General features: G+C 43.5%; 44 protein-coding genes (2 of these 44 only partly in view). 25 read left to right on the top strand and 19 right to left on the bottom strand.

What is annotated here, in order from left to right; genetic code table 11:
• The 6 genes from F3I09_RS08520 to F3I09_RS08495 all read left to right on the top strand — a co-directional run.
• Window positions 1–68, top strand: the 3' end of a protein-coding gene (locus tag F3I09_RS08520) for a hypothetical protein (RefSeq protein ID WP_149694614.1). Its footprint begins 301 nt before the window's first position; the window shows 68 of its 369 coding nt (coding positions 302–369); the start codon falls outside the window, past its left edge; the stop codon is at window positions 66–68.
• 395 nt (window positions 69–463) lie between these two features.
• The gene (locus F3I09_RS08515; RefSeq protein WP_149694613.1) at window positions 464–1,408 is read left to right on the top strand and encodes an AraC family transcriptional regulator; all 945 of its coding nucleotides are present in this window, start codon (window positions 464–466) and stop codon (window positions 1,406–1,408) included.
• A gap of 79 nt (window positions 1,409–1,487) precedes the next feature.
• Window positions 1,488–2,240: an SDR family NAD(P)-dependent oxidoreductase gene (locus F3I09_RS08510; RefSeq protein ID WP_149694612.1), complete on the top strand. Its 753-nt coding sequence runs from the start codon at window positions 1,488–1,490 to the stop codon at window positions 2,238–2,240.
• 1,093 nt (window positions 2,241–3,333) lie between these two features.
• Window positions 3,334–4,278, top strand: coding sequence for a FecR family protein (locus tag F3I09_RS08505; RefSeq protein WP_149694611.1), 945 nt, complete (start codon window positions 3,334–3,336; stop codon window positions 4,276–4,278).
• A 75-nt stretch (window positions 4,279–4,353) separates the two neighbouring features.
• Window positions 4,354–6,978, top strand: a complete 2,625-nt coding sequence (locus F3I09_RS08500; RefSeq protein ID WP_149694610.1) for a TonB-dependent receptor — start codon at window positions 4,354–4,356, stop codon at window positions 6,976–6,978.
• 2 nt (window positions 6,979–6,980) lie between these two features.
• Window positions 6,981–7,853, top strand: coding sequence for a DUF4249 domain-containing protein (locus tag F3I09_RS08495; RefSeq protein WP_149694609.1), 873 nt, complete (start codon window positions 6,981–6,983; stop codon window positions 7,851–7,853).
• 73 nt (window positions 7,854–7,926) lie between these two features.
• Here the strand turns inward: F3I09_RS08495 and F3I09_RS08490 are convergent, their stop codons facing one another.
• Window positions 7,927–8,568: an NAD(P)-dependent oxidoreductase gene (locus tag F3I09_RS08490; RefSeq protein WP_149694608.1), complete on the bottom strand. Its 642-nt coding sequence runs from the start codon at window positions 8,566–8,568 to the stop codon at window positions 7,927–7,929.
• A 127-nt stretch (window positions 8,569–8,695) separates the two neighbouring features.
• Complete coding sequence (locus F3I09_RS08485; protein ID WP_149694607.1) at window positions 8,696–9,373, bottom strand: DNA alkylation repair protein; 678 nt, start codon at window positions 9,371–9,373, stop codon at window positions 8,696–8,698.
• A gap of 550 nt (window positions 9,374–9,923) precedes the next feature.
• Between F3I09_RS08485 and F3I09_RS08480 the strand changes: the two genes are divergently transcribed.
• The gene (locus tag F3I09_RS08480; protein WP_149694606.1) at window positions 9,924–10,448 is read left to right on the top strand and encodes a hypothetical protein; all 525 of its coding nucleotides are present in this window, start codon (window positions 9,924–9,926) and stop codon (window positions 10,446–10,448) included.
• A 647-nt stretch (window positions 10,449–11,095) separates the two neighbouring features.
• Here the strand turns inward: F3I09_RS08480 and F3I09_RS08475 are convergent.
• From F3I09_RS08475 to F3I09_RS08450, 6 genes are all read right to left on the bottom strand, one after another.
• Window positions 11,096–11,713, bottom strand: coding sequence for a DUF6602 domain-containing protein (locus tag F3I09_RS08475; RefSeq protein ID WP_149694605.1), 618 nt, complete (start codon window positions 11,711–11,713; stop codon window positions 11,096–11,098).
• A gap of 10 nt (window positions 11,714–11,723) precedes the next feature.
• The gene (locus tag F3I09_RS08470; RefSeq protein ID WP_149694604.1) at window positions 11,724–13,427 is read right to left on the bottom strand and encodes a hypothetical protein; all 1,704 of its coding nucleotides are present in this window, start codon (window positions 13,425–13,427) and stop codon (window positions 11,724–11,726) included.
• Between the two features lie 1,102 nt (window positions 13,428–14,529).
• Complete coding sequence (locus F3I09_RS08465) at window positions 14,530–15,840, bottom strand: hypothetical protein (protein WP_149694603.1); 1,311 nt, start codon at window positions 15,838–15,840, stop codon at window positions 14,530–14,532.
• A 127-nt stretch (window positions 15,841–15,967) separates the two neighbouring features.
• On the bottom strand, window positions 15,968–19,789 hold the full coding sequence (locus F3I09_RS08460; RefSeq protein WP_149694602.1) for a YecA family protein: 3,822 nt from the start codon (window positions 19,787–19,789) through the stop codon (window positions 15,968–15,970).
• A gap of 659 nt (window positions 19,790–20,448) precedes the next feature.
• Window positions 20,449–24,597: an NACHT domain-containing NTPase gene (locus tag F3I09_RS08455; RefSeq protein ID WP_149694601.1), complete on the bottom strand. Its 4,149-nt coding sequence runs from the start codon at window positions 24,595–24,597 to the stop codon at window positions 20,449–20,451.
• A 253-nt stretch (window positions 24,598–24,850) separates the two neighbouring features.
• Window positions 24,851–25,057, bottom strand: a complete 207-nt coding sequence (locus tag F3I09_RS08450) for a helix-turn-helix transcriptional regulator (protein ID WP_149694600.1) — start codon at window positions 25,055–25,057, stop codon at window positions 24,851–24,853.
• A gap of 527 nt (window positions 25,058–25,584) precedes the next feature.
• On the opposite strand from F3I09_RS08450, the gene F3I09_RS08445 reads away from it, so the two are divergent.
• The 5 genes from F3I09_RS08445 to F3I09_RS08425 all read left to right on the top strand — a co-directional run bounded on the left by F3I09_RS08445 (window position 25,585) and on the right by F3I09_RS08425 (window position 29,503).
• On the top strand, window positions 25,585–26,190 hold the full coding sequence (locus tag F3I09_RS08445) for a sensor histidine kinase KdpD (RefSeq protein ID WP_149694599.1): 606 nt from the start codon (window positions 25,585–25,587) through the stop codon (window positions 26,188–26,190).
• Window positions 26,191–26,349: 159 nt separating this feature from the next.
• Window positions 26,350–27,252, top strand: a complete 903-nt coding sequence (locus F3I09_RS08440; RefSeq protein ID WP_149694598.1) for a HEPN domain-containing protein — start codon at window positions 26,350–26,352, stop codon at window positions 27,250–27,252.
• Window positions 27,249–27,506 (top strand): RodZ family helix-turn-helix domain-containing protein, encoded by a 258-nt coding sequence (locus F3I09_RS34735; protein ID WP_149694597.1) that lies wholly within the window; start codon window positions 27,249–27,251, stop codon window positions 27,504–27,506. The genes F3I09_RS08440 and F3I09_RS34735 overlap by 4 nt, the downstream gene beginning before the upstream one ends.
• A 391-nt stretch (window positions 27,507–27,897) precedes the next feature.
• On the top strand, window positions 27,898–28,164 hold the full coding sequence (locus F3I09_RS08430) for a hypothetical protein (RefSeq protein WP_149694596.1): 267 nt from the start codon (window positions 27,898–27,900) through the stop codon (window positions 28,162–28,164).
• Window positions 28,106–29,503 (top strand): recombinase family protein, encoded by a 1,398-nt coding sequence (locus tag F3I09_RS08425; protein ID WP_223233177.1) that lies wholly within the window; start codon window positions 28,106–28,108, stop codon window positions 29,501–29,503. Before F3I09_RS08430 ends, F3I09_RS08425 begins: the two co-directional genes overlap by 59 nt.
• Before the next feature lie 581 nt (window positions 29,504–30,084).
• On the opposite strand, the gene F3I09_RS08420 is transcribed toward F3I09_RS08425, so the two are convergent.
• Window positions 30,085–30,870 carry a molybdopterin-dependent oxidoreductase gene (locus F3I09_RS08420; RefSeq protein WP_149694595.1) on the bottom strand — a complete coding sequence of 262 codons (786 nt, stop codon included), beginning with the start codon at window positions 30,868–30,870 and terminating at the stop codon, window positions 30,085–30,087.
• 10 nt (window positions 30,871–30,880) lie between these two features.
• Window positions 30,881–31,534, bottom strand: coding sequence for a cytochrome b/b6 domain-containing protein (locus F3I09_RS08415; protein WP_149694594.1), 654 nt, complete (start codon window positions 31,532–31,534; stop codon window positions 30,881–30,883).
• 185 nt (window positions 31,535–31,719) lie between these two features.
• Between F3I09_RS08415 and F3I09_RS08410 the strand changes: the two genes are divergently transcribed.
• The 4 genes from F3I09_RS08410 (at window position 31,720) to F3I09_RS08395 (ending at window position 33,660) form a co-directional block, all read left to right on the top strand.
• The gene (locus F3I09_RS08410; protein WP_149694593.1) at window positions 31,720–32,292 is read left to right on the top strand and encodes a sigma-70 family RNA polymerase sigma factor; all 573 of its coding nucleotides are present in this window, start codon (window positions 31,720–31,722) and stop codon (window positions 32,290–32,292) included.
• Window positions 32,289–32,576, top strand: a complete 288-nt coding sequence (locus F3I09_RS08405; protein ID WP_149694592.1) for a hypothetical protein — start codon at window positions 32,289–32,291, stop codon at window positions 32,574–32,576. Before F3I09_RS08410 ends, F3I09_RS08405 begins: the two co-directional genes overlap by 4 nt.
• A 61-nt stretch (window positions 32,577–32,637) precedes the next feature.
• Window positions 32,638–32,838, top strand: coding sequence for a hypothetical protein (locus tag F3I09_RS08400; RefSeq protein ID WP_149694591.1), 201 nt, complete (start codon window positions 32,638–32,640; stop codon window positions 32,836–32,838).
• A 162-nt stretch (window positions 32,839–33,000) separates the two neighbouring features.
• Entirely contained in the window at window positions 33,001–33,660 is a 660-nt protein-coding gene (locus tag F3I09_RS08395; RefSeq protein WP_149694590.1) for a DUF4272 domain-containing protein, read from the top strand.
• Window positions 33,661–33,662: 2 nt separating this feature from the next.
• Here F3I09_RS08395 and F3I09_RS08390 read toward each other — a convergent pair whose 3' ends face one another.
• Window positions 33,663–33,905 carry a hypothetical protein gene (locus tag F3I09_RS08390; RefSeq protein WP_149694589.1) on the bottom strand — a complete coding sequence of 81 codons (243 nt, stop codon included), beginning with the start codon at window positions 33,903–33,905 and terminating at the stop codon, window positions 33,663–33,665.
• A gap of 9 nt (window positions 33,906–33,914) precedes the next feature.
• The gene (locus tag F3I09_RS08385) at window positions 33,915–35,390 is read right to left on the bottom strand and encodes a S8 family serine peptidase (RefSeq protein WP_149694588.1); all 1,476 of its coding nucleotides are present in this window, start codon (window positions 35,388–35,390) and stop codon (window positions 33,915–33,917) included.
• Window positions 35,391–35,496: 106 nt separating this feature from the next.
• Between F3I09_RS08385 and F3I09_RS08380 the strand changes: the two genes are divergently transcribed.
• The 5 genes from F3I09_RS08380 to F3I09_RS08360 all read left to right on the top strand — a co-directional run bounded on the left by F3I09_RS08380 (window position 35,497) and on the right by F3I09_RS08360 (window position 39,710).
• Window positions 35,497–36,372 (top strand): alpha/beta hydrolase, encoded by an 876-nt coding sequence (locus tag F3I09_RS08380; RefSeq protein WP_149694587.1) that lies wholly within the window; start codon window positions 35,497–35,499, stop codon window positions 36,370–36,372.
• Between the two features lie 409 nt (window positions 36,373–36,781).
• Window positions 36,782–37,069 (top strand): helix-turn-helix transcriptional regulator, encoded by a 288-nt coding sequence (locus F3I09_RS08375; protein ID WP_089833148.1) that lies wholly within the window; start codon window positions 36,782–36,784, stop codon window positions 37,067–37,069.
• 35 nt (window positions 37,070–37,104) lie between these two features.
• Complete coding sequence (locus F3I09_RS08370) at window positions 37,105–37,779, top strand: GNAT family N-acetyltransferase (RefSeq protein WP_149694586.1); 675 nt, start codon at window positions 37,105–37,107, stop codon at window positions 37,777–37,779.
• A gap of 100 nt (window positions 37,780–37,879) precedes the next feature.
• Window positions 37,880–39,256: an ATP/GTP-binding protein gene (locus F3I09_RS08365; RefSeq protein WP_149694585.1), complete on the top strand. Its 1,377-nt coding sequence runs from the start codon at window positions 37,880–37,882 to the stop codon at window positions 39,254–39,256.
• Window positions 39,249–39,710, top strand: coding sequence for a hypothetical protein (locus F3I09_RS08360; protein ID WP_149694584.1), 462 nt, complete (start codon window positions 39,249–39,251; stop codon window positions 39,708–39,710). Before F3I09_RS08365 ends, F3I09_RS08360 begins: the two co-directional genes overlap by 8 nt.
• A gap of 102 nt (window positions 39,711–39,812) precedes the next feature.
• Here F3I09_RS08360 and F3I09_RS08355 read toward each other — a convergent pair whose 3' ends face one another.
• The 5 genes from F3I09_RS08355 to F3I09_RS08335 all read right to left on the bottom strand — a co-directional run bounded on the left by F3I09_RS08355 (window position 39,813) and on the right by F3I09_RS08335 (window position 48,351).
• Window positions 39,813–41,561 carry a RagB/SusD family nutrient uptake outer membrane protein gene (locus F3I09_RS08355; RefSeq protein WP_223233176.1) on the bottom strand — a complete coding sequence of 583 codons (1,749 nt, stop codon included), beginning with the start codon at window positions 41,559–41,561 and terminating at the stop codon, window positions 39,813–39,815.
• 17 nt (window positions 41,562–41,578) lie between these two features.
• The gene (locus tag F3I09_RS08350) at window positions 41,579–45,097 is read right to left on the bottom strand and encodes a TonB-dependent receptor (RefSeq protein ID WP_149694582.1); all 3,519 of its coding nucleotides are present in this window, start codon (window positions 45,095–45,097) and stop codon (window positions 41,579–41,581) included.
• 36 nt (window positions 45,098–45,133) lie between these two features.
• The gene (locus F3I09_RS08345) at window positions 45,134–46,180 is read right to left on the bottom strand and encodes a FecR family protein (protein WP_149694581.1); all 1,047 of its coding nucleotides are present in this window, start codon (window positions 46,178–46,180) and stop codon (window positions 45,134–45,136) included.
• 92 nt (window positions 46,181–46,272) lie between these two features.
• On the bottom strand, window positions 46,273–46,890 hold the full coding sequence (locus F3I09_RS08340) for an RNA polymerase sigma factor (protein ID WP_149694580.1): 618 nt from the start codon (window positions 46,888–46,890) through the stop codon (window positions 46,273–46,275).
• Between the two features lie 135 nt (window positions 46,891–47,025).
• A complete protein-coding gene (locus F3I09_RS08335; protein ID WP_149694579.1) occupies window positions 47,026–48,351 on the bottom strand; it encodes an APC family permease in 1,326 nt (441 codons plus the stop codon).
• Between the two features lie 196 nt (window positions 48,352–48,547).
• Here F3I09_RS08335 and F3I09_RS08330 point away from each other — a divergent pair, with 196 nt between their 5' ends.
• From F3I09_RS08330 to F3I09_RS08315, 4 genes are all read left to right on the top strand, one after another.
• The gene (locus F3I09_RS08330; protein WP_149694578.1) at window positions 48,548–49,150 is read left to right on the top strand and encodes a sigma-70 family RNA polymerase sigma factor; all 603 of its coding nucleotides are present in this window, start codon (window positions 48,548–48,550) and stop codon (window positions 49,148–49,150) included.
• Window positions 49,151–49,397: 247 nt separating this feature from the next.
• Window positions 49,398–50,360 (top strand): FecR family protein, encoded by a 963-nt coding sequence (locus F3I09_RS08325; protein ID WP_149694577.1) that lies wholly within the window; start codon window positions 49,398–49,400, stop codon window positions 50,358–50,360.
• Between the two features lie 103 nt (window positions 50,361–50,463).
• Window positions 50,464–53,745, top strand: a complete 3,282-nt coding sequence (locus F3I09_RS08320) for a SusC/RagA family TonB-linked outer membrane protein (RefSeq protein ID WP_149694576.1) — start codon at window positions 50,464–50,466, stop codon at window positions 53,743–53,745.
• A gap of 34 nt (window positions 53,746–53,779) precedes the next feature.
• Complete coding sequence (locus F3I09_RS08315; protein ID WP_149694575.1) at window positions 53,780–55,405, top strand: RagB/SusD family nutrient uptake outer membrane protein; 1,626 nt, start codon at window positions 53,780–53,782, stop codon at window positions 55,403–55,405.
• Window positions 55,406–55,471: 66 nt separating this feature from the next.
• On the opposite strand, the gene F3I09_RS08310 is transcribed toward F3I09_RS08315, so the two are convergent.
• Both F3I09_RS08310 and F3I09_RS08305 read right to left on the bottom strand, forming a co-directional pair.
• Window positions 55,472–56,158: a RibD family protein gene (locus F3I09_RS08310; RefSeq protein WP_149694574.1), complete on the bottom strand. Its 687-nt coding sequence runs from the start codon at window positions 56,156–56,158 to the stop codon at window positions 55,472–55,474.
• A 94-nt stretch (window positions 56,159–56,252) separates the two neighbouring features.
• Window positions 56,253–57,671, bottom strand: the 3' portion of a protein-coding gene (locus F3I09_RS08305; protein WP_149694573.1) for a PA14 domain-containing protein. Its footprint extends 2,010 nt past the window's final position; the window shows 1,419 of its 3,429 coding nt (coding positions 2,011–3,429); the start codon falls outside the window, past its right edge; its stop codon occupies window positions 56,253–56,255.

The raw sequence follows: 57,671 nt of genomic DNA, 5'->3' as shown, positions 1-57,671 counted from the left end.
CAATAGAATCAGCTGAGGAATTAGTTGGTCAAAAGATTCGATGGGAAAACTCAGTGGGCTTACTTTAGAGCGTAACAGCACATAATAAGGGCATTTGCAATAATATGGCTGGAGATTGTTTTGTTTCAGCAGACATTACGCTCAGATACCAGCTTCAGGAATCGAATCTATAGATTATTCCTGTATAATGATTTAGATATTAGTTTATAAAAAATGAAGTTAGTCAGAAATGACTAAGGCTTTAAGTTCAGCGACTTAAAGCCTTAGTCATTTTTTAAGTGCCCAGTAGCGGTAGATTATGGAACCAAATGCTTCTGGCAATTAATAGTTTGTATAGATTAAATCAATAATAATCAGGGAAAGCTAAAGGAAAAATTATTTTCAAAGGAATGGTGAGGGATTTTCAATGGTTATGATTTAACTTTAATTGAAATTTGATTTTTACAAATAAAAGTTATGAACAGTGTTATCATTTAATGAATTTGATAAACGCTTTGCTACCGGCTCATCTCTGGAGCTGAAGGCTCTGTTGCCTGAAGGTATCCAGGATGAGATCGGCCATTTCAATGTATTTAATTTATCGAAAATCCGGCAGACTGTTTCGAACACACCCAGTGAACCTTATGAGTGCCGCACTTTTTACAAAGTCAGTCTTTTAATGGGGCATTCAAAAATCGGATATCCTGATAGCATTATAGATCTTTCGCAGCCTACACTTGTTTTTACCACACCCAAAAGTCCTGTAACGTGGCTACCGCTGGCACGTCAGTCAGGGATGTGCTGTGTATTTACATCGGAGTTTCTTCATCCAACCCGGAGTGGTGTAGTACTGGATGAACTGCCTATTTATAAATCACCGGAACATCCTGTATTCCCGCTGCAGAAAAGTGATGTAAGAAATGTAAAAGATATCTTTGAGAAGATGCAGACCGCCATCTCTTCTACTTATACTTACAAATATGATCTGTTGCGTGCATATACCCTTGAACTCATTCATCTGGGGCAACAGTTACAGTCAATAACAATGCTTCACCCTAATCACAGCAATTTTGCAAGGACAACATCCCTGTTCATTGAGTTACTGGAAAGGCAATTCCCAGTGGAAAACCCCCGGCAAAGAATTAATCTGCGAACTCCAAAAGACTATGCTGAAAAACTATCCATACATGTCAATCATCTAAACAAAATATTGAAAGAAACCACAAGCCTGACAACATCTGCATTAATAGCCGGAAGAATTCTCCAGGAAGCGCAGATTCTATTGCGTCAGACAAACTGGACTATCGCTGAGATTGCAGATAGTCTGGGGTTTTCAGACTTTGCACATTTTGCGAAGTTCTTTAAGAACGAAACTTCTATTTCTCCCGGGGTTTATCGCTCACAACCCAAAAGTTTGAATTATACATAAAATGGATTGATCCTACTATTGTGCGCATTACCCATTTGGCGGAATTTTGTACTGTTCTTAGATCAAAACAGTATAACAAATGAGTTCTTCAAAAATTGCGTTAGTAACAGGTGGCAGCCGGGGTATTGGTCAAAATATTGCATTAAGCCTGGCACAAAAAGGTAACGATATCATCATTACATATCTCAGCAACAAGACGAGTGCGGAGCAAACTGTGGCCTCTATTCTGGCACTTGGGCGTAAGGCTGTAGCCCTGCCGCTCAACACATCGGATATTAAAGGTTTCGATGCTTTTACACAACAAGTAAATGAAGCACTGAATACCACATTTGGAACCCCACATTTCGACTTTCTGATCAACAACGCCGGCACTAGTCTTCAGGCGCCGGTTACTGCTACTACAGAAAGCCAGTTTGATGAAATGATGAATATTCATTTGAAAGGAGTTTATTTCCTTACTCAGAAGATGTTACCGTTGTTACAGGATGGTGGAAGAATTGTAAATATTTCTTCTGCGGTGTCGCGGAGTTCTTTTGCGGGGGCATCAGCTTATGCGATGATGAAGGGAGGAATAGATGTGTATACCAGATATCTGGCTGTTGAACTGGGCGCAAGAGAGATAGCTGCGAATGTCGTGGCACCAGGGGCTATCTTCGGCGGTGGAGCGATGGAAGATAATCCTGACATCCGCAAATTTGTGGCAGGAATAACAGCGCTGGGACGTGTAGGGTTGCCTGATGATGTGGGTGGCGTGGTGGCTTTCCTTTGTAGTAATGATGCTAAATGGGTGAATGGTCAGCGTATTGAGGTAACTGGTGGTATGTGGCTGTAGTTATTATGTTTACTTGTTAACAAGCTTCTTCTAAATGGATCTCATATCTACAGATGTCAAACTTGTTAACTGGATCCAAACGATCCCAGACTGGGGAGAGACGTAAAATAACAAGGGGCTGTCTCATAAATAACTTTTACCCAAATTTATTCGGGTACCTGATGGAGAAAATTTTCGTATAAGAAATTCTCAGAGCCATCGAGTTACTTATGACACAGCCCCTTTACCTTTGGTGCCCAGTAGCGAATCATTCTCGAACCAAATATTGATTATAATTAGACGTTTAGCTAAAAAGAGCTAATTATCCGCTCCAATTGGTATCGGGCAAAAAACTAACTTCAAGCATAAAACTATAGTTTGTTCTTTACTAAGTAGAGATATTCCGAATTGAGCTTTCATTGTGTCAACAGTGTCGACACAGTTTGCTAGGTATACTCAGCTCGTTTATTTTGAAGTATTTCTTTGTTGATAGGGTTATCGATATGATCATCTGTTTTATTAAAATGAAATAGTTTGTTGATTACAATATGTTAAAAGGGTTGTGAGAGACTAATTCTACCCAAAAGGTTAGCAATAGTCGTCGAACGAATCTCCACCATTCCACTCGAGGCCACGTGCAAGCGTAAACTGTTTTTCCGCTCCGTTCTGGTCGAAATAGCTTCCAAGATTGATATGTACAAACAATTGATCTTCATAATTATCTTCTTAATCGATAGTAAGGCAAATTCTGCCTTGAGAAGACTTAAAACGTAAACGCCGGAGATAACTTATCTCCGGCGTTTGTTATAAATGCGACTTCTCATATGTGACTATCAAAGCTTTTTGGCACCCGCCGGCACCAGACCAGCTTTAAAGGCTTTCTCATGGTCTTTATTACCCAGGTCCATGCGGAAATTCTCCCATTTTCCTTCAGCGTTTAACACTGCGCAGTCTATATCACCATCTACGTCGTCCGGGAACTGCCATAAAATATGTTCCCCATTTTCATTGGAAAATCCTTCCTCATCAGCCTGTAAAATGCCCTTTACCTTTTCCCAGATGTATGATTGTGTAGTGGTGATAATATGGCATTGTCTAATTAAACGTTGACTGTATGAAACAATCTGAACAGCATATCATAAACTCCTTGTTGGAAAAACATTCTCTTGGCATCCTTACACCGGAAGAAAGAGTATTGCTAGAAAAATGGTATGCTGACTTCCCGCAACAGGGAAAAGTATGGGCGGATGCAGCAGAGAAGACCGCCATGAAAGATGCGCTGAAGGGAGAGATATTTGACGTGATAGCGGCTGAAGAAGTGGACTCTGTTAAGTCACCGCTACGGCGAATCTGGTGGCAGGCTGCGGCAGTAATTGCTGCACTCGCTGTTATATCCTTGTTATATAGTAGGAGGGAGCCCGCATATGAGTTAGTCACTGCTGCTGCGGGTAAAGGGATCGTCAGACTGCAATTGCCGGATCAATCCGAAATATGGCTGGAACCAGGTACTGTTGTACGTTACCAGAAGGATTTTGGTAAGAGGAACCGTGCAATAGAACTCAGGGATGGAATGGCCTTTTTCGAGGTAAAGCAACAGACGGATTATCCTTTTATAGTGAGTGTCCCGGGTGGGATACAAGCGAAAGTGCTTGGTACTGGTTTTACTGTAAGGAAATATGCACAGTCAGAAAACGTCGCAATAATGGTTAGTTCGGGTGCAGTACAGGTAACTGATAGCGCAGGTATGTCATCCATACTCAAAGCCGGACAGCAACTGCATTACCAATTGACCGATCACATAGCTACCAGGACAGAAGGGGATGTAGAGGATTGGCGCGATGGTAATCTGGCTATCAGTGATGCTTCTTTTCAGGAAGTGGCCCGTATCCTGGAAAATCGTTATGGATTGCAGGTGACGTTTAATGCTGCAAATGTAGCATCCTATTGTTTTACGCTTCGCATCAACAAACAAGACACCGCTGCAGACGTGTTGGAAATGTTGAAAGACATAAGCGGACTTGAATATACATTCACCGGTAACAAGGTGATCATACATTAATACCTGATATATTTTGTTAAATGAAAACCGGCTGCGATGGCGGCAGGGAAACCTATGCTCTTACAAAAAATAACTATGCGGCATTTTATAATTGTCTATTTACTACTTGCGTGGTTGCCCGTCAATGCGCAGGAGGCCAGCCACAAAATAAGTATCAATATTCCGGCAGGCACGCTGGAGGCTACGCTGAAGTTACTGGAACAGAAAAGCCGTATGCCCATATCTTACGAGCTTACCCGTGTAAGAGGGATACAGGTGAAAGCGCATCTATACATAGATACACCGTTAGAAGCAATTCTGAAGGACATCCTGAAAGGTACACCACTGGATTATAAGCAGAAAGGCGGTAATATCCTGATCATATCACGACCTGCGAGTGTCAAAACATTGAGTGGTTTTGTCGAAGACGCAGCGAGCGGAGAAAAACTGATCGGTGTATCCCTTGTTGCAACGCAACATCAATCCGGTACTACTACTAACAACTATGGTTTTTATAGTCTGACTGTACCTGCTGATTCATTACATCTGCAGATATCCTATATCGGCTATCATAAGTTGGATACCGTGATTAGTATGAATGACAATCCACGCATTAATTTCAGATTACGAACAGGCAGCGCACAACTGGGAGAGTTCATCGTGAGCGGAGCAAGAACAACGCGTATTCAGGAATCATCGCAGATGAGCAGTATCAGTTTGCCAGCTGCGCAGGTCCGCTCGCTACCGCGCTTGTTGGGCGAGCCGGATCTGCTGAAAGCACTGCAGATGATGCCCGGTGTGAAACAAGGTACGGAGGGATCCAGTGCCTTGCTGATTAGAGGAGGGACGCCAGATCAGAATCTTATATTGCTGGATGGTGCGCCATTGTATCATCCCATGCATCTGTTGGGCATATTCTCGACGTTCAATACCAGTGTGCTGAAAGATGTAACCTTATACAAGGGAGCTTTTCCGGCACGTTACGGTGGAAGGTTGTCCTCGGTGGTGGATATCTCAACGAAGGACGGCAATATGTATGAACACCATGGAGACTTTTCAGTGGGGCTTCTTTCCACGCAGTTAACACTGGAAGGTCCGATACAAAAAGGTAAAACATCCTATGTGATATCCGGACGTCGTTCTTATCCTGATCTGATAGCCACACCGTTCGTAAAAAGTTCACAGGAAGATCTGCAGAAATTCAGCCTTTTTTTCTATGACCTGAACGCTAAGGTACATCATCAGTTCTCCGCTAAAGACAAACTTTACCTGAGCTTTTACATGGGCAAAGACAGGCTTCGTATACGCGATAAAAACTTTGCTGATAGTGAGACGCCAACAGGTAACTATAATTTATCAGACCTGGCGATACAATGGGGGAACATTACCGGTACCCTGCGCTGGACGCATATCATCTCTCCGAAGTTGTTTGCTAATACCATGTTGATAGGCAGTAGCTATAAATTCAATACGGGTATTTATACAGAAGATAAATATAACGCTGATGCCAGCAGCAACACGCTGAAGTTAAATTCCGGTATACGCGACTATGGCGTAAAAACAGATGTTGATTACCGGCCTATGCCTGCACATGCCATAAAGTTGGGCGCGGCCTATATGTATCGTGTATTTACACCGGGTATTGTTCGTCTGAAACAGACCACCGGCGATGACACAATACTGGATTCGATTAATAATAACCGTAATATTCGCGCATCCGAAATGGACCTTTATGTAGAAGATGACTGGGAAATCACCCCTCGACTGAAACTAAATGCAGGATTACACTGGAGTGCATTCACCGTACAGAAGCATTTTTATAATTCCCTGCAACCTCGTGCCAGCATGCGATTTCTGTTACCCGAAGATTGGGGATTAAAGGCATCTTATACCCACATGACGCAATACATTCATCTGTTAGCTAATAATTCAATTTCATTACCAACAGATCTCTGGGTACCGGCAACCAAAAAAGTAGCTCCTCAGCAGGCTGACCAGTTTGCACTGGGGATCGCACGCAACCTGTTTAAGAATAAATATGAATTCTCCGCGGAAGTCTATTACAAGAAAATGTACAAAGTGGCGGAATACAAAGACGGCGCGGAATATCTCACAACCAGTAAAGGAGACACCTGGCAAGAGCAGATTGCCTCCGGCATTGGCAGATCTTATGGCTTGGAATTATTACTACAGAAGAAGACAGGACGGCTTACAGGTTGGCTGGGATATACCTGGGCTGTCTCTGACCGTAATATACCGGGAGTGAATTATGGTCATACTTTTTATTATAAATATGATCGCCGGCACGATTTCCATCTCGTGACAATCTACAAACTAAGAAAGAACATCGAACTTTCCGGCAGCTGGACTTATCAATCTGCTTCTCCTTTCACAGTTCCGGTGGCGCGTTACGAAGGGACGGATGGGCCTTTATCGCCGAATAACCCCAATTATTGGCTTCCGGACGTGGACTATATCAATAACCGAAATAATGTGAGGATCGCCGCTTATCACCGTCTTGATCTGGGTATCAACTTTATCAGACAGAAAAAGAATGGAAATGTACGTACCTGGAATATCAGTGTGCTGAACGCGTATAACAGAATGAATCCGTTTTTCTACTACGTAACAGAATATTCGGATAATAGTGCAAAAGTCCGACTTAATGGTATCGTCTTATTGCCAATCATGCCCAGTTTTTCTTACAGTTTAAAATTCTAAGTATGCAGATAAAAGCTTTACTTCTACTGTTATTTATACCCATCATCAGCGCTTGTGAGAAACCTTTTAATATACTCATTCCGGAAGAGGCCAATAAACCGGTATTGAACCTACTCATGAATAAAGATAGTGTAATGATCGCGCGCGTCACCTTATCAAGACGATTGGATGAGACACAGGGAATTAAGGAGATAAATGATGCTGTTGTTAATCTGTATGAGAACGGCAATTTTAAAGAAACACTCAATCCTTACATTCAATCAGGACGCACTTATTACCGTGGCAATACTTTACCTAAAGCCGGTGCTGTATACCGGGTATCAGCTGCGGTTCCGGGATACGAGGAAGTCTCGGGGAGTGATCAGATTCCGGATACGGCGGCAATCGGTGAAATGAAGATGACCGTCACAAAGATTGACGAGTGGAGAAGTAAGATGGCTATTAACATTCAGCTGCATGATGATCCGGCGGTACAAAACTATTATCGTATAAGATTGTACGAGGTGCTTGAATGGACGGATGGCAATGGAAATCCCGGTCGTATGAAACTGCAGCAATATTTTGAGTCAGGTGAAGCTGGTCTGCCAATATTAGAGGACGATACGCAGAGGGAATTCTATACAACTGATGCTTTATTTAATGGCCGTAGTCCCGTGTTTGTATTGAGAGCTGATATATATAACGATCCCAAGAGCATGATCCTGGAAATAAGCTCGCTTACTTATCATAGCTATAACTATCTGAACAGCGCTTACCTGGCATGGCAGAAAAATGATGATGGCTTGTCAGAGAAGGTGATTGTGTATAATAATATCGTAAATGGATTCGGCATTGTTGGTGGTGTAGCGCAGCGGGAGTATGAGTTGCGGAAATAGTTGATGTCACTACTATAGCGTTACTTAAAGCATAAACAAAGAAAGGGTGCGGACACCCTTTCTTTGTTTTATATTAGCTTACATTAGCCAGGAATGGTGCCGCCCTGTAGAAGGTCTTGTCACTAAGCTGTCCTGCCAGAAAGGTAGCCAGGCTGGGCGCGCTGATCTTATTGGAAGGGCAGTCGGTCAGACTAGTAACTATACTGGGTGTTTCATCTGTCAGTTCAATAAGTGGCAGACGGATAAGCGTCCAGTCTAACCGGGAGTTTTCCAATAGTTCGTATTCTGTTTGTTTATCGCTGGTAGTGCTGGGATAATGAGTATACATCCAATCCGTCGCTTGTGTTACCCAGGGACTCTTTTGATCTGCTAATGTATTCACGCTAAGTCCTGTAGTGATGATATAGCGGTGAATGCCCTCTTCGTGCATTGTCTGGATCACATTGGCGGTGGCTACGCTAAATATAGGCAGTTCATTGCCTCGTTGTCCGATGGTGCTGATAACGGCATCTGCGCCTGTCACAAGCGCTTTGACGGACGCCAGATCTCTTGCATCCCCTTGTATAACCGTGATTTTGGGATCATTCAGATGAGTATGTGGATGATCGCGGACAATTACGCGTATGGCAAAGCTTTGCTGGAGAAGTTGTTTGATAAGATATTGGCCGGATTTACCGGTACCGCCGATTACGGCGATAGTCGTTTGTGTTTTCATGAAACTTGTTGATGTTTTGACAAAGGATTACTGGCCTACTGTAGCAGAAGGCAAAAATGGCCGGAGTGGCCAGGGTGCTATATGATCAACAAGTGCGTTTAATAGGCTAAAGGTAGAGAAATATTGATTACCGCCCTTTCTTACGGGAAGGTTTGAGAGAGGTTAGTTCTCTTAAAGCATCTCCCGCTATCCATTTAGCAGTTTTGCTATCCTGCAATAAAATACGTTCTGCACATTGTATGGCTAAGGGCAGCAATGTTTCGTTGCGCTTGCCAATTTGCCGTAATGCCCAGTTAACAGCCTTCTTTACAAAGTTGCGGCTGTCCCATGCCTCGCGTTCTATAATTGGGAAGAATTGAATAAAGGTCATGTCACCGGTTTTTTTATCATGTACTGCTAATTCGGCCATCAGTACAAAACCGGCGCGTTTAGTAAATTCTTTTTCATGCCTGCTAAACTCCAAAGCTTTTTCTATTGCGTAGGGGGTACGGTCAAACAGGTTACCGCATGTCTGGTCGCATACGTCCCAGCTTGTAAAATCTTTTGTCCAGCTGTCAATTAATTGAGGCGTAACCAGCTTTGGGTCGGCAATCAATGATGCAAGGATACGTGCCTCATGTATACGGGTATCCCATAGTTGAAGAGCCAATTCATGTTCCTTTCCCATTAGTTTGGCCAGTTTCCTCACCTCGGGTATTTTAACGCCCAATGCTTTTTCATTATCAATACCGAAGCGCAGCATACCTGTGTGATATCTGGTATCTGCTTTTTCTTTAAGGAGGTCTATTATTTCGGTAATGTCCATAAGTTTAGCGTCAGTTGCATCAGATGTAAAAATAAGCGCTCTACCGGGAACCGCCTGATATTGATAAAGAATTTATGTCATTAACCCAAATAAAAGCCACAGACACGTACTGCCGTTATCTTACAATAATCGGGTTCAATAGCGACTTGCTTCCATTTAATAATTTAACCAACTTCGAAAATTTGGCTTCAACATAAGTCGTTTTGGCTACTTAAAGTATCTTACTCATGCTGAAATTTGTAATAAATTTGAGTATGAAAATAGTAGTTACAGATTCTTTAGGGAACATCAGCAAGCGACTTACAAGGGAACTGATTTCTACAATTGTATAGCCGAAAGTATGCCCCTAATGAAGACACGCCAATGTCTCATCTGGAATTTTCGTTGAAATATGATAATTTGAATCTTCCTTTTTTAAGGAAGGTATTTGATAACATTGTGGTCGAAGAGTTAGCAAGATCTATTGAGTAACAGATCAGGAAAAAGAAACGATGCAGTCAGAATATCGAAAAATATTTGAACTGGAGTAATCACTATAAAAAGAAATAGAATGCCTGTCATTATCCATGCAGTACAAAAGTTGCTGAATACATCAAGACTGGAAGCGGTACAATATATTTCAGAACCTGATAAAGGACAGCTTTTGCATAGCTGGTATGCCCGGCTGATAAGGACTGGATTTTCAGGTAAACTTTTGATAATGTATGTACATGAACCATCATTATTAACGGTTATTTGCAAGGGGAAGACAATAGGAAAGACATGGGATGAATTTGTAGGACGGCTGCCCGGTTTACTACAAAGAATAGGGTTCTCTAAGGATCTGATTCAAGCTGAGATGAGTTTAATGGATAATTACGTAGTAGCAAAGACAAGTAGTAAAGCAATGCTTGGTCATATGAATGATATGGTTGTAATGTTAGAATATCAATGTGAGCAATACCCGTCATACGAAAGCATTTCGGAGGAGGAATTGCAGAATAACATGACGCAGTACTTGTATGGTACACGGAATAAAGGCGCTCGTTATATGACATCAGTGGGTTATTGGAAGGAGCTTTTAGCGGGCAGGTGAGAGGATCTGATTATAATGCCATAACGCATACAAACAAAAACGCCGGAGATATTATCAGGCAAAGGAATTGTTGCCTGATAAGAAGGACCTTTCCGCTTTTGTGCCCACTAGTGGTAGATTATCGAACCAAATGATGTTGATAATAAATAGGTTGTGTAAATGGATTTCAATAAATGACCCCGGTTATTATTCTTCCCTGTCCAATGATGGTGGGCAGTCGCCGTGTTGAACGTAATACGTCAGTGCCTGTTCTGCGAGTGCCAGGCACACATATCTTTTTGGAAAAACCGCCTGCCTGTCCGTCGGTTATGAGGCAGATTCCTTCTTCATCGGAAGCCCACTGCATTTTATGACTTGTTCCGAGTTGAATATGGAATGATTGCCGAACATTGGGAGGTAGTGCAGGAAGTTCCAGCAAAAGAAGATTGGAAAAACAACAATGGTAAATTCTAACGAACAAAACAACTACCACTAACATCGGTTTTCCAATATGGGAGGACTATTCAAGGAATGTGTAAGTTTTCAAAATTGTCTTTCAAGATTAAGTTCTTTATCTGTTGCATACCAAACGAAATTATTTTTTTCAACAGACTTGTTGGATAACGTATCAGTTAGATTTGAGATAAAAAAAGAGAATGATAAATCCTCTATGTTGTAAAGTGAATGTGGATTTTCATCATCATTCCACAGCTTGATAAACCAATTCTGTTTAAAGAAACATGATTGACTTTAAATTTCTCATAATCAGTACTTCCAATAAAAGGTTCGTTACCCGCCTTGTAGTTAATAACAAATCGATCAACGTTTAAGCTGTCAAATCCTTCATATGAAAATATTCCGTTAAAGAATTTTTGACTCTTATCTTCCTTACCTGAAAAAATAAACTGCCCATTTTCGTTCGCCTGTAGAAGAATATCTCTAACACCTTGATTTTGCAGATTCGCTTTTATTTCTATGATTCCGCGTACCGCATCAGGAGTGAGTATTACAAAATCTCCTTCCTTAAACAAAACAGGACTTGCGTCATCATAAATAATCAGGTCTATTTGTCTGGAAGAAAGATGTTCTCCTCTATTTTCTGTCTGTTTAATGACAAACCCATTTGCTATGGTAAACTTTTCTGGAAGAAATCTTCGAATTACATTTTTTAAAACAGCTTCTTTGTATCTTCCATCCTCTCCCCAATGGTTAATAAGATTTCTAACTTTATTGGTTAATGCTAAGAGTTCCTTTGATGTTGTTTTATGGTATTCTATTAGGCTCATATTTTATGTATTATTGTGGTGAAGTTTCATTATTGTAAATAAGCCGTTCGTATAAGGAACGTCGATCTTTATTTTGAGTTATTGGGGAAATATTTAAAGTTTCTGTTGTTACTTTTAAAGTATGCTTTGAAGTAATGTTGTATTCAATGGCAAACGGCTTTTCCGACTTCAGAAACAGATAGGTAGGTAGAAAAACCGATTGATGAGGATTTAGCTGCCGGAATGTATATTTAAGCACAGTAAATCCTGGCCGATCGGTAAATAATTTATTATCAAATATACTTTCGGCTGCACGTTTAAATACGGATTTCATATACTTCAACTCAGGCCTGAAGTAATGAAGGCTGGTCGATGGCATCTTCATATAGGTAAAAGGCAATGTATCAGGGTATTCAGATACCACGCTGTTAGAAGGCTGCACGAGACTTTTAAAGAGAAAATCATTGTCCATCAAACTTTCTAGTACATCCTCATCCTCTGGTATGTAGAGATTTTCAGCCGTTAAAACCTGTATATTGTTCGGTATTTTAATCTCCAGTTTGATATCTTCGTCAAAGGAACCCATATTTCGGATGGCGACTGGTAGGGCAAAAAAACTTTCTATGCAATTAATACATTTAACAAGTTCATCAATTTCTTTCAACCGAAAATAAAGTTTGCGCAAATATTCATTTTTTTTCTTTTCATCTTCTGTACCCTCGTAGCTGTTACCGTTAGTTAGCATAGTGGTAAGAGTAGGAATAGTCCAATTGAGCTCACCAACATTAAAAAAGTCTGGTGGTGGTTCAATATCAAAATACAATTTAAGCCTTGTAGATACAAAATCTTTCTGATCCTTGTCAAATTCAGCCGGCCGGGTTCTCTCTTTCATTAAGTTTATCGGGAAGGGGGAAGCATCCGGTAGTGGGATGTCCGTTTTTCTTGCCGGAAGCTCATAAGAAATCGCATCCTGAAAGGCGGCAAACACTTCCTTAATACCTTTGTGAAAATAGGAGATCTTGAAAAGGTCCAAAATAAGTGGGGTGCAAGAAAATGTATTTTCCCAAGTCCCGTTCGATGTATAACATGAAAGTAATAAATTCCTTGAATGTGTATAGGCTCCAAATTCTCGCTGATAGTTGCTTTTTGCCCAGTCTATCATCAATTCGGCTACTGCAGTTCTATGAATCCTCTTTTCAAATATACTGAACTGAAAAAATTGATAGATAAGCCCTCCTGCAATAAGCTGATGGGAGCTATGGGGAAGTTGGAAGTTTTCACCTGACAAAAATCTTGAAACTTCATTAGTGATCACGGCTTCCATAAAGTCCGGTTTAAAGGGAATTATCTCAGCAGATATTTTTGAAAGATTATCATCTAATAACTGGCTTCCTGTGCTAAAGCCCTTTTGCTTCTTAGTAATATCATTTATAAACGATTCCACACCTGTAGCAATAGTACCAACAAGTATTAGCTGGTATTCATTAGATGTTGGAACATCATTTATTATTCCTTCTATCCATCGTATAATTTCTGGTTTACCAAAGTTTGTGGTAGAAGACTTCACCTGTTGGCAAACCAGGCTTTCATCTACACCGGTCCATATTATATCAACCTTGTCTTCCGGTGTTGAGGGTTCAATGGATACATATTCCCAACTATCATCACTTAGTGCTTTGATAACACTAATGATAGTCTGAAAAACGTACCCACGCAGGCTGTCTTTTCCGCTCATAATTGAGGTCTTATGGTATTAGTAATTGATCTAAATATAAGAATTTTTCAACTTGTACCGCTGTACATCTACATTAGAGCATTTACCTTTATAGACGTTGATCTCCTGCAGGTGTTGGAAGACCTAACCCCAGTGTTGTCGTGTCTTCTGACCGACAACTAAAGGGGAACATAGGCAGAAGATAAAGTCGAAGGCTGAAACGTTAAAAAATACAAACTAGTTGGTATTAAATCGAGGAAGTACGGGAAAAATATTTCTGAAATGGAGTTGTTGGTAGATTCTGTCACAAGTTGGTTGAATATGTTGGATGTACTGCTTTTCACTCTCGATTACTAGGACAAGTTTTGTCTACGGCTAACCAATTGGACTGACTTTTTTATTGTTAATAAAGTCAATTTGAAGTGAGATTCCGGTGTCAATAAGTACTAATATATTAGTATACTTATTGACACCGTTACTTTATAACATCAGTACAAATTCATATATCATATAAGAATGCAAGTATTCGATATTACATGTAATAAAAGAGATAGATGAGAATCCGGATTCGAACATATTGAGTCATGATTATAAATGACTTATAAAATGGTTACAAATACTGTTAAACAAAAAATCCGCTGCTAGAGCGAATTTTTTGTTTTAGTGCCCAGTACCGGATCGTTTTCGATTGCGCTGTGCAAAGTCCGTGAGGTGGGGATTTATAAATGAAACACCTCGAAATTACCCGGCAGGAAAATAATCCTGCCCGACAAGGTCTAGTCCACCACCGGAAGCGAGTCTTGCGTAGTCATTAGAGATGATGGCACGAAGCGCTTACAGCGACTTCTGAAGGTATGCTATTGAGCCTCGAAACTGTCCTGAACGTTGAAGCTTTAATAGCTCGATATATTAAAGCAATATCAAACCTACGTTATTGACGAGTGGGGGCGATTCGACCGGGGTCTGAGAACATATCAAAGGCAGACAGGGGTAATTCGGGAACACAGGAGAGCCTAACGTCTCCAACCCAAAAATGGTTTATGATGGATTGACCGAACAAGAATAATCCGGGCTTGCAAGGTATATATCGCCAGCCTCCGTTCAGCAGGCAAATTATCAATTCTTAGGGAATTACATAAATCTGTTGCTGTCCTAAATAGAAGTTCTTTTGATCTAACCCATAGTAGTTCCAAAGTACTGCCAAAGGACAAAGACGCTTGTCCCGCGAACGCTCCCATGGTTTGGTACGACATCTTTCGTCAACAAGGTCGATGGGTTCAGAATCTTTGCACATGTCCAGGAGTTTACAACGGTATGTGGCGGCTGGTGTTAGGAGCATATCATGAATCTGGTCTAAAGCCTTAAGCTTTTGTGGATGGATGTCTGCTGCGGTAATACCTAATCCCTGAGGGGCTATCAAATACCGCTTGCCAACAATATTGATGGTGTGGGGACCTCCGAGGTTCATTACCATATCGACTAACCCTTCTTTAAATAAATCACCACTTCTATATACGTCAAGTATAAATCTATAATGATTGTCTCTGAGATCTGCTGCCCGATAAACGATGTTTTCAAACCATTTTTTGGTGGGTTCCAAAAAAGGGCTGTTAAACAGCGTTTGAATCCTGTTCATCAAACCATCTCTGGCTGACTCCAATTGCTTATCTATCCTCCAGCCTCGTTTAGCATAAGACACCCGTGCAAAATCAATGAGCTGTTCCGCGGTCACCGGTGGCGCGCTGGTGGCGGCCATCTCCTCCAAAATGGTAAAGAAGGCCCAACCCGGCGCCGGATGCATTAACGCGATGTCACAGAGCACTAACAACAGTTCATTATCATCTGCTACAGGTGGAAATATGTGTTGAGCGAGCTCTTTTGCTGACAGATATGGCCATTTTGCAGGGGTTGCCATATCGAAAAACTTTGATTCAATGAGATAGGCCATGGATTCAGCTATGGCCGTTTCTCCGAAGATGTAGTCGACTGCAGATAAAGTGGGATGCTGCAGTTTAAGCACAATATGTCGCATGTACTCCACTTGAAAGGTGGCATCTAGTAGCGGATCTTTTCGTCGTTCTACGCTATCGATAGTATAATCCTGCGAATCTCGTTCAAGCACCTCTCGAAAGCCGCTTCCTTCCAAGCTGCGCAGCAGGATGTTATTGTTCATCTCATGTTGTATAACTGCCCCAGTTAAAGGCAGGTCAATGTCAAGGCCGGATTGCTGGATATGATTAATGATTTGGACAATACGGTCAAACTTGTTCCAGGTCCTGAGCAGACCAAAATTGGTTGTAAGATTTTGTAAAAAATGTACGTATTCGTGTCCGTATAGGGCTTGTACTTCCGGTCTCATCTTCAGTACATCATCGAGATCATCCACGGTTGGGATATTCACTTCAAAAAATGAGGGCAAATAAGTTGCTGTCATAAATGTATCAAGTTTTAATTCTTGTAAAAGGATACCGTACTAAGTCGATTCAACAAAACTGTGATCCTGCGGCTTTGCGTGGTACAACAACGGCTCAAAGCTGCTGCATCTACTTCCACTTCAGTGATCATCTTGTCCTTGCGCCCTTTAGGTACCCTATCCCGTATTTGCGAAGAACGGCGAAGGACAAAATATCCATGGGAATGGTTCTTCCTTTTAGATAGGTCAGTGCCATTTCATCGGCTGTCATTACGAGGGATTTAATCTGATAGTCGGCCGGGTTTTCCACGAAAGCCCCCAATGCTGTTTGGTTCGCAACTAACCATTCATGGCGCCTGACATGTTTATAAACTAGGGCCTTTTTATCGTCGGGTTTACGACCCAGGTATTCATCAAGTTCCTGCTTAATCTCCAGTATATTTTTGGCGCCAGTTATATTTTTACATTCGACGGGATAGATGATCTTTTCAACGTCATCAATCACTAACACATCGATGTCGCCAAAGGATTTATCACATCCCAGGTGTTTGGGCGTTATCTCATGGTCAATCACCCGCAGGCCGGGCTGCTGTTTAAACCAGGCAGCCGCCTGGTTTCTAAAGGGTTTACCTTTTGCATGCTGAATAGTACCTAGCCAGGTGTCAAGCGCTCCCCCTTTAACAAATTGGGGGTATTGGCCGGTGTAAAGCAAAAACTCCATGTTTCGCATGGAGGCAACTAGGTGCCTAAATCCAAACAGGTATACACTCTCGCCCTCCTTTTGCACAGTCACAAATGGCCGGCGCAGATATCCTAGGCGGCGGTTATAGCGCCATGTGAACACGTCTTGTTGGGTGTAATCCCCGTCAGTTGGCGGCAGCATGATTAGCGACCTGGGAACCATAGTTAACAGTGTTAACATGGCAACGATCTCTTCTTCGTTAAATGGTATAGGGACCTGCGCTTTTGCCAGTATTTCCCGGATCTGCGTGCCCGTAACTGCTGTGCAGCTTACCTGCTGCTCGAATCCGCGAAACGCCAAAATATGCACCATTAAATTCAGTCTGGAAAATGCAACACACAACTCCTGTTCAAAAGCCTGATCAAGGGCTTCCTGATGTGCTTTGGTAACATAGCTCTGCTCCCGTTGGGCTGTTGCCGGCGAGTAATTATAGGTGAACTGCTCAGCGTATCCGAAGAGCTCAGCTTCCGTTTTAGCGACAGCATAAGGACGCAGGCATTCAGCTTCAAAATCTTTACTTGTACCAATCCTCCCTGAAGGAAGGAGGCCTATCTCCGGCTCATAGATCCCCAAATACATCGCTTCATTTGTCGCCCCCCACTCAGTCAGCTGGTTGGTAAAGGCCAGCAACATATCTACATCATCCATATTCGGCTGCTTTTTGCCCTGCGGTTGCAACACACTCACAAACTCAATCAGTGTACGAACGGCATGGGAAGTAGTGGTTAAGTCGGCCTCTTCGTCCAGTATGCGATCTATCTCTGTTTGGTAGTCACTAAAGCATGCAATTTTTGCCGGCACCTGTATCTCTTTAAATTCTTTATTGCGTATGCATCTTTCGTTCAGTTTGATGAGCCATTCCAGTAGCGTAGTGCCATCGTATTCATTGATATGGTGGGCAAGCATAGCGGCAAGCCCATCTACAATTTCGTTGACGAGTTCCTTTTTCTCTGCCAGAGGCCCCACTTTTGCCGGGACTATCCTCCCTACTGGCAGATAGCTTACCAGGTTGTCCAGGACCCAGCTGATATCCGGGTTACTCAGGTACTGCATCCTGGGAAGATTCGCCACATCAAAGCAGGGATTATCCATAGGGTCTAACAGCAACAGCATTTTGGCATGAGCAGGCTGGAGGGCATGGTCAACCAGCGCCGTCATATCTGCTGCTGAAAATAGTGGTTCCTGCCCGTGTGTTTGTATATAGGTCTGGAGTCCCTCCAGGGCATAGTACATGAGAAGCCTATCAGCGCGATTATCTGCTTCCTTTATCAGGTGCAAAAACGCATATGGAATTGTTAGCTGAATACCTTCCTGTATCTGCTGATAGTCAACTTTTATCTGCGACTGATCCACTGCTTCGTATACATAGCGTGTTCTCTCCACAGCCGGGTCTATAGCCACCATAATTTCGACGCTGGGTAGTGTAGGTACATTTAACAACTGTTGCAGTGCTCCTCGCATTTTATGTAGCCAGAAGGCGATGGCTTCTGCCACCTGTTCACCGAATTCGGTTTGCGATACATCTATGATCCAGACAGGTATAGGAAAATCCTCAATGACGATGCTTAAACGTTCGGAATGTTCCCTGTCGACATATATAGGAGCATAAGTTCGGTAACGAATCACTTTGGCAAATGCCAGGTTGCTATCATAACGAATTGGGACAGCATGAGCGTCGATCTGTCTATGTACAGTTCTTTTGTAGTCGCCGCTAATGCCCGGCGGTAGGACCATCATTCCGCCTAGCGGTCTTTCATCGTTGACTGGCAGCAGACTACCTTTGTTATACAGGTAAATCTCAAAAGCATCCAGGACTCCATCGGTCATAAACATACGGGTAACTCCTCTGGTACGCAGAAAGCATTCAGCAAACTTATACAGTGTCAGCATATTGGTGCCTTTCGAATAGGCAATAGCCTCCAGTTCAGATAGCGTTAGCCCTATTGAATAGCCTTCTGTGGCAGGCGCTGCCCAATAGCTACCTGGTGTAATTTCACCGCGAATGAATAGGCAGAAAACCTCCTTACCGACGCATGCAGGTTGTTCGTTCAGGTGAGCCTTCACCTGCGAGACTCGGGCCACATGTGTCACAGGCGCAGGTTGCCGCCGGCCGGATATTGAAAAATCATTTCCTTCAACAGATTTTGGCACATCATCCTCCACAAAACATATATAGGCAAGTTTATTGACATCAAAGGCAAATATCTGTTCTTTCGTACCTGCAATGGCGCCTTCCACCGGCAGTCTAAGAGCCAAGGACCGCCAGCCAGTATGAAGAAGCGCTCTGGCAGCTAGATCCAACTGCCGTATATTCATTATGCGTGCCAATTCCGCTGCGCACTGGTGCTTAGTCGCATGTCGAAACACAAAGTCGGTAAGGGCAGGTACAACCCCTCCCGGATTAACAAGTACGATGTACACCCCATCCACTAGCAGTGGCTTGGTAGCCAGTAGTCGGGCGGCGATTTCATCATCCTGCAAATCCGGCTCTTGCCCGCTTATAATAAACTCCTGCAATACTTCATAGTTCAAGCCTGTCTTCTCACAGTAAGCAGCCAGTAGTGCCAACTTTGTTCGCATGGCCTTTACCATTTGATTCAGCAGGTCAAAATCCGGCACAAGAATATGATCCAAGTCGTTTTCCTCAAATAGATTACGCTCTATTTTCAGACGTTTGGCAGCGGAGTTACTTAATGATAACAGAAGGTGGGATGCGCTCCTGACGTCAGAAACAAATTCTTCAGGCAGGCGATGCTCCATTGTAAAGATGGCTTCCATCAGCTGATTTAATAGTCCGGTAAGGTCTCCATATTGCCCAGGGAATACAATGGCGTTACCTTCACTATACACCACATTATCAGAAAAAGTACCCGTAAGAGGATCTTCCATATATCCATATTCTTCAAAAGCTTCTACAGCTTCTTTAAATTCTTGGTAAACAGGCATCGGCCTAGTCAGCCTGGTATTTCTGGATGCCAGCACTTTACCCAACAGGTACTCCAGTCGCACATTTCTTTCATGATTTCGTATGTATAGTTGCAAGGCGCCGATCAAACAGGTCAATACAGTAGTATCATAGCGCCCAATAAGACCATCGATGATTGATGATGTGCCTACAGTAGCTGCTACTGGCGGTAGGCCTTCATATATGCCACTTTCCAGGTGACAATGTTTATATTTTTTGCCACTGCCGCAGGGGCAGCGATCATTACGGCCAATTTTACTCATACGGTTTTGTTTGAATTTGGGCCTCCGATGATATATGACCACCAGTATCACGCGGCTTTATCACTAGGCATATATACAGATAAAAACAGTGGAAGTAGAGCAGTATAAGGAGCGCAATTCTACATATTCTCCACGTACAATATCAAGTATGGGGCCTGATATAGCTGTTCAATTAATATTCACAGTTAGGAAGCAGGAATAGGCTAAAGGTATGAAGTTTTGAATCAATAGCTTTATATCGATCATAGGTCGGCTCACTTATCGCACTACCATTTTTTTTATAGATCATCTACAGATTGGTTTATAAAGGGCAAGGGCCTACTTACGTAGTCACATCGATCAATAAACGATAATTAAAATCATCGACCATTTGCCAGTAAGATTTGAATCTCAATCCCATATTTTCACGAAATCTGGTTCGTCCCAAGTGGTTACCTACTGGTACAAAAAGTTAAACTGGAATTATTGCAAACAGATCGTTCACCCTAAATCAGTCCAGGATTGAATTTCATGTAATTCCTATAAAATTATTAACCGGTTCGATGCCGGGCATCTTCGGCTGCTGCGTAACCGAGCAAACAGCCATTTCTAACTACGAAAATCTTTATCACGCAGAACAACCGCTCCATGAGTTGAACCATCTCCCATAGCAACACACATTAGTGCGATTCTGACATTAAAGCACTAATCTCCCTAATGGTTTTGGTTTGCTCCTCAACTTTCCTAAAGTTCTCAATCGCACGAAAGGCATACCAGAAAAGGTTATGATGCAAAGGATAGGTGTCCTGGAATTCCCTTTGTTTTGCTTCAAAAAAGTCAACAACCAAATCCAGATCGTGTTCACTCTTTTCGGCAAACTGATACAGCCATTCTATGAGAATATTGGTAGAGGATTCCGGAAACCGTACCATTCTACTCTCCGGCTCCGCAAGGATATGTACCAGATCGGACATCTGGTCTAGGGCAAAACTTGTTTCGACCGCCGATATTTTTATAGCGCCCTGTATGGCAAAAGGTGCACGGCCGTGTATGCGCATATAATCTGTTAAATAGGTAAATCCCAAACTTTCTCCAATACTGCAAAGATACTTGGCCGCTGTCAATTTAGTCTTCTCATCTGTACCAACATCATTGATACAGCGTAGGAGTGCCGTTTTCACTTCCTCGGGATGGCTTTCAATGAGAAAGGATACGTAGTGCATAAATTCATAATTATACTCTGTCATCTTATTGAAGATGCCAAGTAATTCACCGGGATCTCCTTCAAGCGCCAGATATACGTCCGTAAGTTGAATTATTCCTATTCCCTCATGCCGTTCCTGCTGTAACATTTCCAGTATTAAAGAGCAGGCATCATAAATATGCAGATGTTTGCAAAGGGCAAAATGACTTGCCAGCACACTTGTGGAAAGAATCCCGGTACGAATATTCTGCAGTACCCTGTCTGCAAAAATCTCTTTGTCCATGTCACTTAGCTCCTCAAGAATCAGCAGACTAAGCGTTTTACTGTTATTAAAATACGAGGGTTCTAAACTTTGTATTCCCGCCGTATCCAGCCAGACCATAGACATCAGGTGTTCTTTAGGAGTAGGAAATTGGTACTTCAAATATATTTTTCCCAGCAAATTTTCCTTCCATAAGAAAGTCTGAACAATGTGCCCTTCTTCGTTTGTTCCATCCCAACGGCAATTGGCAAATCTTGCACTGGCGAGCCCCTCATTGTAATATGCCTGAACAATCTGTTCCAACACTGGAAAATCTTCTTTAAACTTTTGATTATAGGCCATTATTTCCTCCACCCTGAAACGGTCAAACTTGACTTTATTTTCAACAAACTTAATTGTTTGTCCGTAGTTAACAGATTTTTTTGATCTAATCCAGGACGTCAATAATCTATCAACAAAAATGGAGTCAAACTTCTGGCGGTCCAATTTGCTTGATTCGTCAACGTATAGGTCATTTAATGGAATACTCTTCTTTCCATATGCCTCAAAGTACCGGTTAAGTCCTATCTTAAAGTTCTCTTCGCTTTGAATATAGAACATATCATTTTCGCGTCTTTTATTTTCAAGCTCCATATAAGATAGAACGGTCGGATCTATCTTTGTAAATACACCTCCATAAGCATCGTCTACCTGTGAAATAAATTTTCTGGCTAGGCTCTCTTTTTTTCTATAATTAAGGGCTGAGGCTATTGACCTCAGCACTCCTGTCGATGCTTCTTTTTGTTCTACCTCGTATAAAATATAATCGAAGCTCTCCTCCGTCACGAGTGCGCCTAACTCCCAGTCTCTATCAGCAATAATATCGTCAATTAAAAACCGTACTGCCAAGGGAAAACTTTTTGTTTTCTCGAAAAAAACATCCACCTCAGCAAATTCCTCGCGAAGATATTTTCTGCCAATTGCTTTCGTAAAAGCTATAACAGGAAAAATAATACTAGGGTCGCTTTCAAAGACTGTGGCTGCATTGGAAAAAATTTTCCTTAACACTACCTTTTTTTTGTCGGCATACTGGTAAAACTCCAGCCATTGTTCACTTAAAAATGCCTTGAATAAGAGCCTAAAATTCTGCGGTGCCTTAATCTGTAAAAGGGCCTCCTCAAACCAATGCTCAGAGCCTAGGCGTTTGATACTTGCATTGTACCTAATCAATGCAGGCATTCCATCCAGTACATACGAACAGTACTTTTCGGATAAACCAAGCATAACAATTAATTGATATATACCATCTCTATATTCGTGGTATATATTTAACTGGTCATTGGCGATAAGAGACTCGATGAAAGACTCATCACCCAGCTTGTTTATCGCCAATAGTTCCATGAGTTGACCAGAATAATAAGTGTTTGTCCTCTGCTGTAGCTCACCTTGGGCCAAATTATACAAAACATGTTGCTGATCATTGGCGATTGTCAGATTCGCCAGTATACGAACACACGAAATCTTTAATACTTCCGAATAATTTTCACCGATGACTGCGAGCAATCGCTGGATGGCCTGTCGGTTGTTTTGGATAAAAGAAGCAATCGTTCTTTCATCGATAATCATCGGACGAATGCGATACTTTTCCAACCGGGCGATTAGTCGGTTTAATATGTCTACTTTTTGTGCAGGCGCATACCGGGTCGGCTCCGTCAGAAAAATAAGCTCGATATTATCATCTTCTATCAACTTTAGTATTTGATCCGACAAATGTTGGTCCTCCAGAATGAACAAAAGAGAAGAGATGGTCTGTATCCACTTGGTTTTAATTTTTTTCCGCTTGGTTCCCACCGCAATGATACTCACGATCTTTTCAAAGGTAAACTTCGCCAGTACCATGGCCGCAAGATGTTCCTGAAAGATGGAATTGGTCAGACTCCACTTTTCATTATGGGCGGCGATCAGTGAGCTATGTTCCAACAGCTCTCTTTCTATTGGAGAAAACAGCTTTTGACGTTGTTCGTTGTCCAGGGAGTTGGTACCCATTAACTGTAAAGCAAAAGCAAACCGTTCTATGGTTTCCATCGCCTGTACAGATTGCTGACGAAGTGTTTTTCCGTTACTTAGTTCACGCCAGTCGCTATGCTTAAAGGAATCTTCAACCACCTTTTGGAGAATCCCTATTTTGGTATGGGGATTTTTGTTATTCGAAGTTTTGAATTGTGCGATCAGTGTAATAAGATAAAACGGCTCCTGTAGCAAAAACTCTATGTTGGCATTGCGAACAAATTGCATAAATCTTTCATAGCGCCCAAGAAGCTGTGTTTGCAGGAATGCGCTGATATTGGCGCCTTTTAGACTACCGAGCTCATAAAGGTCAAAATCCCCTATAAACTCTTTGACGCCGTAGCTGTGAAAAAAGACTTTCCGGCAGCTGAACACAATGCTTGTCCGGGGATTTTCGCGACTAAAAGCCCGTATGTACTTTACCGCATCCCGAAAACTATCGGTCGGCGCCTCATCCAGGCCATCAATAAATACAACAAGATCTTTGGCTGGAATTTTTTGCCAACCATCATATTCAGAGGTGAGTATTTCGTCTATAGGACGGATATTCTGCCACTTTAATTCAATGAACAAGCTGGTAAAAGATACCTCTATGTGTTCCAGCCGGTGTGCAACCTCTCTTAACAGCACACTTTTGCCCTTATGAGCATCCGCGAGCAGACATATTTTTTGTTGCTGAAACCTTCTTTCCCCACCGAATAGACTTACCATTTGCAGCCCTTCTTTTCCATCACTCATCCATGGTAACAATCGACTGCCCCCATCGTCCAGGTAAGCTGTGATTTTTCGAGGTATATACTTCTGTTCTGGCTGTCTTTCTGGAATCGAAGGGTAATTAAGCTGATGATAACAATGATTATCTGCTGACGACTGCCCAAAATAATATTTTACGACACTGTATTGTTTCTTCAACAGTGTTTCCATACTATAGATATCCCATTGCTCGAAGATAATGCTGTGTTTTTCCAACAAATCCTTTTCCATTTTTCGCAAATGCTTCTGCAGTTTAGTGTCTTGCAGATCTGCGGCGGTGGCCAGAATAAATTTTGAGGTCATGGATGCGAATTCTTTCGCTAAAAACAGCTCTACTATTTTATTCAGAAGCGTGGTTGTGAGTTTTTGAACATGTTTGGATTGTAAACAGACATACTTACCATCTTTACCAATCGCACTTTTAATATCTATTCCTTCCTGCGCCTGGCCAGGTTTCAGATAAAGAGAAAATCCAGCACCAGGCATTTGCTCATCTGCCACTTCAAGGGACAGGTATTCAAATATCTTATCTGTAATATTCTGCCAGGGTAAGACTGGGATCATATGTCACTTTTAACCAGTAAATTTACTTATTATCAAGGAATTAACGATTAGCTATCACGTTAAGAAGATAAAATTGACTTTCCTACCACAGAATGGGAAAAAATCATAGAATACGGACTGCGAAGATATACCGAATGGGGTTGGGATCCCGACGCACAAGCAAAGAGCTGTGTAGATGAAATAGATAAGCGAAGTGTACAAGTATTTCAGGGGCCAGGCTTTTATCCCACGGTATTGTGGATGCGTAAAATAGTTAATCTTGATCAACTAATAATGTCGACGCCTTCACTCCCAGAAATTTCGCAATCTTAAACAGCGTTGCTATATTTGGCTGACTATCATTTGTACACCAACGTGAAACCGTTTCGGGTTTATTTTTCAAATAGGTCGCCAATTCCTTATTAGTCTTTTTCTTCTCGACCAGCACAATTTTTATCCTATTGTATTCAACTTTTTTCATTTGCTATTAGGCTATAAGCAAATTTAACTAACTGATTTTTAGTCATTAAAGTGACTTTATAATCATTATAGTGATTTTAAAAATCAAATAAATAACAATAAAATCAATAAATATGACTATTATTGTTATAGATAATAATTCAAAAGAAATATTTACCAGTTTACTTAATTGAAAAAACAATAATATGAATATCGTTCTCTTGAATAACACTTTTTTAAAAAAGAAGTGTAATTTGCGAACACATAAAATATTATAAGCGTGTTTGCTTTATGTTCGGTGCTGAAAACTACGACCTTTCAACGACTCCGGATAGTAAGGTAAATCGCTCACATCACTGGTGTGGGCGTTCTTATTTGGAGTCATGGGGTGTCGTAGCCCTTCAGCACCAGTGAGAATAGCCTGCACCTTTTATTTTTGCCGGTTCCCACCCTGGATACTTCTCCAACAATTCCAATTATTTACCCTCTTCAAATTATCCCTCAAATGGGATACGGCAATCTATGTCATTTACTCTCTAAATCGTTTTTATGTTAGTAGTACCCAACAACTCATCTAAAGCCATCCCTGCGGCTGATAGCCAAACAATACAGACCTTTATGGGAATGCTTGCCCATGAGATGCGAACTCAGATAGCCGGTATTTGTACTGCAAGTAATCTACTCTTGCATGAGACTGAGAGCCGAAAGAATAAGAACTTCTATCTGTCACACATTAACTCAATGAGTATAAATGTCTTGCATGTTTTAAATAATATGATGGCAACAAGTACCATTGAAGATGGGAAGCTGGCAATAAAGGCGTTACCGAAACGTATCCAAATTCGACAGTGGTTAAAAGAGCAGATTCTGCAGTATAAGCTCATTACTGCCATCCGTTCCGTAAAAATCAAAACCAATTTCCGACGTAACGTACCGGAATATATTACGACAGATGAGGTAAAGCTGGGGCAAATTCTAAAGAACTTAATAGACAATGCTTTGAAATTTGCCCCGGCTAACACTAATATTTGCATTTACATCTGTTCCCTGAGAGAAGACCGTTTGCTTTTTCAAATATCTGATTCTGGTCAAGGTATTCCCGCTGATAAGATTCCCTTTTTATTTCAACCGTTCAATCTATTGATGAAGGGTTAGGCGGTATGGGATTGGGGTTATACATCAGTAAGCTATATGCCACATCATTAGGAGGGGATGTTATGCTTGCTAAGAGCGATACCAATGGCACCTCCTTTTTAGTCCTGATAAATGTACAAGGCTAAGTCTACTCGATAACTAAAAATTTAACTCATTTATATGGATGCAACGGCTTTACAACATCTACCCAAACAACAGGTAGCACAACTTGTACAGTTAATGCAGAGGATAGTGCAAGCTATCTATCCAGTCAAAATTATATGTTATGGTTATCGTACCTGCACTATGGATGATTGGAGTTGTTTTTTTGATGGGGATACCCACAATAAAAGAATAATACCTACCTATGACTTTTTGATTATAACGAATGACGAAGAAAAAAGAGCCCATTATGAAATAATTGAAATTGCAGAACAACAAGTGTTCCCAATGGGTTGTGATACCACTATTATCGTGCAACAACTGAACGAAGCTAACAAAGCATTGGAAAATGGTAGCCGCTTTATTTCTACTGTGTATCGTAAGGGTGTAATGCTATATAACGGTAACGGCTTACCCTTATCTATGCCTCCCAAGGAATTAGAGATACCTGTGTTGAAAAAATTGGTAGAAGATAACTGGCATAGACGTTTTGGTTTGTCACGTCGTTTTTTAAAGACAGCGAATTATTGTTTTGATAATGGCTGGAATGAACAGACAATCTTTGACTTACACCAGTCTGTAGAACATGCCTGTGTTGCAATAATAAGGGCATATACCGGCTTCCGACCTACGACACATAATCTTTCCCGCTTATTGGACTTAATATGTAATTTCTCACAGGAACTGGTAACGCTCTTTCCCCGCCAGACAAAAGAGGAAACAGACCTCTTTAACATACTAAACAGAGCTTATTCAGAGGCTCGATATAATGAGAAGTACACAGTATCTACGGATGTTACAAAAATATTAATAGGGAGGGTCACCGCCTTATTAGATCTGGCAGAAAAGTTTTACGACAGGAAGCAGCTTAGCCTTGAGTCCAGTCAACCTATTAGCTTCCCTTTAACAATAAGTAAATGAGCCAGTCTGAATTTAGTAAAAATAAATTTAAGCAGAAAATGGGCAATTACCTGCAATGTGTCGGGAACAAACTGCTTGCCTTACGCCAAAGTCAAAAGAAAAGTTTAAAGGAGGTAGCGAAGACTACTAAAATGTCACCCGGCATAATCAGTAAAGTAGAAAAAGGGCAATTTGAAACCCTTTGTTTATCAAGATTGCTCCGGCTATGCAGGTACTACAAAGTGAATATAATAGATATCGTATCATGCGAATAGTGCAGTAATATTATTTTAACGTGTTTTTTAATGTAATTGAATAGTGCACAATGATTTTTAAAGATTATCGTATGGTTTTCAATATGCAATCAACGAGAAGTCATTAGGTGAGTTTCAGTGTTTGCACTTTCACATTGTTCTGCACAACTTCACATAATTTGACACAACTCTGCATAACTCTACATAAGTCTGCCTAATCTGGTAATTGGGCTTATTAGGCTGCAATATATTGCAGTAAAATAAATCCTATGTTAACAGTAAATGGAAAACTTTGCATGAACCAACATTTCTTTGCAACTTTTGGAAACATTCGAACACGTTCGTGCACGATCGGGCACAAGTGTGAAAGTGAAATTTTACGTTGTTATACCTTCGTTTTATATCCAATTATATGAAACATGAAGTCCAACGTCAGTTACCTGTTAAGCCAACTATGGAGGTATCCAAACGCTTACTGCAAGCAGATAAATATGCTTATACAGATGAAGATGTCTCCCTGATCATTGACTTCTTACATCGTTTAGCAGCCATTGATCTTAGCATTTACGAAGACGCAATAAGAAGAGATACGCCAGTCATTCACATTAAAGAGTACACAGATGATAATTCAGCGAAAAGCATTCCTATATCCCAGGGTCAGCACAGACGAACAGGCTGACGGCTATAGCCTTGCTCATCAGGAAGATGTATTGATACGTTACTGTGAAAAAGAGAATATACAAGTCGTCGGTATTTACCGGGAGGATCACTCCGCAAAAACATTTGACAGACCGGAATTCCAGAAGATGTTGAATGTGGTCAGCAAGAACAAAGGAATTGTTAATTTAATTCTGTTCTCCAAGTGGGATCGGTTCTCGCGGAATGTAGCTGCAGCCTATGAAATGATAGGCAAGTTAAAGAAGTATGCCGTAGAACCCCAGTCTATAGAGCAACCTTTAGATATGGAGATTCCAGAGAGTAAGATCATGCTGGCTATTTATTTAACGACACCCGAAGTAGAAAACGACAGGAGAGCATTAAATACCTTACATGGTATGCGACGGGCAAAGAAGGATGGTCGTTACTTGGGGATTGCGCCAATAGGGTATAATAATGGCCGGGATACTCATAATAAACCTTTCCTCATTCCTAATGAAAAGGCTGCTACGATTCAATGGGCATTTGAAGAGTTATCAAGAGGCATATGGGATATAGATGCACTCAGACGAATGGTAAACCGCAAGGGAATAAAGGTAGGTCGTAGTCAGTTCTGGAGCTTAGTGCGCAATCCCGTGTATTGTGGCAAAGTGTTTCTGGCGGCGTATAAGAATGAAGCTGCTCATTGTGTAAAGGGTATTCATCAGCCAATTGTATCTGAAGAGTTGTTTGATGATGTGCAGGACGTGTTAAAAGGCAAGAAACGTAAAGTAAGAGTAAACTCGTTTACAGAGATTGACGAATACTTACCACTAAGGGGCTTCCTGACTTGTAAGCGTTGCGGGAAGCCTTTAAGTGGCAGCGGCTCCCGTGGTAACGGAGGGATTTATTATTACTACCATTGCCAGTCAGTGAAGTTGTGCAAAGAGCGTTTCCGGGCAGAAACAGCCAATGAAGCATTTGTAAAGCAGTTAAGCCAGATAGCAACTAATGCTCCTATAATAGACTACTATTGCCAGCTTATAAGCAAAGCATTAAAAGGAACTGAACAAGGGAAGGAGAAAGAACAGAAAGAAGTACAGGCTGCAATAGATAAGTTATATCTAAGGCTACAGAATGCACGTACACTTTTATTAGATGGAGACTTCACTGCCGATGAGTTTAAGGAGACAAAGAAAGACTTGCTGCAACAAATAGAAGACCTGGAGAAGCAAAAGATCCGACTACTATCTACCAAGGACGACTATCAGGAATACCTGAGCAAAGCAGGGGAAATCATGAAGAACATAGCCACCCGTTACATCGCAGCTTCCCCAATCGGCAAAAAACAAATCATTGGTTCGATTTCCCAGAAAAACTGATTTTCTCAGAAAACAAACTTCGAACCGTAGAGCCGAATGTAATATTAGAGTTGATAAGCAGGCCCGTAGCGGGCTCAGAAGAAGACAAAAAAAGAAAGGTCGGAGAATTCTCCGACCTTTCCACTAGTGTGCCCAGAACTGGAATCGAACCTGCTCCCCATGCAAGAACTGGATTTTACTATAAGCGTCTTACAGTCTTCAGGTTTCTTTTGAACATTGCTGAATGTCAGGCAAGCCTCTAGCCAGGTAATGCCTTTTCATAAACATTGGACTTCCACCTTTGAAGATGCAGTGCCCCCTGTGAGACGGAAGCAAGCCTAAGACAGCATTATTAAAATAAGTGATGGTAAGGTATTTGTTAGTGTATCTTCCCTGTACAGGAAGTATTATATGTTGATGAAGAGGGAGCCGGATAAGAATATCCAGCTTTCATATCTCACGTTATGAAGAGACACGCTTATCGCATGTCTATCAGGCCCGCAAGATAGACATGCACTTTGGAATGTCTTCTTAATAAGATGTTAAATACTCACATTCAGCAAGATTTCTTATACTAAACTGATCAAGTGGGGTAGGGCGTCTTATAAACCGGAATAATAGTCATATCCTTGTTCTGCCCAGTAATCTGGTGGGCGCTGGTTACTAAAACTGATAGTGCCAATCCGTTTCAGGTTCTTGATACCATATTTTACAGGTATGATCAGTCTTAACGGAGCGCCGTGTTCAGGGGTGACCGGCTGGCCGTTCATCTCATATGCCAATATGGTTTGCGGATGTAGTGCACTCTCCATGTCCAGTCCGACATAATACTCTCCGTTAGGGGTTGCCATCCCCACATATTGCATCTTTGCTTCTTCCAGCAGTTTATAGTGAGCGATAAAATCTGTGAGGCGTACACCTGCCCAGTGTTGGATCTGGTCCCATCCTTCCACGCATTTGAAGTCGAAGACGATCTCTGTTTTTGGAAGCTGCCTGATGTCAGCCATGTTTACTGACAGTATTTCTTTTTTACCTCTTGCGACGGAGAGGCGCCAGTTATCCTGGTCGAAATCTTCATCCTCAATACCGATATCGCCATTCACCCTTACATCGGTGGCAGCGCGATCTATAGGGTATGTTCTGGCAAGATGTTTATGACTGAACAGGTTCCGGAAGAACAGTTCCGATTTATTCAATGCACGGCGCAAGGGCTTGCTGGCGCCTGCTGTAACTCCCGGGGTCTCTTCAGGTGCATGCAGTAACCACTTCCAGCCTCCGAAAGCAGCGCCACCGAGTACAAAGAAAGTGAGAAAGGATATGAAATTCCGGCGTTTGATCTTTTGTTCTGGCGTCAGTACTTTCCTGACCTTTTTCTTATATGTTTTCATTGTAATGATTTTATTCTTCCACTACATCAAATCCTGCAACCATTGCTCTGAAATTATTCCACCCGGCAATGATCACCTGTACAACATGAATGAAAAAAAAGAGTACATAGCCGATCGTTAACGTAAAATGTAATATCCTGGCAAAATGATATCCTCCGCAAAGCCAGCATAGCCAGGAGAATTGCACTGGTTTGTAAATGGCCAGGCCAGTGATGATGGACCCTGCACCCATGAGGATAATGGCTGTGTATGCTATCCGCTGGGCCGCGTTATACTTTCCCTGGGTCGGCAGTGTTTTGCGGATATGGAGATCATGTAGCATTACCTGCCAGGCATCCCGAAGGGAATGCTTGTTGGGTAGTAATGACCGCCATTGTCCTGAGATCAGGGTGTATCCTACATAAAACAGACCATTGAGAAAGAAGAACCACATAAAGAAAAAGTGGAATGCCATACCCTCCGCCAGCCGCTGGGGAATATTAAGTAAGGTATTGAACCAGTCGGGGAAGAAGCGGATAATCCTATGCCCGGCAATGGTAATAGTATATACATCATTGGCCCAGTAAATGAGCAGGCCGCTCCAGATCATAATGGCAAGCAGGGGGAAGTTTACCCAGTGAGTCCATCTTGTCAGCAGAGGATGCTTTTCTTTTATGATTTTCATATGAGTGACATTTAATGCGCCTGATAAATCAACAATTCACCCCCTTAGTCGGTTAAGATTTTATATCCTTACAGAAAATGAATAAATTTTGTAAGGATTTGATTGAAAGACCGACTAACCCTTAAAATAAAGGCCTGGCGATGGGGATATCTTTTATGACTCCTAATAATAGTAACAACGGATCGATGCTAAAGGATACAATAGCCGTTGACCCGCTTCAGTGGGTAGCGAAGTATGCAGATTATCTATTTACCTATGCGGTAACAAGGCTGAACGACGACGAACAAGCCAGAGATCTGGTACAGGAAACCTTTTTGGCAGCGCTGGAACGGCTGGACCGGTTTGAGGGCAAGAGCTCAGAGCGTACCTGGCTGACCGCTATCCTGAAGAATAAGATCGTAGATGTGTACAGGAAGAAGTCTTCCGGACTGTCTGGTATGACAGCACACCTGGACGGAGAAGAAGAGCAGGATTTCTTCGACAACGTAACCGGGCACTGGAAGACGGTGCATAGTCCGCGGGTATTTGGAATAGAGGATCCTGGCCAGTTAGACAAAAAGGAGTTTACCCGTATTCTGCAGCAATGTATGCAGAAACTGCCGGCCTTATGGCTGTCAGTCTTTACCATGAAACATATGGATGATGCTCCTACGGAGAACATCTGTACAGAACTGAAAGTAACGCCTTCCAACTTCTGGGTCATTATTCACCGCGCTAAACTGAGTCTCAGGGCCTGCCTGCAAAAGAACTGGATATGAGTCAGCTGAAAGATATTATCTATAACTGTAAAAAGGCCACTTCCCTGATAGAGCGGAAACAGATAGGGCGTTTGACATTGCGTGAACATGTGGAGTTAAGAATCCACCTGGCCTTTTGTTCCGTTTGCAGGATCTTCCGCCGCCAGAGTATTGCCATCAACAGGATGGTAAAAATCCTTTTTAATGATGCACAGGAACGCGGGACAAAGCTTGACGATGCGTTCAAGAAATCCCTGCAGGAAAGAATTGAGGATAAGCTGAATAAAAATGGAAAGAACTTGTAAGGATCAGGGCCGTCAACCGACAAAGGAGTTAGATTAATTAATCCATAAAACACAATGTATCATGAACTTCAAATCAGTATTTGCTAAAGGGTTTACTGTTGCAGTAATCACGGGTTTCCTGGCATTAAATGTACAGGCGCAGGAGCCAGCTAAGAAAGACACTTCCAGGATGCATCACAAAATGGACAAGATGCACAAAATGGATAAGAAGATGGATAAGAAAATGGATAAAATGAAAAAAGATACTGTCGGAAAAATGTAAGTAGTTTGGCCTGTTGTGGCAGCAGGGTTGGAGAACATACCCTGCTGTCATTTTTAAAACAAAAACGTGATTGCTTTATATAAAAGTGTATATATTGGGATAATTTGTATATTTATAGCCATAAAATCCTGTGAATAAATAAAGTAGAAGTTTAAAAGATAAATGCTAGCAACACGAATTACAAGAATTGAGGAACGGCTCTCACTACATGGCATCAACAATTATCAGATCACTTATCCGGAATACCTGAATTTTAATCAGGAACATTTTGCCACGCCAAGAGAAGTGGGATGCAGAGTGATGATCCTCACAGCCATTGCCTACACAATACAGGATGAGACGAAAAAATACGGTATCGTTAAATGGCTCAAGAACGAGAATATCTGGTCGTATGTCAGCGAAAAGGAGGCCGCATACCTGAATAGCCGGACGACAAAGGAAGACGAGATATTAGACCTGTCCTGGAAAATAGAAGCAGCTTATATACTGGCCTGGGCGCTCGGATTGGTAGACGATAAACCAATGCCGGGAGAAGAAGCTACTGAAGCGCAGATCAACAACATGATCCAGCAGCTGCCGGCGCTAGGTGAAGAGCTGGAAGCTTTTTTCAGTACACTGACCTTCAGGGATACTGCAGAGATCTATGATGAGAATATTTTTTATGAACTGACCACCACTCATTTCAGGGATACCTTGTTCAGTGGCGGGAAAAGCAGGGCAGACGTACACGTACCGGCTTCATTTGAGCGGCATCTGGCGTTAAACTGGCTGAGACGCTTCATGAATGTTCAAGACTGGGACGATACAGATACATCCACCTGATATTATCCTTTCTTTATTTTTCGCCTGGTATCAGGCACGCGATACTCCTTTTCAGGAGTAAGTGACCATTCTTTCCCTAACTCCGGCCGCACTTTGGCTATATCGGTTCCTGCCAGCTCCAGCAGTATCGTTCCGGGGGATAGACTGTCGTCTACAATACGTAGGTTACAGGTATGTATGATCTCCTGCACCTGTTGCACATCAGGCGTCCCATCCCCGATATATTGCAGAATATAGTTGCTCATATCTATCGTTTACTCACTTAAGAGCATACCTTTCCCTTCAAAGGTAGGCTTAAATCCCAGGGATTTGATCCTGACCGACAAATATTTCAGCATCTCATCCGCCCTGGCCTGGGTACGTGGCATAGCCAGTATTTCCGGGGCCGCAGATAATAAACGGGCCGCCATTCCGGTAGCCGCAGGACAGGCCATACTGGTGCCATCCATGATGGCGTAACGGTCGTCCGGAAAAGTGGAGATAATGCCTACACCCGGCGCTGTCAGGTCTGTTTCCGGCCCGATGTTGGAGAAGTCTGCAATGAAATTGGCCTTGTCCTTTCCATAAGGCGCTTTTATAATAGCAGTTTGTACCGTACGGGAGGGGAAGGTTTTCTTCCTGCCCATCGCCGACACTGCTACAGAAAGACTGTAGGAGGCAGGGAAGCTCACTTTATCACGGTCATCATTACCATTGGCGCAAAAACAAAGCATACCGGCGCTATAAGCCTGTTTGATATAACTGATGATGCCTTCATCCTGTTCAGCCTCTCCCAGGCTCATATTGATGAAATCACATTTGTCAAGGATAGCCTGGTTGATGGCCTTCATAATATAGAAATTCGAGGCAGATTTTCCTACGGGGAATACCCGGTAACTAAAGATCTCCACGCCTGCGGCCACACCATGTATGCCTCCCGATGCCCCGATAATGCCTGCCACGTGTGTACCGTGCCCTTCGCCGTTGTCTTTGTAATCTTTCGGATCTTCATCTTTTACACAATTCATCCCGCCGGATACCACCAGGTCTTTATGCGGACCAACGCCTGTATCGATCACTGCCACCCGGATGCTGGCAGGTATTGAGGGCCAGCCGGCGGTGGGATAAAAGTGTCGCAGCACGTCTTTGTAATGGATGTCAATTGATGTCAGCGCGATATTGAGAACAGCCGAAGCGGTAAAGCTGCTGCGGTAATATCCCCAGTAACTATGTTCGGGATAAACATACATCCGCTGTATGCGTTTGCCCTTCAGGTTGAGTGTTACCTTGCCTTTGGCGGTGGTGGTACCGGAATCGCCCAGCCTGTTTACAAAATCAGTAAAAGCTACAATGTAAATGTCTTTGAGCGGATTTCCTTCTTTGTCGGTCACAGTGATCTGCAGCTTATTATTGACCTGGCTTTTCTTCGCTTTTTTTTCTATTGCTTCGCGATAGACGGTAGCCTTTTTATAGAACTTCTCTTTGATGATCCTGAACCCCGGGTAAGAGAAGTGGAAATCCGCGAGCTCATTGTCGCTCAGTTCTACCAGTTTGGCGCCGTTTTCCTGTATGGAATCCAGCACCTTTACCGGGATCTTTTTCTCCTGTTTGACAGGCATCCTGGCATTCAGTTTCAGGGACTCTCTTTTAACAGCGGGTTCGAGTACTGTAGTGAGGAAGTCTTTTACTTTCGGGTTGGTATCTTCGTTGCTCTGGGTCTGGGTGGCGGGCAGCAAGATGAAGTTTGCCATTGGATGTAACTTTTGAGGTGAAAAAAGTGTGTAGACAGTTGCGCTTACTAATTTACTAATTTATCCGGCTGGTAAAGTATATCTTGTAAGTAAAACTACTTAGTCTATGCAACGCAGGTATGTTCTTCTGGCACTATTCTTCCTATTGCCATTTTCCACGATTATAGCCCAGGATACCGCCAAAACTTTCTATTTATGGCCCGATGGGGCACCCGGGTATGAAAACCGGAAAAACGAGCCGGAAGAGGCCAAAGATTACTATGTCAGGAATATTCACAATCCCTCCGTCACGATCTATCTTCCTCCAAAAGAAAAAGCGACCGGCGCTGCCGTGGTGATCTGTCCGGGAGGAGGCTTCCGCCTGCTCGTCTACAATTCTGAAGGGCGTGATCCTGCCCGTTTCCTGAACAGTATAGGAGTAGCGGCCATCATCCTGAAATACCGCCTGTTCCGGGAGGATAACTCCCCTTATACCCTGGAAAAGGAAATCAGGCAGGATGCCTACCGTGCGATGCGTTTTGTACGCAGCCATGCGTCGGAATGGAATATCGATACGAACCGGGTGGGCATCTGGGGCTTTTCCGCCGGAGGAGAAGTGGTGGCCCAGGTGGCATACGGTCCGGGATATGGAGATCCGAAGGCCAAGGATCCTATTGACCGTCTGAACGGCAAGCCGGATTTCCAGATATTAGTATACCCCGGTCCCCTGGGGATTCCTGAAAAAGTACCTGCAGATGCGCCTAAAGCCTTCCTGATCGCCTCTAATGATGATGAATGCTGTTCTGCACCTATCGTCAGCCTCCTGGAGCGGTATAGACATGCAAAAGTGCCTGTAGAGGCGCATATTTTCGCCAATGGCAACCATGCGTTCAATATGGGTTACCGCTCCAATTTACAGTCTGTCCGGGCATGGCCGCAGCTGCTTACCAACTGGATGACCGATTGCAGGCTGCTCTCGCCGGCAACTACAGCCGCAAAATAAGCAAGATCTTATAGCTCAATACCAGCATGGGAGTACGGCTTTGTCGTACTCCTATACCTGTTTTATACCTGTGCTTTCTTTACTGTAACTCATCTATAAACTATAGTCAAACCATATATAACCCATATATAACCCATACCTTTTAAATATGGGTTATATATGGGTCATATATGGCTTATATATGGGTTATATATGGGTTATCTCAGGTAAAGCACTATAGTAGCAGCATTACAGAGACTGTATGAATACCTTACTATGTACTAATTTATAGAAGAATGATTTTTATAGTGTAATAAATGATTATATCTTTTTAGACTGTTAAGAGATACATCGATATTTGACATTTTAATGACACTACAGGAGATGATCAGTACGTCTTCCCAGAGGCATAATCGATAAATTTGCATCGATGAATAAGAAATTAGACATTAAAAGAATTGAAAAGATCTCCAAAGCACTTGGTGACCCATATCGTATAAAAATCGTGGAAGCCATACGTAAAGAGCAGGACTGGACTCCATGTACTTTAATACTCGATATGCTTGACCTGGCGCAGTCCACTGTTTCCCATCACATCAAACAACTGGTAGACGCTGATCTGCTGTTGGCCGAAAAAGAAGGCCGTAACACAAAATATAAGATCAACAAAGAGGTCTTTGAGGAGTATGTAACATTCCTGTCACTCTTCACCGCATAAGGTCTTATTCTCAAAAACAAACGTTAATCTGTACCATGCATAACTATGCTGCATTAGATAACCCGGTATGGCACGCCTTACAAACAACGCATAAAACATTTGCACAGGGAACGGAACGTGTTCAGCGGTATCCTGCAGATACCCTGCAATTCGTGGGATGTGCCGATCCTCTTCATGCTGATCTGAATGAAATATTACCCTGGATAGCTGTGGGAGAAAAAATGATCATGATTGGAGAATTGCCTGTATTACCTTCCAACTGGACACTGCTACGGCAGCTGGATTGTATACAGATGGTATGCGATGAAGAGACGTCTGTTGCCAGCCCGGATGTAGTTCCCCTGGAGAATATTGAAGAAATGCTGACGCTTGTAAATCTTGTGCAGCCGGGATTCTTTTATAAGAATACCCCTTTACTTGGGACTTACTATGGAATTTATCAGGAAGGACAGCTCGTGGCTATCGCCGGTGAACGAACGAAGATAACAGGATTGGTAGAAGTGAGTGCTGTATGTACGCATCCGGCATTTACAGGAAGAGGGTATGCGCAACAGCTGGTGGCGCATATTGTGAATAAGAATGTGGAGAAAGGGAATGCGCTGTATTTACATTTTCTGACGAATAATGAGCGGGCGAGGAAGGTGTATGAGCGATTAGGGTTTAGGGACAGAAGGGCGATTGTGTTTTGGGAGGTAGTGAGGAATAGTTAGATAGGTTGGCTGCTGTTTTTTTGTAAGAAATTCATTGTTATAAAACCAAATATTGCGTTATTGTCTGTATTTTTGTGAAAAAAACTCAAAAATACTGGTAATGTTAATTGAATTTGCTGTTAATAATTTTCTGTCCATTAAGAATCCGACGACATTTAGCATGGCCGGTTCAAATGCGGTAAAAGAGCTTGAGGGGCAAGACCAGGAGTTATCAAATACGTTCGTGGATTTGGAAGGCAGAACAAAATTTCTGAAAAGTGCTGTCATATACGGTGCTAATGGGAGTGGTAAGAGTAATATCATAGCAGCATTTGGATTCTTTAAATCATTTATTCTAACGTCGTCCAATGCTCGTCAGGCTCAGGATGATATTGAAATTTATCCGTTCCTGTTTAATAGTGAAAACGAATTGAAACCATCCGGATTCGAGATGATATTTATCTATGATGATGTCAGGTATAGGTACGGATTTGAAGTTGATAAGAAAAATGTTCATGCTGAGTGGCTTTTTCAAATGTCTGTTGGCCAGTCTAAAAAGGAAACTAATTTATTTTCAAGAGCATATCAGGAAATTAAGGTAAATACCCGTGCTTTCAAAGAGGGAAAAGGTATTGAAAACAATACAAGGAAGAATGCCCTGTTTCTTTCAACTGTTGCCCAGCTGAATGGTGCGATATCCCAAAAAATACAGTCTTATTTCAGTACCCAGATTAATGTCATTTCGACGCCGGATAATATGACAGATTATACGGTTTCGAGATTTATTGAGGAAGAACATTTTAAAAGCCAGGTGATGGCCTTCCTTGGCTTAATAAATTCCGGCATAGAAAAGATCGAAATTGAAGAAATTGACATTGATAAGATTGACCGGCTTACTGCCAGATTAAATAGTCGAAAGCTACAAGACCCGGAATGGGACGACTTAGTTAGTAGTTTGTCAGCACTACGGGAAAAGTTTAAAAAATTTGATAGCCGCAGAGGCGTAGAGATCAATTTATTTTACAAGAAATTCGATAACACAGATACTTATACCGGTTTACAACCGCTGGATTTTGGCCTGGAGTCACATGGAAATCAGAAGCTTTTCGGGCTTTTAGGGCCATGGTTTGATGCGTTGGAAAATGGGAAAGTGATCATTATCGATGAACTTGATTCGAAGCTACATACGCTATTGACAATTGAACTGCTGAAATTATTCCATTCAAAAGCGAATAAGAAAAATGCACAACTTGTGTTTGCCTCACATGATACGAATTTGTTAAGGAAAGATCTTTTCAGACGAGACCAGATCTGGTTTGTTGAGAAAGATGATAAAGGAGCATCTGATCTATATTCTCTTGTGGAGTATAAAATAAATCATTTAACAGCGGTGAGAAATGATGCTTCGTTTGAGAAAGATTATCTCATTGGAAAATATGGAGCTATACCTTACTTTGGCAATATTGATAAATTTTTAAATGAATTTGTCAATGAGTAGCTTTTCCAGAAGCAGACTTAAAGAACAAGAAAAGGATGGATATGATAGAAAACGCAATACGAGGCAGGAACGCGCTGTAAAGGAGGATTTACCAAGGATATTATTAAGCTTTAAAGATTTTGACCCCAATCAGATCCCTCCTGGTCAATCTTTCTCTGAATGGGAGGCGAATAAAACTTTATCAGCGCTGTATGAAAAGTTTCGGCATGTTTGTGAGCTGAATATAGTCGAGGCAAAACAACAGCAAGTTATTAAAGTTTACGGAGCCTTTCCTGATAAATCAGATTTTAAGCCTCCGACTTATTTGCAGGATGACGACATTCAGTGGGCCGTTATTACGAATATAAAAGGCCAAAAAGGCCGTTTAGCGGGGCATATGATCGGGAATGTTTTTTATGTTGTTTTCCTTGATCAGGAGCATAGATTTTTTATTTCGACGAAGAAGGGAACGTGAGATAGCAATAGATGCTGTTTTTGAAACAAAAGGCTTCCAGGCATACGCCTGAAAGCCTTTTTCAAATTGTAAAAAGAGAGAGTACTCGCCAACCATATCCTGTCAGTGGTATCCGTTATTCTGTTTCAGCGTGCGTGTGCTTCCATTCATTGAAAGATCAATCTGCCGCTGAGGAATAGCAAAGTATTCATTTGTGCCCTTCGCAAAACTGGCCCCCTGTATATCCAAAGTAAGCGCACCTTCAAAAGCGAAGAAGGCATTCAGCACCTGGTCAGCCACACCCCAGCGTACCAGGTCGAAGAAGCGGTGGCCTTCCATAGCCAGTTCCAGCTTACGTTCGAAATAAACGGCTTTTAAGGCGTATGCCTGACCTTTGGAAGCAAAAGCGCCTGCCGGATAAGGAGCAACCTTATAACTGGCCGCAGGCACGTTAGAAAAGCCATCCATAGGGGCATTGTTATTCTTATACCTGTAGACAGTGCTTGCCGGTTGGGCTGCACGTTGCCGTACGATGTTTACGTATGCTTCTGCGGCGTCGAAGTTTTGTAATTGTGCTTCACACTCTGCGGCGAGGAGCAATACATCGGCATAGCGGATCAGGTTGTAGTTGATGGCATTGCCTGGTGCCCATCCGCGGGGATCGTAATATTTGTCCTGCGTAGCCTGCCAGTAGACGTTTTTCTTGGGAGAATAATGACCTGCAGTAGAAGCTTCCCTGATCCAGGTATCGCCAGGATGTACGCCCCAGTCAAGGTAGGGAATACCCTGACGGCCCACAGTCCAGTCCAGGCGGGGATCTACTGTTTCCGTACTTACGTTATGTGTGTTGTAGCTGTCCAGGAAAGGTAATCCCTGAGGATCGGTGATATAAGAATTCACCAGGTCCTGTGTAGGCTGGAAGAAGCCGCAGCAGCTGAAAGGGCCGTTATACGGATAGTTCAGCATCTCGCCCTGGTTGGCATTGGCGGAAGTACCTGAGTTGTCATTGGCGTTATACTGTATCGCGAACACAGACTCAGAAGTGTTTTCTGTAGCGGCGTCGAAGTTGTCTTCAAAACGGTCTCTTAGTGCATAATGATCACCCTTGGAAGTGATACCCTGTGTGGTGATCTGGTCAAACAGCGGTTTGGCGTCTGTGTATTTGTGCTCAAACATGTATGTCTTGGCCAGGTAACAGGCGGCTGCCCATTTATTTGGTCTGCCTACTTCGGTTTGGGTGAGCGCCAGGTTATCCATGGCAAATTTGAAATCAGCTTCTATCTGGGGCCAGATGTCCTTGTCATTGGGTGTCTTCATGTCGGTGGTAGTTTCATCTATCCATGGCACCATGTTGAACATCTTCTTCAGATCGGAATAATAATGCCCGCGCAGGAAATGTGCTTCTGCCGCTACTTCTGTCTTTTCTGCTTCCGTCATGTCTGAGACCTGCGGTAGTATTTTCAGCACAGAGTTGCAACGGGTCACACCTTCATAGTCTACCCGCCATTTATCATTCAGGAAGCTGTTGGTAGCACCTGCACTGAAGCGGGCGAGATCCAGGGTGGGAGGGGAGTCGAAATGGTCGCTGCCTTTGTGGGCATCACCACCACATACACTACCATAGATCCAGTTGTCTGGTGATACAGCATAGCCGGCGCCTCCTGAGAGGTTGGTCATATCGCCATCGGTGAAGTCCTGGCCGTCCAGTGCGCCATAAGCACCCACCAGTAAAGCATTGACGCCTTTCTTATTTGCTATCAGCTCTTCCTTTAAAGAGGAAGGCGGCACCCTGTCCAGGAATTTGCTACAGGAAGGAGCACATATGCCCACACCTGTTATGAAAAGTATCGCTATATGTTTATTCAGTTTCATGGTTTTCAAGTTTAACATCAGAACGTAAGATTAAGACCTGCCAGGAATTGACGTTGACTGGGATAGGTGCCTTCATCAATACCGAAGCTCCTTACATCACTACCGCCTATTTCCGGATCAATACCTGAGTACTTTGTAATAGTGAACAGGTTAGCCGCCTGAATATAAATGCGTAACCTTTCTATGTGCAGTCTGCCGCCCAGTTGCTGAGGAAAGGTATATCCCAGTTGCATGTTCTTGCAGCGCAGATAAGCACCGTTTTCTACGTAGTAAGAGTTAGGAACAGCATTGGTGCTGAAAGAACCTTCGCCTTCCTGTATGGGCGCTTTGGCATTCATACGGTCAGGTAGCCAGGAATCATACAGCGCCGTTTTGCTCTTGGCGCCATCGAAGGAAGACGAGAAGTCTGTCCACCATTTCACCTGATTCCAGATCTCATTGCCATGTACGCCGAAAAAGAATACGCTGAAGTCAAACTGTTTGTAGGTCAGTCCCAGGTTAATACCGTAGGATACCTTAGGATTTGGATTACCGAGGAAAGTACGGTCGTCCGCATTGATCACACCGTCTTTGTTGAGGTCTGTATACCTGAAGCGGCCGGGTGCTGCATCTTCCTGGAAGCTGGCTGAAGGATCGCCCGTAGCTGACTGTGCTGACTGATCGGCTTTGTCTATTTCACTCTGACTGTTCCAAAAACCATTGATCTTATAACCATAGAAGCTGGAAATAGGCTGTCCTACTGCATTGCGGATGATGTTTTCAGCAAAGTTGCGGGGTTGACTGTCAAAGTAATCAACGCCCTGCGCTATTTTCACGATCCTGTTCTTGAAGGTGGTAAAGGTAACGGTGGCATCAAATTTCAGGTCTTTGCTAATATCCGTATGACTGGAAATTGTGAGGTCCACACCTTTGTTCTTCATGTTTGCCACATTCGAGTAAGGGGCTGGCGCCGTACCATAAGTGCCCGGCAACTCACTGTTATAGAGCAGATCTTTGATATTTTTCTGGTAATAATCCGCAGAGATCTCCAGCTTTCCACCAAAGAGGGTAGCGTCTATACCAATGTTGGTGTTGATATCGCTTTCCCACTTCGCATCCGGATTGCCGATCTGCACCTGCTGGAAGCCCAGTACAATACTATTGTTTGTTCCTAAGAGGTCATAGAAGGAAGTGTTCTTGTTACCACCATAAAGTGTAAATGCATTACGGGGAGTAAGACTTAGCTGATTACCCATGATACCCCATCCTCCGCGGATCTTCAGGTCTGTCAGCCAGTGAATGCCTTTCATAAAAGGCTCCTGCGAGATACGCCATCCTGCGCTGGCTGCCGGGAAGAGACCGTAACGATTGTTAACACCAAACTTGGAAGAACCATCACGGCGTAAGGTACCACTCAATAAATATTTATCCTTAAAACTATAATCGACTCTACCGATAAGAGACAACAGACCTGCGGAATAACGGGTAGCTGTGATGACCTGTCCGCCGGAACCAGTACCATTATCTACATAATCAGGATCAAAAACGAAGAAGTCCTGGGTAGTGCCTGCCTGCTGACGTGAGCGTTCGTCATAAGCTTCCGTGCCTACCAGTACGTTGAGGTTATGTACGGCGTTAAAGCTATTATGATAATTCAGTGTGTTGGTCCATGTCCAGTTATGTTCGAAGTTGCTGGATTCTGTATAGGAGTTCACACCTGCGTTTTCTTTATTCTCATATTGCGGATACGTGAAGTTGTGCCGCCATCCGGAGTTCACTTCACCGCCAAAGCTGGTGTGGAAAGTGAAGTGACGAAGGAAGTCGATATCTGCATAGATATTTCCGAATACCCTGTTCACCTGTCCGCGGTCGTTCCTGGTGCGGTATTGCATGGCAACAGGGTTCATGGCATCGCCCAGACCTAATCCGTTGGAGCCTCCGAAATTCCCCTTGATATCATATACAGGGATGATGGGTTGTTCACGTAGAGCCATGCCCACAGCACCACTGGAAGTGAGCAGGTCTACGGTGGGATTGTCTGTAACAGAGAATGAAAGGTTCTCCCCGATCCTGATATTTTTACTGATACTGAACTGGCTGTTGGAACGGATGATATATCTTTTCAGATAAGTGTTCATCAGTGTACCCTGCTGATTGAAATAGTTCAGCGAGAACAGGTAACTGCCCTTGTCAGTACCACCGCTCACAGATAGATTGTGGCTGGTCATGGACGCAGGATTGAAAATCTCGTGGAACCAGTCAGTACCTGCTTTATTCGCCTTTGTGATATAGTAAAAACTGTTGTAGTCGTCCTGGTCTGTGTAATTGGGATTGACATAATAGAGGTCTGGATTCACACGTGGGTCGCCTTCCTTCAATCCTACAGGCTGTATGTAATCCGGTAACACAGGAGTAGCACCGTTGCCATACAGTGTATCACTCAGTGGCATACCGGTGTTCTTATAACGCAACCAGCGCAGGTTGGCCATTTCCTGAGAGTTGAGAGTATTCCATACATTACCGCCTTTAGGATACTGACGGCCATAATAGGCGTCGTACCTGATCTTCACCTTGCCACTGCCTTTTTTGGTGGTAATAATGATAACGCCATTGGAAGCACGTGAACCATAGATGGAGGCAGCACCTGCATCTTTCAGTACCTGCATGGAGGCCACGTCATTGGGATTGAGGTCATTGATACTTTGTGTAGGCACTCCATCTACTACATACAGTGGCGTGTTGTTATCGAACGTATTCACACCGCGGATGCGTACAACAGGTTCTTCACCTGGTTGTCCTGAACCGATGACAGTCACACCGGAAGCCTGTCCCTGTAATTGACTGGTTACCTGGCCGGAAGGTTGTTTGACCATCTCGCCGATATCTATAACGGTAACAGCGCCGGTGAGGTCTTTTTTACGTTGTGCGGTATAACCGGTTACGATCACTTCGTTGAGCGTGCTGGTATTTTCTGATAGTGTGATATTGATCTCAGATTTTGTGCCGACAGGGATCTCCTGCGACTGATAGCCGACGAATGTTACTTCGAGGATGTCATTGCCTGTACCGGGGACGTTGACTGTATAAGTACCATCGGCTGCTGTTACAGCGCCAGTGTTTGCACCTTTTACGCGAATGGTCACGCCGGGCAATGCTGCGCCTTTTACATCAGTGACCTTTCCGCGCACCGGGCGTTGTGCGGTCATGCTGATGGTGACCGGCGCTGTCTCCTTTGCTTTTATGAGATAAAATTTGTCGCGTACTTTTTCAAAGGAGAGATTGAAAGGGGCCAGTGTTTTTTCGAGCGCCTCTTCGGGCGATTTACAGGAGGCAATATCCACGCTGTTTTTCTGATCTGTGACCAGTTCACTTTTATAGGCAATGGAAACGCCGAATTTTATTTCCGTTTGCCGGAATAACTGCCTGATGGATATGTTATCCTGCTGTTTCGTCAAATGCAGGGCCGTTGTGACGTCTGGACTATGGGCCAGCGCGTGGGAGCATAGGGCGCCTGACACAAGGGCATGCATCAGCAGCACACGTAAACGTTTTTTCATGTGCGATTTAATTTTGGTTAATAAAAAATCCGGGTATCAGTTTTCCCTTACGTGGTTTGTATCATCGCGTTTGTTAAAGCGTACATTGAAGGCCTTTTCAAACTGCATCAACATCGTGTCTGCATTATAAATGATCGGCATGGATCCGGAAACACTGTACCGCAGCACTTTGGGATCTTTTACAGTAACATGCCTGTCAAATACCTGCTGCATGAATTGTATAGCATCGGCAACAGTGTATTCATCCATTACTAATTGTCCACGTGTCCAGGCAGTTACTTTTTCAGCGTCAGTTCTGCTTTTGGAATATTCACCGTCTGTTTTGTCATAACGAAGCATTTCTCCCGGCCTGAGGTATAGTTGTGCAATATGTTGTCCCTGTTGCTCCGTGATATTTAGTTTGATACTTCCTTCCTGTAATACGACTGCTATCTTATTTCCAAAGTTGTTTACATTGAATTGTGTACCCAGTACTTCTACTGAGAGATGATCATATGTGTGTACAATAAAACTCCTGTTATCTTCTTTGTGCCTTACGTGGAACCATGCTTCGCCATCCAGCCACACTTCCCGTACAAGTGGTTCCTTCTGGGTGTAGAGCAGGCGGGAACTGGCATTCAATAACACTTCAGAGCTGTCCGGCAATAACAGCCTTTTGGTTTGTCCGGGCTGTGTGGCCACACTGGCAGTAACGGCATGGAATGGTGGCGTTCTCATGAACAGCCAGAGTATGCCCAGAACAATGAACAGTAGAACAGCAGCAGCATATTTCCAGGAAAAGATCCTGAAGCGGCTGGCCGCAGGAGTAGGAGCGGGGGATAATCCTGCTACATCATCCGCGGCAATACCTTCCCATATATTGTCCCATAGCTCTTCTTTCTGTGCAGTGGTCATCTGGTAATCCCGGAAGTGAATGGATTTCACCAGTTGAATGGCGGTGTCCACCGCTTCTTTTTTTTCGGGATGTAGTTTCAGCCAGGTGTCCCAGTAGTAGGTATTCTTTACATCCGGCCGCAGCACCCACTCCTGGAAATTTTCATCCAGGGCAAAGTCACGGGCGGTATATAAATGGTACTGCTGCAAATGATCGCTTTTATATAAAGAGACGGGGGCGGCAGAAATCTCATCACTTTCGGGGAACTTTTTTTGAAATTTATTTTCAGAGGTGCCAAGACCTATTTGCCCGGTTGCAGTAAAAGCAGTAATACAGCAGGAGGCAGTGTCTTCCTGAGCACACCAATGGCCTTAGAGATGATATTGTAGACGGAGTCGACCTTCATGGACATCATATCTGCTACTTCCTGGTAGGAGAGCTCGTGAAAGAAGCGGAGATAAATGGCCTCACGTTGTTTGGCGGGCAGGGCATTGAGGGCGGAATGCAGTTGTCCGACCTGTTCCTGCTGCTTTTCATTCTGTATGATAGCCTGTTCGCGGCTGGGGATCAGTTCAAAATCAAAGGGGATCTCTGTTGTTGCTGCCCTATAGCGGCGATCCCTTTCCAGGGTACGTAAAAGGCGGCGGCGCAGGCTACTGAGCAGGTAATAACGGATATTTAGGGGTTGATCTGCCAGGTGTTCCCTGCTTTGCCAGAGGTCATGAAAGAGCTCCTGCAGGCAGTCCCTGACCAGTTCACCGTCACCACAAAGGTGGACGCCGTAATGGTAGAGGTTGTCCACATGTTCCTGGTAGATGCGGGCAAAGGCATCCCGGCTGCCTTGCCGGAAGCTGCTCCAAAGTTCTTCCTGGGGAGATACTGTATGGGAAGCAGTGATGGCTGTTTTTACTGCTTTCATGCTGGTCTTCGTTGGTTGACGTAATCCTATAGCTGTATAAAAGTAATCAATTTAAGGAATAAGTTGACCGGAAGTAAAATTTCCTCCAATATGGAAGCAGTCCGACTAAGTGCAGTACCCGAAGGAGTACTAGTACTATAACATATTCTTCTGCAGCCTCGACTTAACGATGTAAACAATAATGCCCGCTACTGTTACCGTGAGACCCGCCAGCATCATATGCAGGCCGGTGGAGATAAAGATGCCTATCCAGATCAGGATGGCCAGGATCACGGGCAGGGGATATAATGGCATATGCCATTTAAAGAAATCTCTTCCCTGCCTTCTGCTGAGTAATATCAAGCCTACTGCCTGGGCAATGAATTGTATCATGATACGCATGGCAAGGATAGCGTTGATAACTTCTTTGATCTTAAACAAGAGGCTGAATATAAAGGCCACAGCTCCTAAGAAAAGCAGGGATACATACGGAAAGTTCTTGGTAGGGTGAAGACGTGCAAATACTTTAAAAAAAGCGCCATCCTGCGCAGCTGCATAAGGAATACGGCTGTAACCCAGTGTTGCAGAGAACACAGAGGCGAAGGCTACCCAGAGGATCAGTATTGTAGCTACTTTGGCTGCAGTAGGTCCTCCGAGTACTTCGATGAACTCACTCACCACGAAGGGACTATGTGCCACCCTGTCAAACGGTAATACGGAGGCTACGCTGATATTCATACACAGGTACAACACTGTTATACCTGTAATAGAGATGAGCATACTGCGGGGAATATTTTTTTCCGGTTGCGTGATCTCTCCGCCCAGGTGACAGACATTATAATAGCCAAGATAACTGTAAACAGTCTTCACGCTGGCAAAACCCAGTGCAGCGGCAAATGTATAATTGAGTTGCAGCCCGTCGTTGATCTGTTTAACAGGTTCGAAGAAACGGCCATGTGCAATACCTCCGCTAATGATCCATGCCATGGTAACCAGTACGCCTATCCACAAGAATACACTGATCTTACCAATGGTCTCGATCTTACGGTAAAGCAGGAAAACGATCAGTATTACCATCCCACCGCTTACGGCCTTTGTGCCCCAGAAACCTAAGGGGAAGATATACCCGGCATATTGTGCGAAACCGATAGCCGCAGAGGCTATGACAAGCGGCGCCTGGATCATGGTCTGCCATACGAAGAGGAAACTCATGAGCTTTCCCGTTTTTGGGCCGAAGCCTTCTTTCAGGAAGTTATAACTGCCGCCTGCTTTCGGGAAGGTTGCACCTAATTCACTCCATACCATAGCGTCTATGAACGACAGCACGGCCCCTGCTATCCAGGCATACAGGAAGCCCGGACCGTGCATGGTTTCAGCCACTACGCTCAATACTATAAATGGGCCTATGCCCACCATATCTGTCATATTAATTGCAGTAGCCTGTAACAGACTAATGCGCCGGGATAGTTCTGGTTGCTTCATTTGTGGCGTAAAAATAAATATTTTACGCCGCAGCGAAGAAAAATTTATTGAAGTTTATCAATGTTTAGGGATGCCACCTTTCCGGACGTAGGATTTTGATCTTCCATGTACTGTCCACTTTTTACAAACCGTTTCTCCCGGTTAATAATTTATTAATGTGGATCGAGAGCGGAGATTTCTAATTTTACCTCCTGAAATGAGGTTACCAGACATTGAAGATAATTTTGCACTTTTCTCTGCAGCCAAAGCAGAGGATAGTGCTGCATTTAAAGTTTTATACCAGCATTATTGGAAAAAACTCTATATCAGCGCCTGCAAACGTGTTGACCCTGATGAGGCGAAGGATATTGTGCAGGATGTGATGCTGTCCCTCTGGAGAAGGAAGAAGGAGATTACCGTCAATACTGAAGATGACCTGAGCCGCTACCTCTATACTGCCCTCAGATACCGCATTATATCCTATTACGCATTCAGCAGCTCCACCGTACAGATACCGGAATGGTTTGATCAGCCGGTATATTCTTCTTTTGAATCCTCCTTTGATGTAAGGAAAATGAAAGACCTGATAGATGGTGAGGTAGACCGCATGCCTGAACGTATGCAGCAAATCTACCATCTAAGTCGTGAACAAGACCTGTCTGTTACGGATATCGCCACTCAGCTAAACCTTTCAGAACAGACGGTCAGGAACCAGTTATCCCTGGCCATGAAAAGATTACGCGCCATCTTACGCAATCATCATCAGAGCGACCTGGTGATATGCTCCTTACTCATGATAGACCTGTTCAACGGCTTTTAATTTATTATGTCATACCCGTTTATAACGGTTACAAAATATAACCAGGGCTTGCGTATACCCTTTACCTTCCCTGCTGCATTATTTCCAGGTTGACATCGGGGCGCTACAACCATGCCGTCCGCCCTGGGCGGGGCTGATCTATGCGATCTTTCTCCAGGTTTTCAATTTGATCCCTTTTCTTAATATACAGTTAACATACCGGACCGGTATGAAATGCTATTTCTCTGATAAGGAGATATAGAGTGATATGAAATACATAAAAATAAAACGCCTGTTCAGGAAATATCTTGCTGATAAGGCAGATACTGAAGAACGCATACAGATTGAAGGCTGGTATGACAGACTTGAAAAACGGGAGCCAATACAGCTTTCAGCAATAGAAGAAAAGAGACTGGAAGAAGATATGTGGCAGCGCATTGAACCTTTGTTGTCTGCACAACAGCGCCACCCACGCAGATTGTATCTGTATACTGGTGTCGCAGCCAGTATCGCCGTGCTTCTATTTGCCGGCATCATTTATTTTAAGCGTAACAATAGCGCTGTAAAGAAGGATATAGCATCTGCGGAGCAGACTTTTATGGATTACTATACCCGCACCGGTGAAAGAAAACAACTCAGGCTGGACGACGGAAGCGTGATCGCCATGAATAGCGCAACACATATACGGGTTTACCTGGATTTTAGTGTCAGCCGAAGAGTGGACCTAACGGACGGGGAGGCATTTTTTGATGTACAGCATGATCCTGCTCATCCTTTTATGATACGGTCAGGAAAGGTGACTACGCAGGTATTGGGTACCTCTTTTAATATCAGGGCCTATAGAGAAATGGAGAACATTGCTGTTTCCGTTGTGCAGGGAAAAGTGCAGGTATCAGATGAGGGGCATGCACTGGGTATCCTGGAGCAACAGCAAAAACTGGTATTCAATCAGCAGAATGCTACCTACGATATTGAACATTTTACAGAAGATGTAGCGGCATGGAAGAACGGAAAACTGATCATCAAAAATGCATCCTTTGATGACATGGCTTTACTTATGGAGAAGAATTATGGAATAGCTCTTTCGACTGACAATGCAGCCGTGCGGAAAAAGAAGTTCACTGCAAGCCTTCCTTTATCCTTGTCTGCAGTAAAGGCGACAGAAATCATTGCATCCATTCATCAACTTAAAACCAGGCAAAGGAGGGACACTATCGAACTATACCATTAACACACCCAAAAAAAGAAGGCTTTGGTGCAACAAAGCCTTCTGAAACAGCCGCTGCAAACGGCTTCGCTAATTATTTTTCTCAAATTAAAAAGCAATACAATGTATGAAAAAAACGGGACAGTTAAGTAACAAGAAGAAAGATTTTATCATAACAGCAATGAGATTAACATTTCTTTCCATAAGCATACTGTTGACCAGTTCCCTGATGCTTTCTGCCAATACCGGAAGCGGCCAGGAACTGAGTAAAAGGGTCTCAGTGAGTATCCGAAAGGGATCACTGGAAAAAGCGCTGAAGCAGATGGAGCTTCAGCTGGACCTGAACTTTGCGTACGACCAGGAAATGCTGCAGCAATATAAAACTGAGGATCATAGTTTTCATAACCAGCGGCTGGACGGCGTACTGACGCTATTATTCGATGAGAAAGATCTTTCCTTTAAGGAAGTCAATGGCGTTATTGTCATCAACACTGTAAAGCGGTCTGCCGTAAAACAGCAACAAGGTAAGATACAAGGTAAGGTAACCGACGAACAGGGCATTGCTCTACCGGGAGCCACCGTAAAAGTGGTGGGCGGTACTGGTCATGCTATCAGCGATGCGGAAGGAAATTTCTCTCTATCGCTGGAGCCTGGTGTTTATAGTATTGAAGTATCCTTCATTTCCTATAAAACACAACGTATCCAGGGCATTGTTGTAAAACTGGATGCGCCTGCGCTGTTGAACGTAAAGATGAAGGCAGATATGGGCTCCCTGAATGAAGTGGTGGTAGTGGGTTATGGTACCCAGAAAAGAGGGGAAGTGACTTCTGCCGTGTCAACCGTCAGGGCTGATAACTTTAACCGTGGAGGTATCAGGTCTACCATGGAACTGATCCAGGGTAAGGTGGCCGGTCTGAACATCACGAAAACACAGGGAAATAACCCGAATGCGGGCGCTTCTATCCAGTTGAGGGGGGTGACCTCATTGACGGGTACAACGACGCCCCTGATCGTTATAGATGGTATTCCCGGTGGTAACCTGGACCTGTTGCAGCAGGACGATATAGAGTCGTTCAACATACTGAAAGATGGTTCTGCTGCCGCTATTTATGGTACGAGGGGTAATGCGGGCGTGATTCTGATCACCACAAAGAAAGGCAGTGCCGGAGAACCCCGTTATGAGTATAATACTTACTTCCAGCGAGACTATACCGACAAGAAACCTGATTTTCTCACAGCCGCTGAGTTCCGCCAGAAGATCGCGGAAGGGGTAATCTCTCCGCAGTCTGATCTGGGTGGTTCTACCAATATGTATGATGAGATCATGAATAAGGAGAACCTGAGTCAGTACCATAACTTCTCTGCATTGGGAGGAAGCGAGCGCTCAAACTACAGGGCTTCTCTTTACTACAACGATTTCCAGGGTATTGCAAAGGAAAACGGCAGAAAACAGGCCGGCGCCCGTTTGAACATCAACCAGAAGGGTTTGAACAATAAGCTGACCATGCAGGTAAATATGGTGGCCAACTTTAACAAGGCTAACCTGCTGGGTGGTGGTGCAGGCGATTTTGAACAGGCTGTTGCCTGGAATCCTACGGCACCGGTTCATAAGGCTGATGGTAGTTTCTATGAGATCCAGGAGTCTTTCAACCCGGTAGGCCGCCTGCATAACAGGCTCAGTCAGCGTGATCAGCAGACATTCTCCGGCGATGCCAGATTGAGCCTGGCTATTACCAGGGATATCTCTGCATCATTGTTCGGTTCCTATCTGCGTGATAATTACAATGACCGTTATTACCGCTCGATGTATGACTGGGAACAGCGTCCCGGCACTTCCTGGCAGGGAATGGGGTATGCAAGCAAAGAGAATATCCTGACCTGGACAAAAACACTGGACCCTACCATCAACTATGACCATAGCTGGGGTGCTCATAACATTACTGCGGTAGCAGGGTATAGCTACCAGTATAGCACACTGGAACGGTTTAATATGAATAACAATGGTTTTACTACCGATGCATTCCTTGACTGGAACATTGGCGCAGGTAGTGCTATTACCAATACCGCTTTGTCAAGGCCTGGCATGGGCAGCTTCAAGGAAGATAATACTCTTATCGCATTCTTTGGCCGTTTGAACTATGCTTATAAGAACAGGTACTTCGCACAGGTGATCCTGCGCAGGGAAGGTTCCTCCCGCTTTGGCGCCAATAACAAATGGGGTAGCTTCCCTGCTGCCTCTGTGGGTTGGACTATCAGTCAGGAGCCTTTCATGAAAGACCTGACTTTCATCAATAACCTGAAACTACGTGTTGGTTATGGTGTAACGGGCAACCAGGGTATTCCTAACTACCGCTCTCTGATCACATTGGGTACAGGTGGTTTATATCCGCAGAATGGTATTTACTATCAGACCTATGGAGCGTCACGCAACCCGAACCCTAACTTACGCTGGGAGAAAAAACTGGAATGGAACTTCGGTCTGGACTATGAACTGTTAAACCGCCGCCTGAGTGGTGCGCTGGATATCTATTCCCGTGAAACCCGCGACCTGTTATATAACTACGCTGCACAACAACCGGCCTTCGTCCGGGATGGTTTGTACACCAACGTAGGTACTATCAGGAACCATGGCGTGGAGATCCTGATCAGTGGTATACCTGTAATGACCAAAGATTTCCAGTGGAGTGTTGACTTTACTGCTAACTCACAATTCAACAAGTTGTCCAAACTTTCCAATGAGCTGTACAAAGCTACCTACCTGACCTTTGCTGATATTCCAAATCCGGGAGCAATGGGGCCTGCTATCCGTCTTGATGAAGGTGGCCAGGTAGGTAACTTCTACGGCAAACGTTTTGCAGGATTCACAGAAGATGGTAAATGGCTTTTCTACAAAGCTGACGGTTCCAAAGCGCCTGCATCACAGATCAATGAGAACGACAGGACTATCATCGGTAATGGTGTGCCTAAGTATAACATTGGTCTGAACCAGACTTTCCGTTATAAGAACTTTGATCTGACCATGTTGTTCAGGGGTAAGTTCGGATTTGATATCCTGAACCTGCAGGAGATCTTCTTTGGTAACAGGAAATATCTGCCGAACAACATCTTTAACAGCGCCTTCACGAAACATGCCCAGCTGAAAGATGATCCACAGTACTCGGACTACTACATCGAAAAGGGAAACTTCGTAAAACTGGACAACCTTACACTGGGATATAACTTCAATCTGAAATCTGCTTACGTGCGCAATTTCAGGATGTTCATCTCCGGCCGCAACCTGTTAACGTTTACTGGTTACGATGGTCTTGATCCTGAACTGGAAGATACCGGTTTCACTACTGGTGTGGACTCAAGAGGCTTCTATCCGAGAACACGTTCATGGACTGTAGGTCTTAACCTGGGATTCTAAGTAAAAAAGGGCAACAACTAAAAAGTGTAATGAAATGAAACATCTTAAAAAGCTAATATACTGCTGTGGATTTGGTTTACTGTTAATGCAGGACATGGGTTGTACAAAACTGGATGAAACAATATACAGCGACGTTTATAAAGAGAATTTTTATAAAAGCAGGACAGAAGTATTGCAGGCTGCACTGCGTCCGATGACGCACCTGCAGTCATGGATAGCGCCTATCCGTGGAGACGGTTACTATTATCATGCTGAAATGTGTTCTGACCAGGTGGCCTGGCCGCAGAAAGGACGTCACGCTTATGATAACGGTGATCATATCCGGCAGCACTATCATACCTGGACCACCAACGAAGGCAGGATGCGTAATGCCTGGGTAGGTATGTGGACAGGCGTTGGTTATTGCAATGCTGCTATTGAAGACCTGGAAATACTGGACTATGCAAAGCTGGGTATGGAAAAGGCGGAAATGACCGCTATACTGGCAGAACTACATGTGTTAAGAGCTTTTCACTATATCAGGCTGATGGACCTTTGGGGCAACATTCCTGTGGTAACGCAGGTAGGTAAGCCGGCCAATCCTGCTACACTGCCAAGGAAAGAGGTATTCAATTTTATCAGAACTGAGCTTGAAACATATGTTCCACAGCTGTTGCCATATAAGCCTGAATTGGTAGGACGGATTGGACAAACGGGTGGTTATGCAATGCTGGCAGAATTATACCTGAACGCAGAGAAATGGACCGGTACTACAATGTGGGATGAGTGTATTGCTTCATGTGATAAAATACTGAGTGGTGAAGCAGGTGGACTGGGTGGCACGCCAAAACTGGCGCCTAATCTTACAGAGACATTTGCAAATACGAACAGGACGGCGCCTGAAGCGTTGTTTCAGTATGCCTATAGTAACAAAGGTGGTTTCGTATGGGACTGGATCGTGTTGATGGGTTTCAGTAATATGAGCGCCGCACTGGATGTAGGGTACGCTGGTAACAATGGTTATGTGGTAATTCCTACATTCTTTGATACGTATACAGAGAATGACCTGAGGAAGAAAGAGTGGTTCCTCTTCGGTCCGCAGTATAAATATGGCACTAACGAGCCTATCCTCGGTACAGAGGAGTATAATGGCAAACCATTTATCTATGTGAACAGCATCAGGAGAGAAAGTGAGGGCGACAAGACAAGCGCAGGAGGTATGACAAAAGGAGAAGAGAACAGTGGTGCGCGTTTCAATAAGTACAAAACCGGTCGTCTGAGCGATCCTAATTACCGTGAGAATCATTTCATGATCTACAGACTGACAGAGATCTATTTTAATAAAGCAGAAGCTATCATGCGCAAGAACAAGGGTCTTGCCACCCAGGAAGCGGTGGACCTGATTAATACAAGCCGTAAGAGAGCATTTACAGATGCTGACTGGCCACAGGCAGCGTATACCACTGCTACGCTGACAATGGATGAATTACTGGCTGAAAAGGGACGTGAGTTTATATTCGAAGGGAAGCGCCGTACGGATATTATCCGCTTTGGAAGATTTACCAGTGGTACCTGGTGGGATCATACACCTACCAATGATCCGAAGAAAGAGGTATATCCTATTCCAGGCACGCAGATTGCCAATAATCCCAATCTGAAACAAAACGAAGGCTATAATTAAGCATGCAGGCTTGATAGTAAGAAGCCGTCCAGGATTTATCCGGGGCGGCTTTTTTTATAGTCGTGCTTATTTGAGAACTTTGTATTTCAGCCATACCACATCGTCTGTCAACTGTTGCAGATGCGTCAGTTTAAGATTTTTGTATGGAATGCTTTCAGTAGTAAGAAGCCCTGTATCATTGAAAGTAGCCGTGCTGGTGCCATCCGCAACGGGATAATACAGGATGCTGAATTCATCTATCAGACCGGCTGCATGAAATGAACCATTTACACCTCCACCACCTTCCAGCATTATTTTGTTGATGTTAAAATGCTGTTGCAGCTTTGTCAGGATGGGCGACAGATCAACAGCTGTTGCGCCGCCAAACAGGTACGAAATACCTTTTGACTGCAGGTATCCCAGGTATTCAGGTGTTACCTTTTCTGTTAATACAACAATCAGGCGGTCTCCATCCAGATCGTTGGAATCCCATCCCAGTTTACCGGATGCATCGAGGGCTATTGCATAAGAGTCTGCTTTGGTGTCAGCGATGAAATCTGTTTTATCCTGTATCTTTTCAAAGCCTGATAAGTCGGGTAGTTCAGCTGCAAAATGTTGCTCCATTGTTACTCTTCCACAAAACCAGGCATTTGCGTTCTCATGTTTTCCTCCTGTCTGTTCATACAATTCAACTCCTTTGAACGGCTTCCAGTTTTCTGTAATGATCCTGCCGTCAATTGAACAAAGCATGTGACAAATAACGTATGGTCTCATATTACTCAATGTTATTTGTCACAAAGATGGGACAATTGACGAACAGGATCTAATGAAAAACAAAGTATAACTTACTCATTTCAAAGATAGCAGCTTATTCTGCGCTCTTCACCAGGTGCTTGGTTGTTTTTACATCATTGATATCGATCTGAATAAGATACATGCCTGGTCGTAAGTGTGCGGTGTTGATCTCCTGCCCGGAAGTAACGATCCTGGCTGGTGTTACCTGTCGTCCTAATGCATCATAGATGATGATCCTGGCATGTTTTGCACTAAACTTCAACCTGACATGAGTGGCAGCAGGATTAGGATAAAGTACAATATCTTTTCCTGTAGTAGTTTTCTCATATGCAGCGGCCAGACTACTGTTCGTAAATGACAAAGGCGTTGCATACAGCTGGTTTTTCGGAATGATCTCCTTACCCTGTGAGGCACTTGACCAGGATAGTTTACAGTTGGCCCCGCCGTTGTTTTCGAAGTATTCCAGTTTGATATCATATTGCTGACCTGCTGTCAATGTAATGGTGCCGGAGTATTCAATATCCCAGTCATCCAGCCATTTGTCGATGATCAGCTGATTGTTGACCCATAAACGTCTGCCATTATCGCTGGTGATGTAGAAGGTATACTGACCTGAATATCTGGGTTCCACTTTTCCTGTCCAGCGTACCGTATAACCGTTAGTGTTGACACCTGTGCCCGGAGAGCCTTCATCCCAATCAAAGTTGATCGTTGGATCAAGGCGGGAGAAAACAAAGGTTTCGAAGTTCATGCCATTGTAGTAATTACCTGTAAGGCCGTTACCATTACCAACAGAGGGAACGGACAATAACTGCCATCTGGCGGAGAGCTGACCGGTACCAGTATGTTGTACCACTTTGGCTTCCGGTGCAGTGCTTTCATTGAGAGTAGAGAGCACCTTTCCGCTCAGTACGGAAATGAATTTATAATAACCGCTATCTGCCTGTACGGCGATGAACTGCTGGTTGGCAGCTTCCTGGTTGGCCCATTGCCAGAGACTGACATCTTCATTCAGGCTGGATTGTGGAATGTCGAGGCATTTTGCACTGTGGTAGGCAGTAATGGTGTAACGACCATCGCCGAGATGTTTGACTGTGAATGTCTGATTCGCTGCGCCCGTACCATGCCATAATTGTATGGGAGTTCCATCGCCAATACCACCAATGCCGCCGCGTACATCGAGGAACAAACCACTATTCACATTTTTGATCGTGTAGGAACCCGCCAGGTTGGGATTGCCGTTGGCCAGTACTTTAATGGAGCTGGCTTTGTCGTTCCAGTAGCTTCCCAGGTTTGCGCTGGAGGATGTCAGTACGATGGAATCGCCGGCAAAGTTCTCATGCTCAAAGAGTACCACCTTATAACCTTCAGCAATCTTCACAGAGGAGATCTCATCATTAAGCACACCTTTAAGCTCCAGTCCTGCCAGTTTGTAAGCGCCGATAGGGAGACCGGCATGGAAGCCGTTGTACTGTGCATGCTCATAAACGGT

This window comes from Chitinophaga sp. CF418, assembly GCF_900142925.1.
GTDB lineage: Bacteria > Bacteroidota > Bacteroidia > Chitinophagales > Chitinophagaceae > Chitinophaga.
Note: the sequence above shows the minus strand (reverse complement) of the source record. Positions and strands in the feature narration are given on the sequence as shown.

Bases quoted from the DNA above. Each gene is read 5' to 3' on its own strand.
- F3I09_RS08510 (WP_149694612.1), top strand. From the start codon at position 1,488: ATGAGTTCTTCAAAAATTGCGTTAGTAACAGGTGGCAGCCGGGGTATT.
- F3I09_RS08505 (WP_149694611.1), top strand. From the start codon at position 3,334: ATGAAACAATCTGAACAGCATATCATAAACTCCTTGTTGGAAAAACAT.
- F3I09_RS08500 (WP_149694610.1), top strand. From the start codon at position 4,354: ATGCGGCATTTTATAATTGTCTATTTACTACTTGCGTGGTTGCCCGTC.
- F3I09_RS08495 (WP_149694609.1), top strand. From the start codon at position 6,981: ATGCAGATAAAAGCTTTACTTCTACTGTTATTTATACCCATCATCAGC.
- F3I09_RS08490 (WP_149694608.1), bottom strand. From the start codon at position 8,568: ATGAAAACACAAACGACTATCGCCGTAATCGGCGGTACCGGTAAATCC.
- F3I09_RS08485 (WP_149694607.1), bottom strand. From the start codon at position 9,373: ATGGACATTACCGAAATAATAGACCTCCTTAAAGAAAAAGCAGATACC.
- F3I09_RS08480 (WP_149694606.1), top strand. From the start codon at position 9,924: ATGCCTGTCATTATCCATGCAGTACAAAAGTTGCTGAATACATCAAGA.
- F3I09_RS08475 (WP_149694605.1), bottom strand. From the start codon at position 11,713: ATGAGCCTAATAGAATACCATAAAACAACATCAAAGGAACTCTTAGCA.
- F3I09_RS08470 (WP_149694604.1), bottom strand. From the start codon at position 13,427: ATGAGCGGAAAAGACAGCCTGCGTGGGTACGTTTTTCAGACTATCATT.
- F3I09_RS08465 (WP_149694603.1), bottom strand. From the start codon at position 15,840: ATGACAGCAACTTATTTGCCCTCATTTTTTGAAGTGAATATCCCAACC.
- F3I09_RS08460 (WP_149694602.1), bottom strand. From the start codon at position 19,789: ATGAGTAAAATTGGCCGTAATGATCGCTGCCCCTGCGGCAGTGGCAAA.
- F3I09_RS08455 (WP_149694601.1), bottom strand. From the start codon at position 24,597: ATGATCCCAGTCTTACCCTGGCAGAATATTACAGATAAGATATTTGAA.
- F3I09_RS08450 (WP_149694600.1), bottom strand. From the start codon at position 25,057: ATGAAAAAAGTTGAATACAATAGGATAAAAATTGTGCTGGTCGAGAAG.
- F3I09_RS08445 (WP_149694599.1), top strand. From the start codon at position 25,585: ATGTTAGTAGTACCCAACAACTCATCTAAAGCCATCCCTGCGGCTGAT.
- F3I09_RS08440 (WP_149694598.1), top strand. From the start codon at position 26,350: ATGGATGCAACGGCTTTACAACATCTACCCAAACAACAGGTAGCACAA.
- F3I09_RS34735 (WP_149694597.1), top strand. From the start codon at position 27,249: ATGAGCCAGTCTGAATTTAGTAAAAATAAATTTAAGCAGAAAATGGGC.
- F3I09_RS08430 (WP_149694596.1), top strand. From the start codon at position 27,898: ATGAAACATGAAGTCCAACGTCAGTTACCTGTTAAGCCAACTATGGAG.
- F3I09_RS08425 (WP_223233177.1), top strand. From the start codon at position 28,106: ATGATAATTCAGCGAAAAGCATTCCTATATCCCAGGGTCAGCACAGAC.
- F3I09_RS08420 (WP_149694595.1), bottom strand. From the start codon at position 30,870: ATGAAAACATATAAGAAAAAGGTCAGGAAAGTACTGACGCCAGAACAA.
- F3I09_RS08415 (WP_149694594.1), bottom strand. From the start codon at position 31,534: ATGAAAATCATAAAAGAAAAGCATCCTCTGCTGACAAGATGGACTCAC.
- F3I09_RS08410 (WP_149694593.1), top strand. From the start codon at position 31,720: ATGCTAAAGGATACAATAGCCGTTGACCCGCTTCAGTGGGTAGCGAAG.
- F3I09_RS08405 (WP_149694592.1), top strand. From the start codon at position 32,289: ATGAGTCAGCTGAAAGATATTATCTATAACTGTAAAAAGGCCACTTCC.
- F3I09_RS08400 (WP_149694591.1), top strand. From the start codon at position 32,638: ATGAACTTCAAATCAGTATTTGCTAAAGGGTTTACTGTTGCAGTAATC.
- F3I09_RS08395 (WP_149694590.1), top strand. From the start codon at position 33,001: ATGCTAGCAACACGAATTACAAGAATTGAGGAACGGCTCTCACTACAT.
- F3I09_RS08390 (WP_149694589.1), bottom strand. From the start codon at position 33,905: ATGAGCAACTATATTCTGCAATATATCGGGGATGGGACGCCTGATGTG.
- F3I09_RS08385 (WP_149694588.1), bottom strand. From the start codon at position 35,390: ATGGCAAACTTCATCTTGCTGCCCGCCACCCAGACCCAGAGCAACGAA.
- F3I09_RS08380 (WP_149694587.1), top strand. From the start codon at position 35,497: ATGCAACGCAGGTATGTTCTTCTGGCACTATTCTTCCTATTGCCATTT.
- F3I09_RS08375 (WP_089833148.1), top strand. From the start codon at position 36,782: ATGAATAAGAAATTAGACATTAAAAGAATTGAAAAGATCTCCAAAGCA.
- F3I09_RS08370 (WP_149694586.1), top strand. From the start codon at position 37,105: ATGCATAACTATGCTGCATTAGATAACCCGGTATGGCACGCCTTACAA.
- F3I09_RS08365 (WP_149694585.1), top strand. From the start codon at position 37,880: ATGTTAATTGAATTTGCTGTTAATAATTTTCTGTCCATTAAGAATCCG.
- F3I09_RS08360 (WP_149694584.1), top strand. From the start codon at position 39,249: ATGAGTAGCTTTTCCAGAAGCAGACTTAAAGAACAAGAAAAGGATGGA.
- F3I09_RS08355 (WP_223233176.1), bottom strand. From the start codon at position 41,561: ATGAAACTGAATAAACATATAGCGATACTTTTCATAACAGGTGTGGGC.
- F3I09_RS08350 (WP_149694582.1), bottom strand. From the start codon at position 45,097: ATGAAAAAACGTTTACGTGTGCTGCTGATGCATGCCCTTGTGTCAGGC.
- F3I09_RS08340 (WP_149694580.1), bottom strand. From the start codon at position 46,890: ATGAAAGCAGTAAAAACAGCCATCACTGCTTCCCATACAGTATCTCCC.
- F3I09_RS08335 (WP_149694579.1), bottom strand. From the start codon at position 48,351: ATGAAGCAACCAGAACTATCCCGGCGCATTAGTCTGTTACAGGCTACT.
- F3I09_RS08330 (WP_149694578.1), top strand. From the start codon at position 48,548: ATGAGGTTACCAGACATTGAAGATAATTTTGCACTTTTCTCTGCAGCC.
- F3I09_RS08325 (WP_149694577.1), top strand. From the start codon at position 49,398: ATGAAATACATAAAAATAAAACGCCTGTTCAGGAAATATCTTGCTGAT.
- F3I09_RS08320 (WP_149694576.1), top strand. From the start codon at position 50,464: ATGAAAAAAACGGGACAGTTAAGTAACAAGAAGAAAGATTTTATCATA.
- F3I09_RS08315 (WP_149694575.1), top strand. From the start codon at position 53,780: ATGAAACATCTTAAAAAGCTAATATACTGCTGTGGATTTGGTTTACTG.
- F3I09_RS08310 (WP_149694574.1), bottom strand. From the start codon at position 56,158: ATGAGACCATACGTTATTTGTCACATGCTTTGTTCAATTGACGGCAGG.